Source organism: Peribacillus phoenicis (assembly GCF_047238085.1).
GTDB lineage: Bacteria > Bacillota > Bacilli > Bacillales > DSM-1321 > Peribacillus.
Window position 1 is genome coordinate 2145442 of sequence record NZ_JBDFMF010000001.1, and the last position, 55749, is coordinate 2201190.

76 protein-coding genes and 2 pseudogenes (2 of these 78 cut by a window edge) are annotated in these 55749 nt (G+C 34.7%); 62 read left to right on the plus strand and 16 right to left on the minus strand.

The features are described from left to right. From ABC374_RS10415 to ABC374_RS10425, 3 genes are all read left to right on the plus strand, one after another. Positions 1–338, plus strand: partial view of a thiolase family protein gene (locus ABC374_RS10415; protein ID WP_413017508.1) — the 3' portion only. The gene continues 847 nt to the left of window position 1, outside the view; 338 of the gene's 1185 nt are visible here — the last part of the coding sequence; the start codon falls outside the window, past its left edge; the stop codon is at positions 336–338. Positions 339–485: 147 nt separating this feature from the next. After that, positions 486–1268 (plus strand): enoyl-CoA hydratase/isomerase family protein, encoded by a 783-nt coding sequence (locus ABC374_RS10420; protein WP_413017510.1) that lies wholly within the window; start codon positions 486–488, stop codon positions 1266–1268. Positions 1269–1414: 146 nt separating this feature from the next. After that, positions 1415–1819 carry a PaaI family thioesterase gene (locus ABC374_RS10425; RefSeq protein WP_063593440.1) on the plus strand — a complete coding sequence of 135 codons (405 nt, stop codon included), beginning with the start codon at positions 1415–1417 and terminating at the stop codon, positions 1817–1819. 427 nt (positions 1820–2246) lie between these two features. Here ABC374_RS10425 and ABC374_RS10430 read toward each other — a convergent pair whose 3' ends face one another. Both ABC374_RS10430 and ABC374_RS10435 read right to left on the minus strand, forming a co-directional pair. Continuing rightward, positions 2247–2831 (minus strand): TetR/AcrR family transcriptional regulator, encoded by a 585-nt coding sequence (locus ABC374_RS10430; RefSeq protein ID WP_413017513.1) that lies wholly within the window; start codon positions 2829–2831, stop codon positions 2247–2249. Positions 2832–2838: 7 nt separating this feature from the next. Continuing rightward, entirely contained in the window at positions 2839–3591 is a 753-nt protein-coding gene (locus ABC374_RS10435; RefSeq protein ID WP_413017515.1) for an alpha/beta fold hydrolase, read from the minus strand. 392 nt (positions 3592–3983) lie between these two features. On the opposite strand from ABC374_RS10435, the gene ABC374_RS10440 reads away from it, so the two are divergent. Together ABC374_RS10440 and ABC374_RS10445 are read left to right on the plus strand one after the other, a co-directional pair. Further along, positions 3984–4868 carry a R2-like ligand-binding oxidase gene (locus ABC374_RS10440; RefSeq protein WP_413017517.1) on the plus strand — a complete coding sequence of 295 codons (885 nt, stop codon included), beginning with the start codon at positions 3984–3986 and terminating at the stop codon, positions 4866–4868. Positions 4869–5202: 334 nt separating this feature from the next. Further along, complete coding sequence (locus tag ABC374_RS10445) at positions 5203–6330, plus strand: Ig-like domain-containing protein (RefSeq protein ID WP_413017519.1); 1128 nt, start codon at positions 5203–5205, stop codon at positions 6328–6330. Positions 6331–6464: 134 nt separating this feature from the next. Here the strand turns inward: ABC374_RS10445 and ABC374_RS10450 are convergent, their stop codons facing one another. After that, on the minus strand, positions 6465–6692 hold the full coding sequence (locus tag ABC374_RS10450; protein WP_413017521.1) for an AbrB/MazE/SpoVT family DNA-binding domain-containing protein: 228 nt from the start codon (positions 6690–6692) through the stop codon (positions 6465–6467). A 1098-nt stretch (positions 6693–7790) separates the two neighbouring features. Here ABC374_RS10450 and ABC374_RS10455 point away from each other — a divergent pair. Then, positions 7791–9191, plus strand: a complete 1401-nt coding sequence (locus ABC374_RS10455) for a reverse transcriptase domain-containing protein (protein WP_413017523.1) — start codon at positions 7791–7793, stop codon at positions 9189–9191. Positions 9192–9570: 379 nt separating this feature from the next. On the opposite strand, the gene ABC374_RS10460 is transcribed toward ABC374_RS10455, so the two are convergent. The 3 genes and pseudogenes from ABC374_RS10460 to ABC374_RS10470 form a co-directional block, all read right to left on the minus strand. Then, complete coding sequence (locus ABC374_RS10460; RefSeq protein ID WP_413017525.1) at positions 9571–10044, minus strand: PH domain-containing protein; 474 nt, start codon at positions 10042–10044, stop codon at positions 9571–9573. 101 nt (positions 10045–10145) lie between these two features. Continuing rightward, positions 10146–10649 carry a tellurite resistance TerB family protein gene (locus ABC374_RS10465; protein ID WP_413017527.1) on the minus strand — a complete coding sequence of 168 codons (504 nt, stop codon included), beginning with the start codon at positions 10647–10649 and terminating at the stop codon, positions 10146–10148. Between the two features lie 646 nt (positions 10650–11295). Then, a pseudogene (locus ABC374_RS10470) lies at positions 11296–11799 on the minus strand (DUF3900 domain-containing protein); the annotation flags it as partial. 189 nt (positions 11800–11988) lie between these two features. Here ABC374_RS10470 and ABC374_RS10475 point away from each other — a divergent pair. The 4 genes from ABC374_RS10475 to ABC374_RS10490 all read left to right on the plus strand — a co-directional run bounded on the left by ABC374_RS10475 (position 11989) and on the right by ABC374_RS10490 (position 14481). After that, positions 11989–12834 (plus strand): hypothetical protein, encoded by an 846-nt coding sequence (locus tag ABC374_RS10475; protein WP_413017529.1) that lies wholly within the window; start codon positions 11989–11991, stop codon positions 12832–12834. Positions 12835–13206: 372 nt separating this feature from the next. Further along, positions 13207–13416: a hypothetical protein gene (locus ABC374_RS10480; RefSeq protein WP_413017531.1), complete on the plus strand. Its 210-nt coding sequence runs from the start codon at positions 13207–13209 to the stop codon at positions 13414–13416. Positions 13417–13566: 150 nt separating this feature from the next. Then, complete coding sequence (locus ABC374_RS10485; RefSeq protein WP_413017533.1) at positions 13567–13767, plus strand: BhlA/UviB family holin-like peptide; 201 nt, start codon at positions 13567–13569, stop codon at positions 13765–13767. A 51-nt stretch (positions 13768–13818) separates the two neighbouring features. Continuing rightward, the gene (locus tag ABC374_RS10490; protein WP_413017535.1) at positions 13819–14481 is read left to right on the plus strand and encodes an N-acetylmuramoyl-L-alanine amidase; all 663 of its coding nucleotides are present in this window, start codon (positions 13819–13821) and stop codon (positions 14479–14481) included. A gap of 161 nt (positions 14482–14642) precedes the next feature. Here the strand turns inward: ABC374_RS10490 and ABC374_RS10495 are convergent, their stop codons facing one another. From ABC374_RS10495 to ABC374_RS10510, 4 genes are all read right to left on the minus strand, one after another. Next, the gene (locus ABC374_RS10495; RefSeq protein WP_413017537.1) at positions 14643–15173 is read right to left on the minus strand and encodes an Ltp family lipoprotein; all 531 of its coding nucleotides are present in this window, start codon (positions 15171–15173) and stop codon (positions 14643–14645) included. 228 nt (positions 15174–15401) lie between these two features. After that, entirely contained in the window at positions 15402–15953 is a 552-nt protein-coding gene (locus ABC374_RS10500) for a hypothetical protein (protein ID WP_413017539.1), read from the minus strand. A gap of 25 nt (positions 15954–15978) precedes the next feature. Next, complete coding sequence (locus ABC374_RS10505; RefSeq protein ID WP_309518995.1) at positions 15979–16167, minus strand: hypothetical protein; 189 nt, start codon at positions 16165–16167, stop codon at positions 15979–15981. Between the two features lie 181 nt (positions 16168–16348). Then, on the minus strand, positions 16349–16960 hold the full coding sequence (locus ABC374_RS10510; protein WP_413017541.1) for a hypothetical protein: 612 nt from the start codon (positions 16958–16960) through the stop codon (positions 16349–16351). A 237-nt stretch (positions 16961–17197) separates the two neighbouring features. Here ABC374_RS10510 and ABC374_RS10515 point away from each other — a divergent pair, with 237 nt between their 5' ends. The 5 genes from ABC374_RS10515 (at position 17198) to ABC374_RS10535 (ending at position 18641) form a co-directional block, all read left to right on the plus strand. Continuing rightward, positions 17198–17512, plus strand: coding sequence for an endonuclease domain-containing protein (locus ABC374_RS10515; protein ID WP_413020320.1), 315 nt, complete (start codon positions 17198–17200; stop codon positions 17510–17512). Position 17513: 1 nt separating this feature from the next. Beyond that, a complete protein-coding gene (locus ABC374_RS10520) occupies positions 17514–17744 on the plus strand; it encodes a hypothetical protein (protein ID WP_413017543.1) in 231 nt (76 codons plus the stop codon). A 112-nt stretch (positions 17745–17856) separates the two neighbouring features. Beyond that, a complete protein-coding gene (locus ABC374_RS10525) occupies positions 17857–18201 on the plus strand; it encodes a YolD-like family protein (RefSeq protein WP_289316492.1) in 345 nt (114 codons plus the stop codon). A 4-nt stretch (positions 18202–18205) separates the two neighbouring features. Next, a complete protein-coding gene (locus ABC374_RS10530) occupies positions 18206–18328 on the plus strand; it encodes a hypothetical protein (RefSeq protein ID WP_286676225.1) in 123 nt (40 codons plus the stop codon). Between the two features lie 145 nt (positions 18329–18473). Continuing rightward, positions 18474–18641, plus strand: coding sequence for a hypothetical protein (locus tag ABC374_RS10535; RefSeq protein WP_176474949.1), 168 nt, complete (start codon positions 18474–18476; stop codon positions 18639–18641). Between the two features lie 427 nt (positions 18642–19068). Here ABC374_RS10535 and ABC374_RS10540 read toward each other — a convergent pair whose 3' ends face one another. Then, positions 19069–19608, minus strand: a complete 540-nt coding sequence (locus tag ABC374_RS10540; RefSeq protein WP_096340597.1) for an ECF transporter S component — start codon at positions 19606–19608, stop codon at positions 19069–19071. 209 nt (positions 19609–19817) lie between these two features. Between ABC374_RS10540 and ABC374_RS10545 the strand changes: the two genes are divergently transcribed. Continuing rightward, entirely contained in the window at positions 19818–20666 is an 849-nt protein-coding gene (locus ABC374_RS10545) for a pyridoxamine kinase (RefSeq protein ID WP_053346497.1), read from the plus strand. Between the two features lie 616 nt (positions 20667–21282). Here ABC374_RS10545 and ABC374_RS10550 read toward each other — a convergent pair. Both ABC374_RS10550 and ABC374_RS10555 read right to left on the minus strand, forming a co-directional pair. Then, a pseudogene (locus ABC374_RS10550) lies at positions 21283–21807 on the minus strand (DUF3900 domain-containing protein); the annotation flags it as partial. Between the two features lie 60 nt (positions 21808–21867). Then, a complete protein-coding gene (locus ABC374_RS10555; protein WP_413017547.1) occupies positions 21868–23001 on the minus strand; it encodes a site-specific integrase in 1134 nt (377 codons plus the stop codon). A gap of 278 nt (positions 23002–23279) precedes the next feature. On the opposite strand from ABC374_RS10555, the gene ABC374_RS10560 reads away from it, so the two are divergent. From ABC374_RS10560 to ABC374_RS10590, 7 genes are all read left to right on the plus strand, one after another. Then, on the plus strand, positions 23280–23495 hold the full coding sequence (locus ABC374_RS10560) for a hypothetical protein (protein ID WP_413017549.1): 216 nt from the start codon (positions 23280–23282) through the stop codon (positions 23493–23495). Between the two features lie 17 nt (positions 23496–23512). After that, a complete protein-coding gene (locus tag ABC374_RS10565) occupies positions 23513–23743 on the plus strand; it encodes a hypothetical protein (RefSeq protein ID WP_413017551.1) in 231 nt (76 codons plus the stop codon). Positions 23744–23917: 174 nt separating this feature from the next. Beyond that, positions 23918–24397, plus strand: a complete 480-nt coding sequence (locus ABC374_RS10570; protein WP_249593668.1) for a hypothetical protein — start codon at positions 23918–23920, stop codon at positions 24395–24397. A gap of 125 nt (positions 24398–24522) precedes the next feature. Beyond that, positions 24523–24702 (plus strand): PH domain-containing protein, encoded by a 180-nt coding sequence (locus ABC374_RS10575; RefSeq protein WP_413017553.1) that lies wholly within the window; start codon positions 24523–24525, stop codon positions 24700–24702. 38 nt (positions 24703–24740) lie between these two features. Continuing rightward, the gene (locus tag ABC374_RS10580; protein ID WP_413017555.1) at positions 24741–25403 is read left to right on the plus strand and encodes a hypothetical protein; all 663 of its coding nucleotides are present in this window, start codon (positions 24741–24743) and stop codon (positions 25401–25403) included. Positions 25404–25752: 349 nt separating this feature from the next. Then, positions 25753–28653: a hypothetical protein gene (locus ABC374_RS10585; protein WP_413017557.1), complete on the plus strand. Its 2901-nt coding sequence runs from the start codon at positions 25753–25755 to the stop codon at positions 28651–28653. 398 nt (positions 28654–29051) lie between these two features. Beyond that, entirely contained in the window at positions 29052–29621 is a 570-nt protein-coding gene (locus tag ABC374_RS10590; RefSeq protein WP_413017559.1) for an HNH endonuclease, read from the plus strand. Between the two features lie 338 nt (positions 29622–29959). On the opposite strand, the gene ABC374_RS10595 is transcribed toward ABC374_RS10590, so the two are convergent. After that, a complete protein-coding gene (locus ABC374_RS10595; RefSeq protein ID WP_413017561.1) occupies positions 29960–30628 on the minus strand; it encodes a hypothetical protein in 669 nt (222 codons plus the stop codon). A 392-nt stretch (positions 30629–31020) separates the two neighbouring features. Here ABC374_RS10595 and ABC374_RS10600 point away from each other — a divergent pair, with 392 nt between their 5' ends. The 3 genes from ABC374_RS10600 to ABC374_RS10610 all read left to right on the plus strand — a co-directional run bounded on the left by ABC374_RS10600 (position 31021) and on the right by ABC374_RS10610 (position 32524). Continuing rightward, complete coding sequence (locus tag ABC374_RS10600) at positions 31021–31158, plus strand: hypothetical protein (RefSeq protein ID WP_413017563.1); 138 nt, start codon at positions 31021–31023, stop codon at positions 31156–31158. Then, positions 31148–31624, plus strand: a complete 477-nt coding sequence (locus tag ABC374_RS10605; protein WP_413017565.1) for a putative toxin-antitoxin system toxin component, PIN family — start codon at positions 31148–31150, stop codon at positions 31622–31624. The genes ABC374_RS10600 and ABC374_RS10605 overlap by 11 nt, the downstream gene beginning before the upstream one ends. 459 nt (positions 31625–32083) lie before the next feature. Next, a complete protein-coding gene (locus ABC374_RS10610; protein ID WP_413020321.1) occupies positions 32084–32524 on the plus strand; it encodes a YkvA family protein in 441 nt (146 codons plus the stop codon). An 82-nt stretch (positions 32525–32606) separates the two neighbouring features. On the opposite strand, the gene ABC374_RS10615 is transcribed toward ABC374_RS10610, so the two are convergent. Beyond that, positions 32607–32771, minus strand: coding sequence for a hypothetical protein (locus ABC374_RS10615; RefSeq protein WP_413017567.1), 165 nt, complete (start codon positions 32769–32771; stop codon positions 32607–32609). 119 nt (positions 32772–32890) lie between these two features. Here ABC374_RS10615 and ABC374_RS10620 point away from each other — a divergent pair, with 119 nt between their 5' ends. From ABC374_RS10620 to ABC374_RS10795, 36 genes are all read left to right on the plus strand, one after another. Continuing rightward, positions 32891–33175: a hypothetical protein gene (locus tag ABC374_RS10620; protein WP_413017569.1), complete on the plus strand. Its 285-nt coding sequence runs from the start codon at positions 32891–32893 to the stop codon at positions 33173–33175. A 140-nt stretch (positions 33176–33315) separates the two neighbouring features. Next, on the plus strand, positions 33316–33564 hold the full coding sequence (locus tag ABC374_RS10625) for a hypothetical protein (RefSeq protein WP_413017571.1): 249 nt from the start codon (positions 33316–33318) through the stop codon (positions 33562–33564). Positions 33565–33578: 14 nt separating this feature from the next. Continuing rightward, entirely contained in the window at positions 33579–34133 is a 555-nt protein-coding gene (locus ABC374_RS10630) for a terminase small subunit (RefSeq protein WP_413017573.1), read from the plus strand. Continuing rightward, a complete protein-coding gene (locus ABC374_RS10635; RefSeq protein ID WP_413017575.1) occupies positions 34126–35427 on the plus strand; it encodes a PBSX family phage terminase large subunit in 1302 nt (433 codons plus the stop codon). The genes ABC374_RS10630 and ABC374_RS10635 overlap by 8 nt, the downstream gene beginning before the upstream one ends. Positions 35428–35438: 11 nt before the next feature. Then, positions 35439–36833, plus strand: a complete 1395-nt coding sequence (locus tag ABC374_RS10640; protein WP_413017577.1) for a phage portal protein — start codon at positions 35439–35441, stop codon at positions 36831–36833. Further along, a complete protein-coding gene (locus ABC374_RS10645; protein ID WP_413017579.1) occupies positions 36766–37671 on the plus strand; it encodes a phage minor head protein in 906 nt (301 codons plus the stop codon). Before ABC374_RS10640 ends, ABC374_RS10645 begins: the two co-directional genes overlap by 68 nt. Positions 37672–38165: 494 nt before the next feature. Next, complete coding sequence (locus tag ABC374_RS10650) at positions 38166–38852, plus strand: DUF4355 domain-containing protein (RefSeq protein ID WP_413017581.1); 687 nt, start codon at positions 38166–38168, stop codon at positions 38850–38852. A 24-nt stretch (positions 38853–38876) separates the two neighbouring features. Next, positions 38877–39824 (plus strand): SU10 major capsid protein, encoded by a 948-nt coding sequence (locus ABC374_RS10655; protein WP_134781566.1) that lies wholly within the window; start codon positions 38877–38879, stop codon positions 39822–39824. A gap of 70 nt (positions 39825–39894) precedes the next feature. Next, a complete protein-coding gene (locus ABC374_RS10660) occupies positions 39895–40053 on the plus strand; it encodes a hypothetical protein (RefSeq protein WP_249593650.1) in 159 nt (52 codons plus the stop codon). Positions 40054–40067: 14 nt separating this feature from the next. Next, complete coding sequence (locus ABC374_RS10665) at positions 40068–40238, plus strand: hypothetical protein (RefSeq protein WP_413017583.1); 171 nt, start codon at positions 40068–40070, stop codon at positions 40236–40238. A 2-nt stretch (positions 40239–40240) separates the two neighbouring features. After that, the gene (locus tag ABC374_RS10670; protein WP_413017585.1) at positions 40241–40570 is read left to right on the plus strand and encodes a phage head-tail connector protein; all 330 of its coding nucleotides are present in this window, start codon (positions 40241–40243) and stop codon (positions 40568–40570) included. Continuing rightward, positions 40570–41106 (plus strand): hypothetical protein, encoded by a 537-nt coding sequence (locus ABC374_RS10675; protein WP_413017587.1) that lies wholly within the window; start codon positions 40570–40572, stop codon positions 41104–41106. The genes ABC374_RS10670 and ABC374_RS10675 overlap by 1 nt, the downstream gene beginning before the upstream one ends. Continuing rightward, positions 41093–41467: a hypothetical protein gene (locus ABC374_RS10680; RefSeq protein ID WP_413017589.1), complete on the plus strand. Its 375-nt coding sequence runs from the start codon at positions 41093–41095 to the stop codon at positions 41465–41467. The genes ABC374_RS10675 and ABC374_RS10680 overlap by 14 nt, the downstream gene beginning before the upstream one ends. Continuing rightward, a complete protein-coding gene (locus tag ABC374_RS10685) occupies positions 41460–41933 on the plus strand; it encodes a phage neck terminator protein (RefSeq protein WP_413017591.1) in 474 nt (157 codons plus the stop codon). Before ABC374_RS10680 ends, ABC374_RS10685 begins: the two co-directional genes overlap by 8 nt. A 12-nt stretch (positions 41934–41945) precedes the next feature. Further along, entirely contained in the window at positions 41946–42929 is a 984-nt protein-coding gene (locus ABC374_RS10690) for a DUF3383 family protein (protein ID WP_413017593.1), read from the plus strand. A gap of 20 nt (positions 42930–42949) precedes the next feature. Next, positions 42950–43351: a phage structural protein gene (locus tag ABC374_RS10695; RefSeq protein WP_101222034.1), complete on the plus strand. Its 402-nt coding sequence runs from the start codon at positions 42950–42952 to the stop codon at positions 43349–43351. 93 nt (positions 43352–43444) lie between these two features. Next, positions 43445–43744 carry a hypothetical protein gene (locus ABC374_RS10700; protein ID WP_134781573.1) on the plus strand — a complete coding sequence of 100 codons (300 nt, stop codon included), beginning with the start codon at positions 43445–43447 and terminating at the stop codon, positions 43742–43744. A 13-nt stretch (positions 43745–43757) separates the two neighbouring features. Further along, positions 43758–43940 (plus strand): hypothetical protein, encoded by a 183-nt coding sequence (locus tag ABC374_RS10705; protein ID WP_413017595.1) that lies wholly within the window; start codon positions 43758–43760, stop codon positions 43938–43940. Between the two features lie 12 nt (positions 43941–43952). Beyond that, the gene (locus ABC374_RS10710; RefSeq protein WP_413017597.1) at positions 43953–45944 is read left to right on the plus strand and encodes a phage tail protein; all 1992 of its coding nucleotides are present in this window, start codon (positions 43953–43955) and stop codon (positions 45942–45944) included. After that, complete coding sequence (locus ABC374_RS10715) at positions 45944–46525, plus strand: LysM peptidoglycan-binding domain-containing protein (RefSeq protein WP_413017599.1); 582 nt, start codon at positions 45944–45946, stop codon at positions 46523–46525. Before ABC374_RS10710 ends, ABC374_RS10715 begins: the two co-directional genes overlap by 1 nt. An 8-nt stretch (positions 46526–46533) precedes the next feature. Continuing rightward, complete coding sequence (locus ABC374_RS10720) at positions 46534–46881, plus strand: phage baseplate plug family protein (protein ID WP_413017601.1); 348 nt, start codon at positions 46534–46536, stop codon at positions 46879–46881. Then, entirely contained in the window at positions 46868–47689 is an 822-nt protein-coding gene (locus tag ABC374_RS10725; RefSeq protein WP_413017603.1) for a phage protein, read from the plus strand. Before ABC374_RS10720 ends, ABC374_RS10725 begins: the two co-directional genes overlap by 14 nt. A gap of 13 nt (positions 47690–47702) precedes the next feature. After that, positions 47703–48053, plus strand: coding sequence for a hypothetical protein (locus tag ABC374_RS10730; RefSeq protein ID WP_413017605.1), 351 nt, complete (start codon positions 47703–47705; stop codon positions 48051–48053). Continuing rightward, entirely contained in the window at positions 48050–48406 is a 357-nt protein-coding gene (locus ABC374_RS10735; protein WP_413017607.1) for a contractile injection system sheath initiator, read from the plus strand. The genes ABC374_RS10730 and ABC374_RS10735 overlap by 4 nt, the downstream gene beginning before the upstream one ends. Then, entirely contained in the window at positions 48406–49590 is a 1185-nt protein-coding gene (locus ABC374_RS10740; RefSeq protein WP_413017609.1) for a baseplate J/gp47 family protein, read from the plus strand. Before ABC374_RS10735 ends, ABC374_RS10740 begins: the two co-directional genes overlap by 1 nt. Beyond that, positions 49587–50228: a hypothetical protein gene (locus ABC374_RS10745; RefSeq protein ID WP_413017611.1), complete on the plus strand. Its 642-nt coding sequence runs from the start codon at positions 49587–49589 to the stop codon at positions 50226–50228. The genes ABC374_RS10740 and ABC374_RS10745 overlap by 4 nt, the downstream gene beginning before the upstream one ends. A 12-nt stretch (positions 50229–50240) precedes the next feature. Next, positions 50241–51011, plus strand: coding sequence for a hypothetical protein (locus ABC374_RS10750; protein WP_413017613.1), 771 nt, complete (start codon positions 50241–50243; stop codon positions 51009–51011). 17 nt (positions 51012–51028) lie between these two features. Then, a complete protein-coding gene (locus ABC374_RS10755; RefSeq protein ID WP_413017615.1) occupies positions 51029–51325 on the plus strand; it encodes a class II aldolase/adducin head domain-containing protein in 297 nt (98 codons plus the stop codon). 2 nt (positions 51326–51327) lie between these two features. Further along, a complete protein-coding gene (locus ABC374_RS10760) occupies positions 51328–51429 on the plus strand; it encodes a CD1375 family protein (RefSeq protein ID WP_340907763.1) in 102 nt (33 codons plus the stop codon). Positions 51430–51506: 77 nt separating this feature from the next. Next, the gene (locus ABC374_RS10765; RefSeq protein ID WP_413017617.1) at positions 51507–52277 is read left to right on the plus strand and encodes an SGNH/GDSL hydrolase family protein; all 771 of its coding nucleotides are present in this window, start codon (positions 51507–51509) and stop codon (positions 52275–52277) included. A 49-nt stretch (positions 52278–52326) separates the two neighbouring features. Further along, the gene (locus ABC374_RS10770) at positions 52327–52908 is read left to right on the plus strand and encodes a hypothetical protein (protein ID WP_413017619.1); all 582 of its coding nucleotides are present in this window, start codon (positions 52327–52329) and stop codon (positions 52906–52908) included. 132 nt (positions 52909–53040) lie between these two features. Beyond that, on the plus strand, positions 53041–53409 hold the full coding sequence (locus ABC374_RS10775) for a hypothetical protein (RefSeq protein WP_413017621.1): 369 nt from the start codon (positions 53041–53043) through the stop codon (positions 53407–53409). A gap of 166 nt (positions 53410–53575) precedes the next feature. Beyond that, positions 53576–54244 carry a DUF4145 domain-containing protein gene (locus tag ABC374_RS10780; RefSeq protein WP_413017623.1) on the plus strand — a complete coding sequence of 223 codons (669 nt, stop codon included), beginning with the start codon at positions 53576–53578 and terminating at the stop codon, positions 54242–54244. Between the two features lie 15 nt (positions 54245–54259). Further along, positions 54260–54421: a hypothetical protein gene (locus ABC374_RS10785; RefSeq protein ID WP_413017625.1), complete on the plus strand. Its 162-nt coding sequence runs from the start codon at positions 54260–54262 to the stop codon at positions 54419–54421. Between the two features lie 101 nt (positions 54422–54522). Continuing rightward, positions 54523–54747, plus strand: coding sequence for a BhlA/UviB family holin-like peptide (locus tag ABC374_RS10790; RefSeq protein ID WP_340907768.1), 225 nt, complete (start codon positions 54523–54525; stop codon positions 54745–54747). 17 nt (positions 54748–54764) lie between these two features. Beyond that, positions 54765–55427, plus strand: a complete 663-nt coding sequence (locus tag ABC374_RS10795) for an N-acetylmuramoyl-L-alanine amidase (RefSeq protein ID WP_413017627.1) — start codon at positions 54765–54767, stop codon at positions 55425–55427. 85 nt (positions 55428–55512) lie between these two features. Here ABC374_RS10795 and ABC374_RS10800 read toward each other — a convergent pair whose 3' ends face one another. Next, a protein-coding gene (locus ABC374_RS10800; RefSeq protein WP_413020322.1) for a DUF5677 domain-containing protein crosses the window boundary here: on the minus strand, positions 55513–55749 show its end. Its footprint extends 558 nt past the window's final position; 237 of the gene's 795 nt are visible here — the last part of the coding sequence; the start codon falls outside the window, past its right edge; it ends in the stop codon at positions 55513–55515.

The window sequence follows — 55749 nt, forward strand, 5'->3', positions numbered from 1 at the left end:
CAGGAGTTTCTCCTGAAATAATGGGAATCGGACCGGTACCAGCAGTAAAAAAATTGTTAAAGCGTACGAAAAAAAAACTGGAAGATATCGGGCTTATTGAACTAAATGAAGCTTTTGCTTCTCAAGCATTAGCGGTTATTAGAGAACTTCGTCTTGATATAAACAAAGTCAATGTGAATGGAGGAGCCATTGCTCTCGGTCATCCAGTAGGAGCGACCGGTGCCCGCATCGTAACAACATTAGTACATGAAATGATCCGAAGGCAAGAATTGTGTGGAATAGCGACACTCTGCGTAGGAGGTGGTCAAGGCATGGCCATTATGTTTGAAACAATATAACAAACAATTCGGTAGCATACGAGGATTGTATTTTATGGTAATGGTAATAAAACATTGGAGAACATCCCTAGTTTTTAATGGTTATATACCTTTTAAACGAGAAATCCTGAATGCTTTATTAAAAATTAAAAAGGGTGTGTTATATAAATGGGGACATTTACTAATATAGAGGTTTATAAAAAAGGACAGATTGCTTTTGTAATGATTAATCGTCCGAAGCAGAGGAATGCCTTAAATAAAGTAACTTTAGACGAGATAACAGGAGCTTTAGAAGCATTAAAACATGATGAAACTGTAGAGTGTATAGTGTTTACTGGAAAGGGAGTTGAATCGTTCGCAGCAGGAGCAGATATTACTGAATTACGGGAAAAGACGGCGGGTGATGCACTAAAATCTGACGGTATGCAGGATGTTTATAATTTAATAGATGATTACGAGAAGCCTACAATTGCGATGATAAACGGTTTTGCTCTTGGAGGTGGATGTGAATTAGCAATGTCATGTGACATTCGAATTGCTTCTACAAACGCAAAAATTGGTCTCCCGGAACTAAACTTATCAATTATTCCAAGTGCTGGAGGAACACAGCGATTAGCTAGAATCGTAGGTAAGGGAAAAGCGCTGGAAATGATTATATTGGGGAAAATTATTGACGCAAATGAAGCGTTTCGTATTGGACTAATATCGGAAGTGACAAGTCCTGAGGACCTTCCCGCAAAGGTAGAAGAAGTAGCTTCTCAAATCCTTGCAAAAGGCCCATTGGCTGTTAAATTGGCTAAAATTGCTGTGAATTTTGGTGCTGATGTTGACCTGAAAACAGGATTGATATTCGAAAAATTGGCTCAAGCTGTTCTCTTTTCAACAGAAGATAAAATAGAAGGAACAACTGCATTTTTGGAAAAAAGAAAGCCACAATTTCAAGGGAAATAAGAAATATAATACTAAATAAACTGAGGATAAAATTATAAACTTATCATTGATACATAAAATTTGGGGTTGAAATGATAAAAGTAAAGTTAATAAATTTAAACCACTTAAAGAGAAAAATCGTGAAACAAGAAAGGATGGACTAGACCTTGCCAATAACATTGGAAGATATTCAGAAAGATTTTGAAAGCAATCCATTTCTTTCGCATATCGGATTTCAAATCATTTACTTTGAAGAAGGGAATGTCAAGGTGAAGTTAACAATTGAAGAATATTTGCTTAATACAAATGGAACATTACACGGTGGTGTTTATGCTACGATGCTTGATTTTATCCTTGGAATGGTTCTTCGATCCGTCACAAAGACAAGATGTGTGACAACAAACTTAACCATCCATTATCTAGCTAGTATGTCAGAAGGAGAATTATATGCTGAAGCAAAAGTGCTTCAGCAAGGATATAAACTTGCTTTTGCTGAGGGAGAAATAAAGGACATGAAAGGAAATGTTATTACAAAGGGCATTGGAACATTTAAGCTTATTCGAGAAGAATAAAAAACGGTGATTAATTTGGGGAAACCTAAAAACCATTAAGGGATAGTAATCTTTATACATCGAGTAATTCCATATATTATTACAGGTGCAGATAAAAGCTTAAAAGTCTAACAATTAGCATTTAAAAGTGTATGGTTATAGATAAACATCAATTCGACGTACTACATTATAGATATAACGATATAAATAAGGCACTTGGCTACGAAAAAAATACACTCTTGATATTGATAATAAAGAATTTTTTTTATGGGACAAATATTGTCCTGTTTTTTTATAATTTATCGCTAAAACTAGTGAGTTTTTTGTGGTTCTTGCTACCCGTAATACGCACCATAGCTTGACCGTGATGGAGAAGTGAAATTAAAAGGCAAGAGTCCAGTAGGTTACCGGATTCATGCCCTCAAGATAGATCCTATTAAACGGTAGACTAGTTGCAAAACTCACTTATAACTTGCTTCTTTATTTCTTCAATCGGAAAACTTTGTTGATAGGTGGATATCATCAACATAATACCTTGTAGCACCGATGAAAAATATAACGATCGTTTCCTTGGTTCCTTTTCACCCATACTTTCAAATATTGTACATTGAAACTCAAATTGTTTAGCATTTTCTTCAATAATGCGATGACTGTATTTTATCAACTCTTCATCAGACTCCGGCTGAGTTTGCAGGTGCAGATAAAACCGATGGACTTCCGGTTTTTTGTGGATATTATCAATGGCACCATTTACTATATGTTCAAGCTGTTCACGAGGTGTATTTGAGGTGAACGCTTCTTCCATGACTTCAACCACTTCCCTGATTCTGGCCTCGACCATTTCAGAAAGCAGTTCTTCTTTTCCTTTGTAATAATTATAGAGTAACCCTTTAGAAATACCCGCTTTCTTGGCTAAATCGCTTATAGAAGTAGCGTAATATCCTTGTTTTATAAATAACTCCATGGCAGCAGCGCGAATTTTTTCTTTGGAAGCTTGGCGAATGCGGTCATTTTCTTCAGGTGTACGTGGCATTTTTACTTCAATCCTCCATAAAAGCAGTGAATTCTTGATATAAAATTTCAGAATGAGTGAGGGGCATCATATGATCGGCATCCTCTATTTCGATGAACCCGATGTTTGGAACCTTACGGAAACAATCGGCAACTCGAAAATTGTCTGCCAAGTCCTTTTTGCCGATAAAAAATAAAGTTTCGGTGTTCAATTCTTCTAATCGTTCCATTGCTGGCGGCTGAGGCCATTTCATGCAGAAATCAGCGGGCCACTTAAGCATGCGCCCGAAATGATGTCTGAGCATTTGAACAATGAGATCTTTGTGCGGACTATCGATAATCACCTGATATGTTGGTGAATGAAGGGCAAGCTCTAACATCTTATCTATATTGGGTGCACTTTCCAATATTCTTTCATGATACTGTTCAAACTCCTTTGAATAGGGAAAACCTGTTAAAGAAGGAGCAATTAACACAAGTTTTGATACTCTTTCAGGGTAATTAAGAGCGAAATCAGTTGCAATTTGCCCGCCCATGGAATGGCCAATAATTGTTGCCTGATTAAGTTCAAGGTAATTCATTAGTGCCAGTACTTCGTCTACATAGTTTACATGTTTTATAGGGGATGGTGATTTACCGGCACCACGGCCATCAAAAGCAATAACTTTGTAATCCTTAGATAAAAGAGATGCTAAAAATGTCCATTGCCTCAAATCAGTCCCACCACCATGAATAAGAACAACAGGACGACCATTGCCAGTAATCTCGAAATGTAAATCCAATGCAACCCCTCCGTTTTTCACTGAATTTTCAGTTTTATTCTATTATTGAATGAACGTTTAGCCAATAGAAAATGTAAATTAATTCCTAATGATCCATTCCGAATCATTGCGCTAACCAATAGAAAAAGCACAAATAATTATTGCCCTATTATTGAACAAGCAGGGAAGGAGAGCTTCGGAATCTCACCATTACCTTTGCAAAAGCCAATTCTAAACGGTTCCTAATTTGTTTCTTACCATTTCCATTACTTATTATTGAATGCAATACCCAATAATGCAGAAAGCCTTTTATTCTTTTTTAAATTTAATTTTGCACCAGACCTGAATTTGTCCATACGTATAATTCCCTTTTTGCATAAACTGGTAAATATATAATCGAAGGAGGAATATACTTGAGAAAGAAACTCTTAACGACGAGCTCGGACGGTTTGATGGAGGATTCATATCCCTACCAGTTGTATCAAAAGGCAAAAAAGTTTGGAATTTGGAATCCCCAAGATATCAATTTCTCACAGGATCAAGAGGACTGGAAAACACTATCTGTTAAAGATAAAGAATGGGTGCTGAAACTTCTCGCGCAATTTCAAGGAGGGGAAGAGGCGGTTACTCTCGACTTACTCCCATTGCTTAGGGTGATTGCGAGAGAAGGTAGATTGGAAGAGGAGATGTTCCTTACAACCTTTTTATGTGATGAAGCTAAACATACTGAATTCTTTCGGCTGGTGTTAAATGCTATTGGTGAAAAAGGCGATCTTGCTCACTTGCATTCTGAATCCTATCGTAAGTTTTTTTATGAAATTCTCCCCGAAACAATGGAACGGCTTTGGCATGGACAAACCCCTGAGGTAATAGCTGACGCAGCTACAGTGTACAATATGTTTGCTGAAGGAGTTTTGGCGGAAACTGGATATAAATCATTTTACGATGGACTGAAAATTATGGATAAAATGCCCGGACTTTTAGAGGGCATTGACCACTTAAAGAAAGATGAATCAAGACATATTGCATATGGAACATTTCTTCTTCAGCGCTTGATTTGTGAACATCCTCATCTTTTTGACAGGGTGGTTAAGAAGCTTGAGGAATTGGCACCACTTGCTATCTCCTTAAATGCAGAGGGCGTTATTGGAAATGGGGAAAAAGCAAAGGAATACCATTCTGATATTAAGAAATACTCAGAAAAACAGTTAATGGTAAGAATTGAAATCCTTGCACGGGCGAAGGGACAGACAATCGAAGAAATTTATCGATCTACTGGAGGAAACTCAAAACTATAAAACGGATTAGAATGACAGAGTTAGAAGTAAGGTAAGGGGGGGGGTTCCACTTTATAAGCCCCCCGAATCTATGAGATATGAACATAGTAGGTATAGGCACACGTCACAAATATTTAATCCAACCGCTTAAATATCTTCTTCTAGAGAAAAAGTTCTGTACGAGTGGCATATTTGAGAAATAGGTATTGATGATAGAGCCGAGGACTATTCCTCGGTTTTTGTCATGCATTTTTTGTCAAAATAAAGATAAAGAAATTTATGGTAATTTAGGTACTTATGTATTAGTATAGAAAAAGCAAATGGTTCTTTATAACGAATTAAAAAGGGGGGGATTGTGCTTAATAAAGGTATTTTGTCATTGGTTGCTGTAGGTCTATTTGCTTCATCATTATCGGTAGGCACAGTTAAGGCAGAGGGAAATGAAAACGAGTTGATGAAGAAGGCTATTGAAGGTCAGGTTGAAAAACCACTTCCAAAAGGTTTAGTGGATTCTAAAACGTTTAATCAACTTGAAAAAGAAGTAAAAGGTTCACAATCAAAGTCAGGCAAGGGTTATAGTAAAATGAGTGATGATGACTATATTTTTGAAGTTGAGTACAATAACGACTTTGCTTCAGCAGATAACTCGTCATACGAAAAACCAACAATTGGAAGATTGCTTCCTTTGTATGATGTAGATTTTTCTAAAGTGGTCGTTCCTAGTGATGGATTTTTGCTTGTAGCAGGAACAGCATTCTCATATGCTATTGATCTAGGATTTGCAGCAGTACAAAAAGACTATGTTGAAAATAGTAACTTAAAATATCTAGGTAGCGAATATGAAGATGGCGTTGAATATAGAGGGTATGATGTTAAAAAAGGCACATACTATGTAGGTGTTTACGACCGAGATAATGTAGACGATATTGATAATAATACAAGTGATGACATGTATGCTATCGCAACTGGATTTGTAGATGATGTTAAACCATCTAAGCCAACTGTTTATAAGGTTGATAATAACGACAAAGTAGTAACAGGAAAAGCAGAGGCTAGTTCTACGGTTACTGTTAAAAATGGAAGCAAAGTGTTAGGTTCTGCAAAGGCAACATCTAAAGGAACATTCTCTATTAAAATAGCTGTTCAAAAAGCAGGAACTAAATTGACGATCACAGCTAAAGATAGTGCAGGGAATGTGAGTTCAAGTGCATCGGTAACTGTTGTGGACGTTGTCGCACCAAGCAAGCCAACAGTAAAGAAAGTAGATGACAATGATAAAGTTGTAACTGGAAAAGCAGAAGCAAATTCAACTGTAACTGTGAAGGTAGCAAGTAAATCCCTTGGTTCAGCAAAAGCAACGTCTAAGGGTAACTACTCAGTCAAGATTAAAGCACAGAAAAAAGGAACTACACTTTCTATAACTGCAAAGGATAAGGCAGGGAATACTAGTTCTAAGGCAACTACTAAAGTGGTAAAACATTAAGTTCAATGAGAAAGAGTCGGGATTTCATATCTCGGCTTTTTGTTTATAAAAGGAGACAAATTTCTGGCAGATGTTAACGGTGTTATATTAAGAAGTTGAGACAGATTAAAAAAAGAGATGCGTTCACATCTCTTTCATAAACCTTTTTCCTTAAGGTATTTATCAACGATACCCTTAACCACTTGCTCAAGGTGGTCTTTATTATTAGGTTTCGTTTTCTGGTTTCTAATGATCAATGTCTGCAAATCGTGGTTAAACTCCATGTCTACTGTGTCCTTGTATGTAACACCTAACTCTTCAAGGTATGTAGCAGGAATAATTACACCCAATGAATTTCCTACCTTCACGATCTTTCTCTCCAATTAAAATCACCTACCTACTGGGATTATAACATTGTTGTTGGTTACTCTCTTGTGTTAATGCACGAATATGCAGGGCGTATTGAGATAGCGGATCAAGAAAGCGTGTTAATGCCTAATACCTTATCCAGAAGCGGTATAGGTTGATTGGTGATATTAAGCGCTCAAAGGTAGGTAAATCACATGAAAATGCATTATAGTATTTTATTTACAGAAAATGGAAGAGAGGCTTGAGAGCATAGAACAGCTGAACAGTGCGATAAAAGAGGTTACCTAGATCGATTGAAGGATGTTCGTTATGAGTTTTATCCCTAAGTATCGAGAAGCATCCAGGCTATGTTTTAGATGCATGATATGTAGTCTCATAAACAATTACAAATAAATCTGGCTTTTGATTATCATGTCCATATATCAGACTTGAGCATAATAGACTTGAAGAGTCATAAAATCTAAAATAGCTTGGAATGCCATTTTTGCGGTTCTGAGTCGAATCGCAACTAATTCATATTTGCAATCTATTAGGAAGCTATAAAAGGCATGTGGGGGGGCGTGATTACCACTTCATCACAGGTGCTGTTTTCAGAAGGGGTGCTAGGTAGGTGCATCCACACGAAACGACCAAGAAATCACTCTAAGCAACAAGTAGAACATGCCTTGAAATGGCTTGAGACTCATACATACAAGGAAGTAGAGCAAGGAAGAATGAGCAACAAGCTAAACTTATAACTTAGATTCAGAGGTAATTTTGAATATATTAAAAGTTTTGAATTGAATTAATTGGAGTATTTTGGTATAATTTAATTGTCTTATCTAACTGGTGATAAGAGGAGAAGGTTTGGCATTGTCAACTTCGGCAATGTTAAGAATTAGCTTTACGACTAGAGTCGCCAAGACGTCGATCAGTAAGTCAATGAGCAATAATATCCAACCCTTCCACAATCAAATAGACAATCATTTGTTTAATTAGATTGTACCGTATAAGTGGAAACAAGTTGGCCTTACTGTCAGGTGATTATGATGCGAAAGGTATTATTATAGACTAGTACCCTAAACACCTTATTATCTTTCAGGCGAGAAAGTGTATGCTAGGGAGGTTTTCTGATGGATCAGAGTAATAGGCTACAATTACATAATCTCCCCAGCTCTTCACAAATAGACATGAAGAGATACCGCTCTAAAGGATATCTTCATTTTGATAAAAGAATAAAAATGGAGCATGTTTACCAAAAAATTCAGGATCAAAACTGGGTTGCGGGACATGCTTTTTTGCCATTCATTCATTATAAGATTAAGTTAAATAAGTATACGGTAAAGCCAGATGTTACTTCAAAAGATCTGAGATTATGTAAAGATCAGAAGTTCTTCAAGTTTAAAAAGCCTAAGGAAAGAATGATATACTATGCTTCGCATATAGATAGTTATATATACAAGTACTATGGTGAGCGATTAAATGATGCCTACAATGAATATGCAAAACAGAAGGGTATTAATGAAATCGCTATCGCATATAGGAATAATAAGTCAGGTGAAAATAATATCGACTTTGCAAAAGAAGTGTTTAAGTTTATCCTTCAACAGGATAATGCTGTAATTATGGCTCTAGATTTCACAAAGTTTTTCGATACTATTAATCATAAGGTTTTGAAAGAGAATATTAAAACAGTATTAGGTCTTGATAAGTTACCTTTGGATTTTTATAAAGTGTTTAAGAGTATTACTAATTTCAGTTACATCGATAAGGCAGCAATTGATGAATACTTAATTAGTAAATATGGGGAAAAGCAGTTGAAGAAGTTGAAAAAGCAAGGAACTCTAAAACGAATTATGAATCCTTCTGAGTTTAGAGAGTTCAAAAAATACCGTATTGAGACACATGAGGAGGATTATGGAATTCCCCAAGGGTCAGGTATGAGTGCTGTTTGTTCCAATGTTCATCTTATTAAATTTGATGCGAGCCTAAAGAAATGGGCTGAAAGTAAGAGTGCTTTATATAGAAGATACTGTGACGACCTTATTATTGTTATTCCTTTCGCAAAAGACAACAAAACGAGTGTTAATGCCTTGGTAGATGAAGTATATGAGATAATAAAAGAATACGATGATTTAAAGGTCCAAGAAGAGAAAACCGAGATACGCATCTATGAAAATGGACGAATAAAGACACTGGAAAATAAGCTAGACAAAATTGATTATCTTGGTTTCTTATTAGATGGTGAGACGATAAAAATTCGTGAGAAGAGTGTATTTAAATACTATAGCCGTGCATATAGAAAGGCGATGATATCTAGAAAAAGGACCAAAGTTAGAGGTATTAAAACTTACCGATGGAAGTTATATAAGCTTTATACTCATCTAGGCTATGATTATAAAGGATATGGTAATTTCATATCGTATGCCCAAGAAGCGCATGAGAAAATGATTGAACTACCAGTTCGGGTTTTAATTAAAAATCAGGTGAGAAAGCACTGGAGTAAAATTCAAGGTAAGTTACGTAAAGGGTAGTAGCGTTTAAAGAAATGTCTAATACTCGAGTGATTGAACACTTTTCGAAATATGAGAAAATCCTTAGAATTAGATGGACGATTCAAGAGGTGGGGGGATATTTCCATATTATGCGCCCTAAACCCACGGGATTGGTATTTCCCGTATCACTAGTTTGTAATGATATTTATGGTTTAAGAGATTTTTGTAAGGAGCTTTATGACGTTAATAAATGGAGAGATCTTGACCCGAATTGATCGCTTGGAAAATAAGCATTCCTTGTTCTAGACCTAGGAATGCTTATGGTAACCTCTATGACGAGAGGTATTTTTTGTTAACCTCAAATTTGGTAAAGCTTAAACTACTAAGTAAGATGAATCTTAGCAGGTGTATTAAACATTTATTTTATTTTATTTCTCAACGATTCAACAACATTATCCAAATTTTCCTCTGGGATATTTCTAATCGTGCGTTTTTTACTGCCGAGCATTCCTTTCATTTCCAAATAAATCATACCTAAATTCATCTGTGCCATTCCGAAAGGATTGGGGGCTAAATCAAAATCTACACTTTTAATATCTTTGTATTTAACAATTTCAGAATCAGCACCACCAAATAAGCCCATTTTTAAAGTAAGGAAAATAAGACTGCTCTCAGCTACAACAATAAAACCAGTTTTTGTCAGTTTGGGGTCTGCAACATTAAAGGAATAAATTCTTTCATCTTTCTTCATAACCTTCTTTAGTGCTTTAAAAGCATAATCATAATATGTACGCTCAGTCTTCGGAAAATCTAGAGACATTTGCTCCATTTCATTAAGTGTTAATGGGTATTCTATTAACATAAAACTTTTATTATTTTTTCTAATAGCCATTTTTTATCCATTCCTTCTTAGCAATAATATAAAAAAGATTAACTTAATTCTCATTAATTGACATAATGAAAGCCCATCTCTTATGAGAGGGCTTATACTTTTTAACTTGGCAATTTCACCTTATAGCCTGCTTGATTTTTAGGATGATTTTGATTTATAAATACAGAGCGATCGTTCTTTAATACTATTATTTCAAAGAAAGGTCTGAAACGATCTTCCGATATATCAAAAGCCTGCAAAAATTTGGAGAATAATTCTTGTTCTTCTCGTTCTGGTTCACCATCAGCCAATGAGGAATCAATTAAATTTACCAGAATACACATTTTTTGGGCGTCAGTTAATATTGGAGTTGCCTCAGTTAAAAATTGATCAACAGTATTTTTTCTAACATATTTAATTGCTCTTTCAAACATGTCGTCATTATTTCCACCTACATAGATTGTCCCATCTATTTCTTTACCACCAATGACAGCCAAAAGTTGACCGATTTCCTCTTGATCCATTTCGCCATCTGAACCCATCATATAAAGTAAAGATGTTGCAAACGCAAAATGAGGAGTCATATCATTGCTTTTATCACCTTTAAATATATCAAATAAACCCATTACTAATTCCTCCAATATAATAATTATGTACTAGTCTAATAATAACGGGTAGCCTTTGGTATTTCTAGTATAAAATAGCTATTCGAATAAAAAAGATTAAAGTTACCATAAAGTATAACATCGAACTAGAAATCATTAGAGTAATAGTAGTTAAAATAAAGTAAATACGTGGAATATAAGGTTTTTTTAGTCAAATGGATAAGAGTACTTTATAATTAAATATAGGTAGTTATTCACAATGCTAATTGAGTAGTATAGGAGTTTGTTATATAAGTAGAGAAGTCTTTTAATTTTAAAAGAACAGTGTGAGAGTCGTGTTTATTAATTTGTGATAGCGAGATGCCTTTTCTGATCGGTTAAGGATAGAAAAAGAGAAAACAAATATTTAAAATTAAAACCACTTCGCTTTTTCACTAGCGAAGTGGTTAAATGAATAATTTATTAAATGGAAACCTTGCAATACAAGCCTTAAGACTATAATTTTTTTATGTTTTGTGGTCACAATCGTGGTCACATTTTTGGTCACAACAATACTCTTTTCATGCTAATTTCGTGGTCACAAATGTGGTCACAAAAATGCGTGAAGTCATAGTTATATCAACACTTTTAGCGTTCAAAAAACTTCTAAGATTCCTTGTTTAATCCCTCAAACCTTCCTACTAATCTTCTCCACATTCTCCATCAAATCATCCGGCCTATGAAACTCAATCGGCGAGACACCTTTATCGAACTCTATCGTATCGGATTCTATCATTAATACATACTTGCCGTTAATCTTTCCTAAATGGATGCTGTCGCCAAAATCGGCTAGAAGTCCTTTGACGGATGTACTGCCAAGCTTCATTCGCAGTTCGGCTTCAGGTGTATGCTCGACAATCTGGGCTGTGGCTTCGACAACTTGATGGGTTTCAAGACGTTCCTGGATTTCCCGTTTATCCCTTGTTTCCCAGATTTCCAAGTCCTGTTCGAATTTCTGCAGTTCGTCACTGTTTTCTTCGAATTGAGCGGATACATGTTCATGGACCATATGGATGACCTGGTTTTTCATGATTTCCGGCATCGATTCGCCATATTCGACGAATTTCAAGAAGTCCTCGAAGTAGCGGGCATGTGAGGCCTAGTGGATTTTCAGTTCGCCTTCTTCGACCATTAAAGTGTCTAACTTTTTGGGTTCACTTCAAAAGGGAGTCCTCTTTTTGTGTCAGAAGACTCATCAATATTTAAAATCCACTAATTTAATACAAATTTTAAATGCTTATTTCCTATATAACAATATAATGGTATTATAAACTTTGGAATTTTGACACCTACATAATAATGCTGGAGAGGGAAGATTTAAATGTTACACTTGAAAAAAATTTTATTATTACCTATAGTCACAATGGGACTTGTAGGATGTACTTCAGAAGAGGCATCAATTGGGTCTGAAGAAACTGAAGTAGTAGTAAGCGATGAACAAGGTAGGGCAGCCAAAGAGGAAGCATTAGAAAGACTTGAAACTGTATCAAAGGAACGTAAAGACGCTACAGAAGAAGAGGGCTATATGAAATCTGAAGACTTTCCCTCTGTTAAAAATGGTGTAAATATTTTAGCCAATGCCATTGGTAGCGAGGCTTGGATCACGATGAATGATGATGAAGATATGGATGAACAATTCAATAAACTCAAAGGGGATATTGAATCCTTATCATCAGAAGAAATATATTTAGGAATGGAAAAAATAAATTCCTTTAAAAATGTTTATGAGAGTGCAATTATGGACACCATTCATTCCTCAATGAAATCACTTGATATAGATGGTTATGATAGTAAAATGCATGGATTTAATTTAGTCAATGACAGTACTACACCTGTTGAAGAAATAAATGAATCAGCAGATAGTTATATCGATGATTTGAATTGGATAAAAGATGATTTAGAGGCTTTAAAATTGGAGTCTGAAATGTATGGTAAAGAATTTACAGGTGAAGAAGTAGAAATGTTAAACAAGGTTATATCAGGTCTAAAAGCTTCTGCCGTAAATCAAATAGGAGTTCTTTCGAATTTTACTAAAGCAAGAATAGATACAGGCATTACATTAGAGGAATATCTTGATGAAGCTAAAGATGAGTATGATGAAGCTGAACAAGCAGTAACAGAGTTAGAAGGGGAGCTAGGAGTAGAATACGTAGAGGATTCTGAATAAGAGCAAGCGAAGGTAAATTTCATTAGCTTTTTATTTCTTCAAATATAGAGTGGAAAGTTAAGGGAGCTGACAATTAGGAACATTATAGGAGCGTGAGCAATGTAATGGATTCTTTATGGAAGAGGCATTAGTGATTCTTAATGAAAAGAAAGCTCGAATTGATTTATACGAGCTACGTTTTATACTGACTGCCATTAGAGATAATGCTTCTGATGGAGAGGTTTACAGTCTTTTAGATTCTGTACTAAAGGAAAAGTATTAATTGCAATTTAATAGGGGCATACTGTGGGATAAGCCTATTTTGAAAATTTCATCTAAAGAAAATAAATTTTAAGATAAATTAATTAAAATTTCCCAATGAGGTACATTAAGATGCAACCATTACCAAACAGCCTTGACGTATTAAGTACAGTGTTTAAAGAATTATATCAAATGGGATTTACAAAACTAAGTAAAGCACAGTTAGGAACGCAATTGGTTCCTAGCGTTAAAAAGATTTCTATTTTATTAAGATCACTCGGATACAAGGTTGAAATTGACGACAGTGAGGAAGACGTGATTTGGATCAGAACAACTAGATGAGTAGTAGACAGTAATTCTTTTACTGTATTTCTTGTGAAAAAATAATGTACTACAAAGAAAACGAGATCAACATAAAAAATATTTAGTTCAATAAAATCCAAGTCGTCCAAAAGGGCGGCTTTTTATTTTGCAATGAAAGGAGTGTATCAATTGGAAACAGAAATATTTAATTTATTTTTAAAACAGGGTGGGTACGCAGTCCTATTCGTATGGTTACTATGGACAACGATGAAAACCAATAAAGAACGGGAAGCGAATTATCAATCTGTAATTGAAAAGAATCAGGTCGTAATTGAAACACAAGCTCAAGCATTCTCAACACTGGCTCAAGATGTAAATGAAATTAAATAAATCATTGTTCAGGAAAATAAGAATTAATAACCAACCAAGGAGGAATTGAAATTGAATGAATTCGTTATTTCAAGTGGTCACGCTAAAGTAGTACGTGGTGCAAGTGGGTATCTAGATGAGGTTAATGAAGCAAGGAAGGTTGTATCGAAAGTTGCTGAATATCTAAAAGAACAAAATTGTAAAGTACATACATTTAATGATGATACGTCAATAACTCAGCGGGACAATATCAATACAATTGTAAAATATCACAATAGCAAAAGTCGGGATTTAGATGTATCTGTACATTTTAATGCTGGTACAACGGAAAATGGTGGTACAGAGGTTCTTTATTATGGAGACGGAAATAAAGCCTTGGCGGCAAAGGTATCGAAGGCTATTTCAGAAGCACTTGGAATTAAGGATCGTGGTGCGAAGAAAAGAACGGATCTCGGATTTCTTAAGGGGACAGCAAAACCAGCTATTCTGATTGAGGTATGCTTTGAAGACACTAAAACAAATGCTGATGCTTACAAGAAGAACTTTGATGATTGTTGTAAAGCAATAGCTGAAACGTTATCAGGTAAAAAGTTAAAAGAACAAGCTAAACCAGTTGAAAAGAAAAGTGTTTTACATAAGGTTCAAGTAGGTGCTTTCTCTGATGAGAAGAATGCAACTAAGTTAGCTGCTGAATTAAAGAAAAAAGGGTATTCTGTAAGTGTTGTAAACGGATAAGCCAAATAAAAAGTCCTTCGCAGTAATGAGGTGGGCTCAATTTATTTTCTTGCGATGAATAATTAAAAATTGGATGGGGATTATATATTATGGCACTATCCCCAATAGAACGCCATTCAGAAAAGCCCTTACTCTTTTGAGTAGGGGCTTTTCGTTTTGTGTTATTTATCTAAGTTGTCGATTGCGTATTGCGCCTCTTCTGGAGTGAATTGTTCTCCAGCTTCTGAAATTAATTGGTCGTATACTGCATCTTTAGACATCGCCATAGTTTCTGTATATGATTTCGCTTTCTTCAGAGCGTTTTCTTTCCAATCCCATTTGACATTATCAATAGCATACTGCGCTGCATCTTCCGGGAACTGTTCTCCTGCTTCTGAAGTCAACTGGTCATAAATACCTTGCTTTGACATCGACATAATTTCTGCGTATGATTCCGCTTTTTGTAAAGCTGATTTATATTCTGTAGGTACTTCTGGTTCTTTTGGTTCTTCCTCTTTTTCTGCTTTTTTAGGCTCTTCTTTAACTTCTGCAATTTCTTTAGTTGTATCGGTTTTTGTTTCTGTTGTCTCTTCTGTATTAACTTCTGTGCTTGCTGTTTCAGTATCATCGCCACCGGTAGCGATACCGATAATTATACCTAATACAATAAGCCCGATAAATCCTAAACAACCAATCTTAAAAAACTTTTTCAATACTTTTCTCTCCCTACTAAAATAGGTAAAACAACCTAATCAATGATAATATACTAACATTTATGGTTTGGTTTTGTAAATAAGGAAATTCATCTCCTCTTTTTCATAGATCAGCAGTTAAAGAAAAAAAAGGATACTCAGTGAATATTATAAAAGGATAGAATTATAACCCTTCTCAAATTGAGGAGGGCCTTTTTATTTCCTATTTTTATTATTTTGATCATATCTTTAAAATGCGTCATTATTCCTTAAATTTCTCATTATTTCAGGATTATCATTTTCTACTTCATAAAAGAAAACTTCATCGACATGATTTTCGATACTCCAGTCTTTTATACTCCATTCATTTGTAGTACTTAATATTATTTTTCTTGAATTAGTATTCTTAATATCATTTAAAAAATTCTCATATCTTTTCGAATCATCTAGCACTGTTTGTACAGGGTGAAATAAAGTAAATGTATCTTCATTGCCTCTTGGATTATTTTTTGTATGATCTGTATAACTATTTATATTGACAGTCATACTTCCCAATGTATAATTTGCTGTAGATTTAACTGCACTAGGTAAAAGATCTTTATTAAAAGCTCGATTAATATGGAATGAAATATCGCCCATAGAACTTGTTCTTATTATTCCCTTGTCAAACTCTTTATTCAAACAAGAGAGAATCACCCTGACTTTAGCGTCATTATCATAGCCCTTTACCAATAATATTCGCTTTGTTTTATCTCCCAAAAACTTCATCACAGCCTCAATAGCTTTTTCTCTATCAGTCATTATGATTTTCCTCCTAATGGAATATTTACTTTAAGGTAATTACTTCTGGATCAATGTTAATTCTTCTTCCCTTATACTTACCTTTCTTTAGTTCTATATAAAAGGTTTTGTTTCCATTATCTCTAATAAAGATTATTTCTGTTCCTTTTTTTAACTTAACAAAATCCCATGCAACCAGAATTTGAATATCTTCATTTATAAAGGCTTTTCTCATAGTCAATAGCCTCCTTTAGATCTTCTGTAATATATTCCTATTTTTATTATAAACTAACATGTTTCTTGTTTTAAGAACAATAAATAAAAATGTAGCCCTTACTCGCTATGAGTAGGGGCTTTTTTTATCTTTAATGAACCACCGGTTTGAATAACATTTTTAACAGGTTTAGGTTTTACTTCTAATATTGCTTCACCTGATCTACTTTCAATAAAGTCAGAAATGGAAGGGGATTGATAAATTTCAAGCTTTTTACTTTTACTGCGTATCGAGTTGGGGTAATAATTAGGATAGATGGAAATACCTTTTTATCTGGTTTTTGCCAAGGTTCATCTTTCCAATCTCCTGTATCATAATAAGTTTCATAAAGATCAATTTTCTTTTGCATGACTTCTTTTGTATAAACATTGCGTTGAACTTCGATAAATATGGGATTGAACCAAATAGCAAAAATGTCGGGTTCGATTGTTCCTTTTTCTCCATATTTAGGCTCAATCATAAGGTTTTTGGTTTCCCTATGTGCTTTCATTTCAATAACAGTATCTACAAGTTCAAGGAAGTGGGGGATTTTAGTTGAGTCTGGTTTAATATTGCAGTCAGAGTTGAAGTAAACGTATGGAGAGTGAAGTGTGCTGCACTTGATAAAGTTATCCCTTGTTAAACGTTTTAAAACACTATTACAAGAATTTATTGGATTCTTAAGATGCTTAAAATGTAATTCAACTATCTGGTTTCTTGACATCATTCTGAATTGTCTTAAGTCATTAATAATGGCTTTATCCCTTTGGTTCAATATCGAACACCTCATCTAATGAAAATTCATTTACCTTTCGATCTGCGACATCTTCAAGAGTGCTTGTACCTACGAGAAAGGGGAAATTTATTTACAATGGTAGAATATGTCGTATTTTTTGGACTTGTCATAACAGGGTTTGTCTTTCTAGGTTTGGACATGCGAAGAAGTAAAGGAGTTAAAGTGGATCATTACATCCCCCCATACTTTGTGGAATTGGATAAATGTTAAAGTCCAATTGAGAAGAGGGTATTAAAAGCTTTATGGATGAGGGATTATAAACCAACTACACAGTATCCAATAAGAAGATATAGAATTGATGTGGCATTTCCAGAATATCGATTAGCCATTGAATGTGATGGTAAAGAATTTCACTCAAGCAAAAAAGCTAAAGCACACGACAGGAAGCGAGATGCATACTTAAGATCAATTGGATGGAAAACGGTGCGATTTAGTGGAAGTGCCATCAATGGTAATATGAGCAAGGTGATAACTCGAATTGAATCTGAAATCCAAAAGAAATGCTCAAGTGGATGCCATTCGGAGGATTAATATGACAAAAAGTAAAGTAGAAACAATTGAATACGTCAACAAAAACGGTGAGTTAGTTAAAGCAAAGATAAGTGATTATGATGAAATTGCATATTATAAAGACTTTAATGAAAAGGGTAAAATAGATACTCGAAAGATTATTGATACTGAAGAATTCACATATATAGAAGGAATTGGAATAGCAACGGAAGAAGGTAGCTTGGATATGGAGAAGTTAATTAAAACACTGTAACAGGAAAAATACCTACGTTATCTTTAAAAGGGAAATTTTTCACTTCATTTTTTTGCCTAAAGTAAGAACAAATGTTCTATAATGTATTTATAGAATGAATGGAAATGTTCTTATGTCTATAAAAGATCGTGGAAAGCTAAAATGGCAACCTGCTTTGATGCTGCCTGAATACGTTAAATTATTAAATGACGTAAATAAGGATTATTACCGTCAAGTAAAGCCAATATTAGATGAGTACCAGTTAGAGGAGTTTGAGAACAAGATACATACCGCAATGGAGTTTGCTTCACCTGTAAAGTTTACTGTTTGGGAAGATGGTTTTGATTGGGAGTATGTTGGGATGATACATAGGTTAGATCCATTCACAAAGGCGATATATTTGGAGCTGGAAAATGAGAAGGGACATATTATTAAGGTGAAGTTTGAAGACCTTGTAGCGGTAGAAGTAATGGAGTGAAAAAATGGCTAAAGCAAAACCAAAAAGAAAACTGTGGATTAAGAGTAGAACATTCCTAAATGAATTTACAGTAGATGAATACTTGAAAAAAGAAGTGAAGTTAATCTTAGCTAAATATACAAAATGAATAAAACTCACCAGTCTATAACGATTGGTCAGTTTTTATTTTCTATAATTTTACTCGTTACTATTTTCATAGAGAATTTAGTGAAATGTGAATAGAAGATAGTTTGTTTGGAGATTATTATATAGGACGGGAGAGTGATAATTGGTTGGATAAAAAGTCAAAGAAAATAAATCTTAATGATGTTGATATGACCGATGTAGAAGTTGTCTCAACGGAGAATATCGATATCAATGAATATTTCAGAAAGAAGCTTCTCGAGTGTATAGCCAAAGAAGAAAGTAGGCTGTTTTTGTATAAGGAAAAGAATAAATAAAATAGTTTAATTGAAAGGACTATTCTAATGTGAAAAAGAGTAAACCAAGAAAAGAACTGCGAGGAAATGGCTATTTTGTAAATGAACCTAACTACGTATTAATGGCCAAGGCGTTTACGGAACTATACTTTAGTTTTACTAAAGGTGGATCTGGAGATGTAGAATTCGACAAATTAGGCACGATAGCTTTATTTTCTGGCAAAGGCAAATGATGAAGAAGGGAAACAAAAGGAATTAGATAAAATGAGAGCTCACGTTAAAAGACTTAAGAATGAAAAAAAGAAATAGGTAAAGTCTTGTCGTGGTCATCTAGTTTACCCTCTGCATGCAGAGTACCGATAAAAAGGGAAGCAAACAAAACATAGTCCCGAAATACACCATCCATGTAGTATTTGGGGACTACTTGACGTTTACCTTTATAGCGAATTTACTTAAAATAAGGAACCTTTTTCAAAGCCACACAAACTGGAACGGCAACGATAATTCCTAATATATTTTGAACAAGATCTCCAGGTATCGAAGCCAAAGGTGCAATCCAATTACCGTATAGAATCCCTTCACCAATATAATAAACAGCTATCATAAATGGAATGGAAACGATTGTTGCTATTACATTGAAAGCAATGCTAGTACCGTTGCGACCCTTTGACCAAGCGATTTTACCAACTATATATCCTTGCAAACCACGCGCCACAATGGTGATAGGTGCCCACAATGTCCACCCTCCAACTATATCAAATAACCCCATTCCTATCGCACCAGCAAGAGCTGCTTTTTTAGGACCAAATAAAATAGATGCAATAAAAAGCATAGCTGTTCCTAGATGAACTAACCCTCCATTTGCGGCAATTGGCAGTTTAATATTCAAAAAGAAAGTAGATAGGAACACAAGTGCAATCAACATTGCGGTAATAATTAAATCCATAGTTTTTTGACTTGACCTTGAATAACTTTGTGTATTTTGCATATCTGTAAACCTTCCTAACTAGAATTTTACTATGATTTTAGCAAAAGACTGGTGTCTATAAAAGTGTCAATTTATTAAAAAACTATGAGGTCAGTTGATAAAAAATACAAATATTATACGTATTGAAAAGAGAGAGGAGATGACTGTTTTTAGCTGATTTATGATAAGATAAATAAAGTTTAAAGTGGATAGGCCATATGGAGGTTATTATGAAAAAAGTTGCTGTACTACAGGATTTATCATCTTTTGGAAAATGTTCATTAACAGCTGCAATTCCGGTTCTTTCGGTCATGGGCGTGCAGGCATGCCCATTACCAACGGCCATATTGACTGCGCAAACCGGATATCCAAGTTTTTTTTGTGAAGATTTTACATCCAAAATGAAATACTTCATAGAAGAATGGAGCAAGCTTAATGTAACCTTTGATGGAATCTATACCGGCTTCGTTACTGGTGAAGAGCAAATTAATAATATTTTCCATTTTTTAGATAAATTTTATACAAAAGAAACCATTTTACTTGTTGATCCAGTAATGGGGGATATAGGAGAAGTCTATAAACTTTTTACCGATGAATTACTGGTACTTATGAGAGAACTGGTGAAGCGTGCAGATGTCATTACACCAAATGTTACAGAGTGCTGTTTATTAACCGGATTGTCTTATGAAAAGCTGCATAGCTATTCAAACGAAGAGGACTATATTAAAGCGATAGAAGAAGCAGGGAATATGTTGCAGCAAGAAACGGGAGCTCAGGTTATCATCACTGGAATGAATCCACCGTCAGCAGATTCAGAGAAGCAGTTTATCGGAAATATGTATTTGGACGGAAGTAGAACCTTTTATAGTGCGACGCAGTATAACGGTGAAAGCTATTCAGGTACTGGTGATTTATTTGCATCTGTGATTATGGGAAGCATGATGCGTGGAGAGAACCTAGAAAAATCCGTACAGCTCGCAGTGGCATTCCTGACAGAGGCTATCAATGATTCCTCCTTGGAGCAAATTCCTAAAGTAGAAGGAGTTAACTTCGAAAAATATTTACGAATGTTATTATGAATGCTTTAAAAAATGGAAAAAATGGAGTAACAAAAGCTCGGCTTTTTGACTAACCGAGCTTTTTGTATAAATCAAATAGTACTTATATTTTGCCGAGTATTGTAAAAAATCACTTAAATAATAAGGAAACTTTCTATTTACCTCACAACAGCCAGTATTTATGTTCGTTAAAGTTTGAAAATATTTAACTTCCATAGACCTTTACAAAGATGAAGAAAAATTACTTGAAGAAAAAACAATATTATCTACAATCGAGGAATTAGAAGCTCTATTTCCTGATAAGGATAGATCAGAAATAATAAAGAAAATGCGTCAAACAAATGCGAAAATATCTCAGTTTTCGATGAAGCAGATGACTACATGGATTACAGTTCAATGTTTTTATAAATACATTGCGATCTCGTAACATTTAAAAGTAGGAGAAAAGATGAAAAGTTAGGACTCCATTCTAAACGAGTGGGGTTTTTATAATTTACAGAGAAAAAATAAACGCTTGCTTAAAATGAGAAAAAAATAAAACTACTAACGTAAGTTAGTAGCTAGATATAAAAGTATTAATAGTATTTTAAGGTCGAAAATTGATCACATAACTGCTCACATTTTTGCTCACAAATCATCAACTTTTATTTATGATTTTTTCAATTAGAACTTGCAAATCATCCGGCCTATGAAACTCAATCGGCGAGACACCTTTATCGAATTCTATTGTATTGGATTCTATCATCAATACATACTTCCCATTAATCTTTCCTAAATGGATGGTATCCCCGAAATCAGCAAGCAATCCTTTAACAGATGTACTGCCAAGCTTCATGCGCAGTTCGGCTTCAGGTGTATGCTCGACAATCTGGGCTGTGGCTTCGACGACCTGGTGGGTTTCAAGGCGTTCCTGGATTTCCCGTTTATCGCTTGTTTCCCAGATTTCCAGGTCCTGTTCGAATTTTTGCAGTTCGTCACTGTTTTCTTCGAATTGAGCGGATACATGTTCATGGACCATATGGATGACCTGGTTTTTCATGATTTCCGGCATCGATTCGCCATATTCGACGAACTTCAAGAAGTCCTCGAAGTAGCGGGCATGTGAGGCCTGATGGATTTTCAGTTCGCCTTCTTCGACCATTCCTTCTTCGGGCATGTATGGGAGAGAAGGCTATATACCTTGATATTATTGTGTTTTTGTTATGGCTGGTCACGAATTTGGTCACAGATTGAGCACTTTATCAATTTCAACTGCAACACTCTTTTGCATGTTAGAAGACACATGACTGTATATGTCCAAAGTCGTTCCAATCTCAGCATGTCCGAGACGTTCGCTAATTAGCTTAACATTCACATTTTGCTGAATCAGTAATGTAGCATGAGAGTGTCTTGTAGCTGAATGGAATTTTGTTTTAGGTAAACCAACTTTTTCGGTTAAATTATAAAACTCTTTTCTAAAATTACGTGGGATAATCGGTTTTCCATTTTGAGTACAAATTACTAAATCGTGATCATGGTATTTATCACCAAATAAGAGCATTTCTCTATTAATCATTTCACGATGTTTTATAAGTTCTGGTATTAGGTTTTCTGGAATGCTAATAGAACGAATACTTGATTTATTTTTAGCACCTGACTTTATCTCAGCTTTTTGAGTCAATGTTTGGCGGATATAGAGTACATGATTATCAAAATCAATATCTTTAAATCTTAAGCCAAGAATCTCACCTTCTCGGCATCCACAAAAAAAGCCAATTAGAAATCCAGGAAAACACCTTGTTAATCGTTTAGTCTGCTTTGATGCTGCTATAAAATGATTAATTTGTTCACTTGTCCAAACATTAATCTCTTTCCGCTTTATCTTAGGGAGTGTAATTCCAATAGTAGGATTATCCCTTACTAATTTTATTGTAGTTGCCTTCTTCATTGCTGAACTTAAAATACGAAATATTAGATGGATAGAGTACTCAGAATAATTACCTTCCTGAACCAATTCATTAATAAAGTTTTGTACTAACAAAGGACTTAATTTTTGGACTTTAAAGTGACCGAGTCGAGGTTTTATGACCGTTCTAAAGTAAATACGATGAGTCTCATAAGTACTTGATTGTAATTGGATTTTGCGCTCAATAAACCACTCATCCATAAAACGTTCTAAACTTAAGTTATTCAAGTCGGTAAACTCATCCTGTAGAACTTCTGACTTTAATAGTGTCATTGCATCTAATGCTTCTTGTTTAGTTAGAAAGCCTCTTCTTTTAATTTGTCTACGTTTTCCAGATAAAGCGTCATTACCCGCGTCAAATACCAGATCCCACTTCTTTGTATTTAAATTCTTTTTTACGCTTCCTTTCATAGCTTAAGAGCCTCCTATGACTCTCAAACCCGTTATCTACTCTTGTCTAGTATTTTAACACGGTACTAATTTATGTTCATGTCTTTCATCAAGATAATTAATTTTCTGGAAAATTTGAATTTACTAAGTATCTTAATACAAGCAATTTAAGCAGTGTTTATAGCTGTTTTTTTTGTCTAAATACCGAATTGTAAAATTATAAAGTTTATGAATTGTGGGTTAGTTATATATAACCTTTGATGCACATATAATCAACCTATGCAGCTAGAGGAGGGGAAATGATGAGTGTTGAACCCAAAGAGTTATTAAAGAAGATGAAAGAATATGATTTTATATATGACACTTCGTTTGGAAAAGTGGTCAATAAAGGACATGAAGAAGATAAGGAGTATATATTCAAAATTTTAGACTTGTTGCATGATAACTTTGACAGGGTTAGATATGCGGATGATTTAAGTGATACTGTTATTGGTAAAGGAAATGGACAATTTTAATATCACAAAAATTTGCAATGATGGATAAACGAATTCCATTACCACAAGTACCACTCCATATGACTTATGACGGTTCGCTTAGGGGAGCGTTTAGAGGTAAGCAAGCATACCTAATGCTTGCAGGAGTTTTAAATGAAACTGAAGAAGAAATTTATGTTTCCTTAAATTTTAAAGATGAAGAATATAGAAAAGTATTTAAGAAAATCGCCGAATATAAATGGAAATTTTCCGAAAATAAAAAAGACTAAATAAATTTAATATCAATATATTATTTTTTGAGCCTATAAAAGGGCTTTTTTATTTTGAAAATCATTCTTAACAAAACGCTAAATATTTACATGTATTTTATTGACAATCTGATTAAATCAGATTATGATTAGTGTGTAGAATAAGTTGATTCAATCAGATTTGGAGTGTGAGCAATGAAAGGTTTGGAATTTATTTGTAAGGTATTCGACATTAGTTATAAAGAGGTGGCTGAACATATAGGAACTAGTAATCAAACGATAACTGACTGGACTAAGGGAAAGACGGAAAAAATTCCTGAGAAGCGATTAGAACAATTAGTTACAAAAGTTCCCCAATTTAAACGTTTAAAAAAAGAATGGTTTTCAATGGATCTTACCCCTGCAGACAAGCAAAGAATTACTACAAGTTACCTATTAATTGAAACAATAAGACAGCTAGAGGAGTATCCAGACAATAATAAAGAGGCTAACTTAATGATGTTAGATGATGTGTTAGAGCTACAGGAAGTCAATAAATCGGCTCTCACTACTTCATTAACAATAGATGCAATAAATTTAATAGTTGAACATCTTGTAGATGATTGTGATTTTTACGATGAATTACATGAATTAATCATCAAACACAAACCAGAATTAAAAGAACAAATGAAATAAGTAACAAATTAATTGGAGGAGGTGGTTACAATGTAAGCTCTTTTGGGGGACAAAAATAATTAGTTAGCCATACATAAAGAGGGGTAGGTGTTCCTGCCCTTTCAACAAATAAAGGAGGTGTAAACATGGTTAAAAAGGAAAATCTTATATTTTGTTATGATGTGCTGCTACATAGAAAAATCAAACGGGAAGGATACTCATACCTTTTATCGGCAATAAGCCTTGCAGATCGACGCTTCTGGCTCTACCCAAGATGTACTGAAATCGAAAACATCATGAAAGAACATACTCAGGCATCAAATTAATTAATTATTCAGTTAGCCAATTAAACAGGAGGATGTATATGGAAGAAACTGCTCAAAAGAAAAAATTATACGTACATGTGCCTTCTCACATTGTTAGGAATGAGGATATTTATTTAAACAATGAAGAATTTGCAATGTATGCGAGGTTGTGTTTTTTACACTTTAGAAATCCCAAGGAAAAGGGAAATGTATTGGAAATAGATCATCGTAAATTAATGAACTTCTTGAAGATAACCGACACAAGAACCTTTAAAAAGAGGGTTAATCACTTACATAGTTTGGATCTAATTAAAAATGAATTCGAAAAAGTCCCAACTAAAGGGAAAATAAATATCATATTTAATGATTCAGTAATTGCTGAAAGTGAAAACTTCACAAAATTATCAGCTTCAATTTTTACATACTTTAATAACGATCAAATTGATACTTATGCATTTAGACAAATTTTCTATTATAAGAGTCGAATCAATAAAAACCTAGACGGAAACGGACATGATTATTGTTTTTCAGGTTTTGAGTCAATGACTAAGAGGTTTCGTATTTCGAAATCAAAAGTGGAAGAGGCGAATAAGCAATTAAAGAAAGCGAAGTTACTTAAAATAGTCAAACATAAATTGGATCCAACTCATGAATACATAGACGATGAGCTGCAATATGATCGCTATAATAATCATTATTTTGTGGCTGATATGCTCCATTAAAAACAAGGGTTTTCTCTAAGTACTCTACATGCAGAGGTAGCGTTTAAGAATGCGGAAGTAGAAATTTAGAATGCAGAGGTGTGGTACTCCTAGTGCAGCACTGGCAGTACTGTAAGTAGTATACAATTTAATATTAATATACATACAAGATAAAACAATATACAGTATTTCAATTTCGAAAAAATACGGTTCGAAATGTGGAATTACATTATTCATATCATAAGTTTTAAATTTAAATTTTACATAATCGGTAAACTTTTCTGAGTCAATTGTGAAAAGATTCGTTAAATAATATTTAATGGTCAAAGTTGGTCAAAATAAACAATTATACAAAAGGGAGAATGATTAAATGGTAAATAATAAAATTGTTAAGGTAAACAAGTCGGTGTACATTCCAAGTATAGAGGCAGAAACAATCTTCGATATGAGTGAACGTGGATTAGAAAATATCACTATGTATGAATATGTCGGCATGATTCCTTGGTCACTTGAGTTACTAAAGTTACGCGCATATAAAAAAAGGTTTATTGAAAATGAAATTTCCAAAAATGGTAAAGTTAAATTTCAAACTGATGCAGTAATCAATATCAAATTTAAAAATAAAATGAAAAACGGTAAGCAATTCACATCGTCTGTTAGAGGTTATGAAAACCTAATGTCTCGTCTACTGAACCAGTTTAAACATCTGAAGAAGGCTATAAGGGATAACGAAAAAGAAATAAAGTTATCTAATAATAAACGGATGATTGATAAATTGGAAAAGTCGATTAGTTATTTGGAAAATAAATCTGATCTCGTCAAAGGGCATTATAAACGTATCAAAGCGGATAGGGATAATGTAATTTATCATGAAATAAAAGCAGATGATTTGCGGAATCACTTATACATAAACGGAATCAACTTTAAAGGTAGGCATTATAAGTTTTATAAACGCACAGCATCAAAATCTAGGCAGTCACAGGGTCTTTGGATTTTGGATGAATTGTATGAGCCAATGAAAGAATGGTCACATATGGGACTAAGTTTGATCGGTAAAATTGATGTAGCGTCTCTTTGTGCCTATGAGAGTCTAGTCTCATCTAGCCTAGAATCCACCATAGAGATTAACCCTAAAAATATATTTGTTATAGATGATAAGTTTAGTGAATTTGAATATCCAGCCATTGAAGTAGGTAATGATTTAAAAGCTAAATTTAATAAGAAAGCTAAAATTAAAAATAATATTTGGGACGGTCAAGCTCTCATTGATATTTCTTTGATGCAAAAGGCTAATCGAGGTAATAAGGGAATGGCTTTACTTCGATCACACTTTTTTAAGTCATGTGCATTTAATTGTAATCTTCAAAAGTATTTAGAGGATATACATAAAGAGATGACAAACCCTGAAAAACAGAATTACGATCCAACAGTTAACCCTAATTATACGAAGTGGGAGCTAACGGACAATTTCGGAAATGTGGTATTCGCCAAGGATATATTATTTTTGACGACACCTAGCTCATTAAAATTTCTTAAATTTGCTGGTAAAGGCAATGAAAAGGAAGCATATGCAAATTGGTGTAATCATGTTCGTGCAGATAGAAATATTATGGGTATTTGTAAATCGGAGAAGGCCAGTAAATATGGTGACAGGTCATTTACCTCATATCAAATGATCAACACGCTAGATGTGGAAAAACAAGATATCGAGGACTTAGCGGCGTTCGAGGTTGACTTTATTAAAGGGTTACAAGGTAAAAAAGATGCTAATGGCACTTTTGATGAGAAACCATTCATCAATTACCTAGTTAAAAATAAAGAAATAACAAATGCTTATCAAATGTTTTCTGATATCTATAATATTAATCCTGAAGTTGTTCGTACACGAATGTTTAGAGATTATCGTGCCAAACAAATTAGTAACTATCGTACCAAGGTAAAGGGTGGAAAATTACGTTTAGAGGCAGATTATTGCACTGTGTTATCTTGCCCTGAATTAATGCTACACACTTTGATAAGTGGTAATGGTCATAAGTTAATAAGTGAGTTAAAAGGCAATCAAATACATACTAAGCTTTATGATTATGAGAAAGAATATACACTCGTCCGTAACCCACATAACAGTCAAAACAACTTCTTTAAGTCAATAAACGTAGATAATGAGTTTTATAATACATATCTAAACTTAACAAATAATATCGTGGTGATTAATAGCATAAAGAGTCCTATTTTAGATCAACTGAACGGAATGGATATGGATAGTGATACGGTGTTGATATTTAATTCAAATGTGTTCAATCGTATGGTAAATAAAACTTTGGAAAATAGAAGTTATCCCATTATCCTGAATACCATTGTATCGGAACCTAATCCTGTTGAGTTGACCAATGAAAATATAGCAGAAATCGACCGGAGAACTAGTAAAAGCCAGGGGTGGATAGGTGAGGTGACTAATGCTGCACAATTTCAAGTTAGTGTACTGTGGGACATACAAAACACTGAACCAAATACACCGGAGAGACAGAAAAAGATTGAAAAGATATTGAAAAATGTAGCCATCTGTGTAGTACTATCCAATGTAGCCATCGATTACAGTAAAAAGATTGTAGAGGTTGATGTGGATAAGGCATTAAGAAATATTAGATCATGTAAAGAGGCTAAGGTAAATGCAACGAATAAAAAGGGTAAGAGCAAATTAGTTACTAGAAATAAGCCGATGTTTTGGAAGTATGTCTCCACAGCAGATGTTGAAATAACTGAATTTTATTGTCCAATGGATTTACTTATTAACCATATTAATAATGACATTGAAAAAGGGGGCTATCGTAAAAATTTACCTTTTGGTGATTTACTACTTGATCTAAGTAGCGAGGAGTTAGGCGGGAAAGCAGACGATAAGCAAATAGGGGATATTATTGAATTACTTAAGGAGTTTACCAAGGGTATTAACAAAATAAAATCATCAGGAGATGACAAGGAAGGGAAGAAATGTAAGGAGAGACAGACGTTAATGGAAGATTCTTATAATGGACTTGATGCCAAGATCGCTAAAAAATCCATCAGGAAAGCAACTATGTATAAAATTTTAAAGATGATTGCTGATCAGTACGATGGAACAAAATTAAAGAAAACAAATGACTTGTCAGGTATTGTCGTCCACTTATTGAATACCTTATATCGTAATCACAGTACCACATTTCTTAATCTATTAAAAAGTGATGATTATCCCAAAAATAACACATTGAAAAGCCTTCAAACCCTTGCTGGGTAAGGCTTTTTCTTTTCCTAATTTGATTCCCTAATGGGAGAGGATGGCGAAACACAAGAGTACTCATTATGTGGTCGAACGACAAAGTATCTTAAAGTCGAAGTAGATAGTCAATGATTTCTCTCTCTTTATTGTTTTTAAGTAAAAAAGTTTATACGATTCCGCAATTATTAATTCTTATGTTTATAATACATCAAGGTGGTCTCGATTGCAAGCTATTATTTTTGATGAACTGGATAAAAGTGAACTGTACATTTATTGGAGACTCCACATCTCCATTTAGCGTATAAAAAATCCATCTAATAATTAGGTGGGTTTTATTATGCGTTAAATTATGTGGTGCTGCAATAAGTGTATAGGCAAACGTTTATACGCTAATAAAATATGTGGAGGAATGTAAAATGAAAGAAGTAGTAAAAGAATTTGAAAGTTTGAAAGGCGAGATGACCCCAGTACCTGGTTTTTCTAGATACCTGTGTCACACACCATCGGGAAGAGTATGGAGTAAAGTTAGCAACAGATGGTTAATTGAGGATGAATTTTGCAAAGGAACAGGTGATCACGGTCAATATTTGATGACGAGCCTTAAATGTGATTTAACGGAAGAAATGGTGCCAATGTATAAACATGAGATTGTACTTAGTTCAGCATATGGAACCACAAAAGATTTCTGGTTATCACAAGAATTACAGATTGACCATATCGATAAAAATCCACGAAACAATAAAATTGAAAATTTACGATTGATTACTGATGTTGGGAATAAAAAGAACTCTAGGGATAGGTATTGGAATAAGACAAGGCTTTCAATGATAATAGCAAGAGAAATAAGAGAGGAAGTAAAACATTTAACATCTAACATGACTAAAATGGATTTTTATAAAGCAAAAGGGGAAGAATTAAATGTTTCATTTCGTAGCATTCAGAATATTGTATTGAATTTTTCATACAAGGAGAAGGTTAATCAATGAAGGATAATACATACTTTTGCGAATCAGGATCAATTGGGCATATTTATAGATTAATAAATGAAGCAATGAGAAATATCAGTATATATAAGTGGGTTTCTATGAGTCAGTGTTTTCTGCAGAGTGGGAGCTATTAGTAGAGGAAGACAAGGAAATGGTCGTAGGCGTTTTATTATCAGAATACGGAATTGGAACCAAAGAATTTGTAGATTACTGTATTGAAGAGAAATTACATAGTATTTAATACATAGAATAAATATTACATAGAAAACCACGATAGAATATATAAGAACTGCATGGTAGCTAGGGATAAGTCTCCTAAATGTATAAAAAGGGAGATTTCAACTCCCTTTCTCCATGTTAGCATCTAATTTCAACAAGAATTGAATTATCACATTAATTGCTTCATCACAAAATTCATTATTCAACTCGATTTCATAAATTTCTTTTCCTTTATGCTTACCAAAAAAAGTATTGTTGATCCCTTTTGTGTTTTCAATCGAGTTAAAGAGGCGTGTTCCTTTATCGGCAATCATTCGTCCATCGTGAGCAAAATGATTTCTAATTTGATTGTAATCTTTAATTTTAATCCATTCGTTGGAATTATCTGGAAAACTTATACCAGCTACTCTCTTTAAGTATATTTGTGCTTTTATTATTCCAGAATGTTTTAGGTCGTCCAATTTTATGGAGTCTGGTTTTTTTCTTTCAATATCTTGACAAAGCTTAATGAGTTCTTGTTCGAAAATGGAGTATACATGTAAGAATAAGGATCTCCTAAGAATGGTCGGAAATGAGTTTTTATAGTTAAAGTAGTCTTCTTCATACCTATTTTCGAAATACTCAGATCCTTCTTCTTCAGTAAGATTCATTGCTATAATTTCCTTATCTAAAGAGGTTTCTATAAGTTTAATATTGGTTTGTAAGAAATCCTCAATACGCTCAGAATAAATTAGCAAATCGTTAAATTTGGAAATTGAAGTAAGGTGAAAAAAACTAACCCATTTCATTTATTTAAAACCCCTTTTATTAATATTTTATCATAATGATAGATATGTTAAAAAAGTATTTTCTTTAATGTTCTAATAAAGGGAGAGAAATGAAATTTCCCTTTTCAAGGATTATTGTTTCTTATCCTTTCTTTTGTGGTAAATAAAAATAAATAACGGGATTTTTCGTAAGTAATTAAATGAGTTTTGATGGAACCTAACTTAATTTGTCAATTTTGGTTATTAAACTACTATTCTATGACAAAAAGACAGAATATAATTTAGCAAACATTGATAATTTGCGATTTTTTGGTATAATTTGTTTATAGGAACACACACTAATCTCGTCTAATATGTTAATAAGACTAAATTATGGCGAGGTGATTATTGTGTGTAATGAGGAGGAAAAAGATATGGCTACTGCTGAAGCTAAGTTAAATATCGATGCTTTCAAAGAGATGAAGCGGATAATACAAAATGAGATTAAAATGCAAGGATTGAATCCTATTAACATTAAGAAAGAAATTGAATCAGAACTAAATGATAAATAAGCCAAGAGTTGTAATTGACACAAATGTATTTATTGACGGAAACCTTTTTTCAGGGAAAAATAGCGAAAAAATAATGAAGTTGTTTAAAGATATTAAAATTACATTATTATTTTCTCAAAACACTATAGGCGAATTAGTTTATATGAGTAGAATAATGTCTAGAAAAGTAATCAGGGATATTGATTTGAGAATGGATTATTTAAACTATATTATGTATATTTTTTATCATTCTAAATCAATAAATACTATTGATCAAAAAGAAAAACATGGGCTAAAATGCAAAGACGAACGGGATGACATGTTTATAGATTGTGCTTATTATGGAAAAGCCGATTATTTGATTACAGATGATAAAAATTCCGGGTTGCATAAAATGGTAATAGGTGACACTAAAATTCTAACTGCTGATGAATTTATTGCAATTTACGAAGAAGAGCATGGTGAGATAATTATCGACGATGAGTGAAATCCATAATTAGAAAAAGCACATAACCTAAATGGTTGAGTGCTTTTTTGTGTTTATTTATTTAATACGTCTTTATTTTGACTAATGATGATCTTATTTCTTAATATCATTTTCTTTATTATTAAGTTCAACATTTAGTTATGCAGGATAACTCAGCTTTTCTAGGAGAGACGCTACAGATATTTCTAATAATTCTGGGATAGACATGTTTGTTTAATCGATAAGCTTTTGACCCGATCGATTAATTTGAGGAGATATCAACGACTCTAACGGTCTTTCAATCTTGTCCATAATTGTACCCTCCATATGTTGAAATATTTTATTAGTCTAATTTATAATAAAATTTATTATTGTGGATTTTAATGACGTAAAGATTTGATGTCAATTGTAGAAAGTAGGATAAAACTAGGGGTAATATTCCTATCAATATGGTAAAATATTGTTTGTGAATAGGGGGAGATTGTAATAGATACAACTAAATACTCAAATAACTTTTCAGATGACTCGTTCTGGAGAAAAGTTAAAAAATTTGGTAAAAAAGCAGGCGTTTCAGTTGTTTATGTAGCTTTGTTATTATTTTATACACTTAAAAAGCCAGAAACTCCTGTTTGGGCAAAGACAGTAATTATAGGTGCCTTGGGATATTTCATACTTCCAATTGATTTAATTCCTGACTTACTCCCTGGTGGATATACAGACGATTTCTCAGGGTTATTTGGTGCATTGGTCACTGTCTCAATGTTTATTGATGAGGAAGTTAAGTTAAATGCAAAAGAACGAATTAGGATTTGGTTTGGAGAAAGTGCTATTTCTGATACAGATTTAGTAGATGATAAACTAAATAAGAAAAATGATCAGGATGAACAAGATAAAGAGGAAGATAAGGATGAAGATAAATAAACAAAAAAGCACTTAACCCAAATGGCTGAGTGCTTTTTTATTTATGAAAATGAGATAAAAAAGGCAGTATTCAAATTGTTCTCTATTTTTCTGTACGGACTCCTTTAAATTTACCACCTGATGTCTTTTGATCTATAAAACGTCCTGTAGTTGCATCTCGTTTAACATAGTTACCATTTGGAGCTTTGAATTGGGTTCTGTTTTTTACTGCTCCATCACGATGATTTTTACCTGAATTACCTGCCATAATACTCACCTCACTTTCTACTAAATTATAACATTAATAGGAAAAAATATGCAGGATAATTGTCACTCCCTATCGAATGTAGTTTAAGTAAGTAAATATTTGGATGGGAGTGGGTTATATTGTTAGATGAATTAGACTTGAAAATTTTAAAAGGTTTATATGATTTGAATTTTAATCATGGACAAAAGTTAAATTTTACAGAATTAGGTTTTGAAAGTAATCAACATGCAGCATATCACCTTTATAAGCTCCAAAAGTTAAGCTACATAAACTTTGATGAGGAACGTTCATTTACTACAGGAGGCAGAAAACACGAAAAGTATCACAATAACGTGTTAACAATATGGTCAGAAAATTTTGATATATTAGAAAAAGGTATTGAAGAAGTGAAAAAACGCTTCTAATATATCATTACTTAGGACATCTCTTATGAGGTGTCTTTTTATTTTGAGTAGGAAACTAAAACACAACTAATAACGCATTGATCATTGATTAATATACTCAGTGGTTGTTGCGTTTTTGTTTTATGGAAAGGGGAGTTGTCATGGCTAAAATTATACATTTTCCAAATAAGGATAAAAACTTAATTGAACAGTTGGAATACATAACGGAACAAGCTAGAGAAGGTAAGATTAAGAATTATGTGTTTGCTGCAGAGTTACAAGGTGAAGATGAAGGGTTAATAGCTACTTCTTATTATAATGCCGATGTAGGTACTAAACAGCTTCTAAACTCACATATTCAAGTGGATATAATGGCAGCGGTAGTGGAAGTTAATTTCTTTGATGAATAAAAGGAGGGCTAATAATGGAAAAAGATAAGAAAATTGATGAGTTTGAAGAGTTGTTAGAAGGCGATGATAACCTAACAGACAAAGAAAGAATGTTCTGCATGGATTATTTGAGACATTTTAATGGGGCACGTGCATACCGGAATAGTTTCGAGGAAACTAAATTCGATAAACAAGCTGCTCATCTTTTGTTGAAGAAGGAGAAAATAAACAACTATATTAAGAAATTGAAGAAAGAACTATTTACAGAAACTTTGATGGATAGTAAGGATGTTTTGGAGCAGTACATTAAAATTGCCTTCGCTGATATTACTGATTACGTTGATTTTGGAACAAAAGAAAAAATTGATGAGAACGGTAATACGTACAATGCTAACTATCTTAATTTTAAAGATTCATCAACTGTAGATGGTTCAGTAATTGAGTACATCGCTGGTGGTAAAGCACCTACATTGAAATTAAGCGATAGAACTAAAGCACTGGAGATATTAAGTAAATTCACTAATTTAATTGATGGGGATACGGATAAGGAATTTAAAATCGTTTTAAAACGAGCTGGCGAGGATGACTGAATTAAAAATCAATCCACACTTTGAGGATTTCATTTATGATTGGGATCACACTAACTATCTATTAGTTGGAGGGTATGGATCAAGTAAATCATTTAATACAGCACTTAAAATCATCCTCAAATTATTAAGTGAAAAACGGACAGCTTTAGTTGTAAGGAATACTTTTGAAACTCATCGGGAATCCACTTATGCACTATTTAGAGAAATAGTTAAAGATCATTTAGAGTTACACAATCAATTTAATTTTACTTTGAATCCTATGCAAATCCTTTTTCCAAATGGCTCAAAGATTATCTTCAAGGGTGGAGACAGTACAGAAAAATTGAAAAGTTTGGTAAACATTAGTGTCATCTGGATTGAAGAATGTTCTGAGATTAGGGAAGAAGTTTACCATGAGCTTAAAGGACGTTTAAGACATCCAACATTAAGCTTACATACTTTACTTTCCACTAACCCTGTATCAAAAGATAATTGGACGTATCGTTTCTTTTTTAAGGATGATTTAAAGGATTACTTTAGGTTAAACGATGAAGAATTGTATGAAAAAAGAATTATTAAATTGGGGGATACTTATTACCATCACAGTGTAGTTACAGATAATAAGTTTGCAACGGACAAATACATAGAAGCTTTACAAGAGACTAAAGAATATGATCCCGATACCTATAGGATTAAATTTGAAGGAAGATTTGGATTTAGCGGTTTACGGGTGTTCTCGCAGTTTCAAACAATGCCTCATGATGAAATAATTGAAAAGATAAGGAAAATACAAAATCCTTCACGAAAATGTGGAATGGATTTCGGATTTGCGACATCTTACAATTGTTTAGTAAAGCTTGTAATTGATAAAAACGAAAATATTCTCTACATTCATTATGAATATTATGACAAAAATAAAACCGACCCGGAGACAGCAGAGGACTTAAAAGATTTTGCATTCACAAAAGAATTGATAAAAGGTGATTCAGCAGAGCCAAAGACAATTAGATACTTCAGACAACAAGGATTTAACATGAGGTCAGCAAGGAAGTATAAGGGGAGCAGACTGCAATACACCAAAAAGGTAAAAAGGTTTAAGAAAATTATTTGTAGTGATGCGTGTCCTAATGTAATTCGTGAGTTGCAATGGCTAACATTTAAAAAGGATTCAAAAGGAATAATAAAAGAAGATGAATTCAGCACTGATCCGCATAGCCTTAGTGCTATTTGGTATGCCTTAGATGATTATGATCACATTGATTTAAAAGGTGACAAGATGAAGGAATTAACTAAAGAATCGCTCGGTATATGGTAGGAGGTGGAATATTGTTTAGGTTAGACAAGAGTCAAATTGAAGTTATTGTACCTGGAATAATTGAAACGCTTATATATAAGCATGATACAAAACGTGAAGAGAAAATGCACAAATACTACCTGGGTGAACACAAAATACTCGATAGAAAATTTGCAGATGAATCGAAACCAAATAATAAAATCGTGGCAAACTGGTGTGAGTATATCAGTGATCAGCATGTTGGTTACTTCATGGGAAAGCCAGTTGTTTATTCAAGTAAGAATAAAGAATATATGCAGGAAATACAGGATATTTATGATTCGAACGATGAACAGAAAATTAATTATGAGATTGCTGAACAATGTAGTCGTTATGGTTATGGAGTGGAGATACTTTACACAAAGGAGAACCAATCAGTTAAGAAGGAACCTAGATTCAGGCCTTTACCATTGATTGAGAATAATATAATTCTTGTTTTCGATAACAGTGTAGAAGAGAATCTTATATTAGCAATTAGATATTGGGAAAATGAAGATGTTTTAGATGATTCTAAATCATTACATGCTTATGTCTATTCAGAGCATATCAACTATCACTTTATACAGAAGGATAATGAAGAATTTTTTCTAGAGAGTGAAGAGTCTCATGGATACGGTGAAGTACCAGTTAATTATTATTGGAATAAGGGAAGTCAGTTAAAGTCTGATTTTGAAGGTATTATTACCTTAAATGAGAGTTATGAAGCCTTAGTGAGTGATGATGTAAATGAATCGGAATCCAGTACAGATGCAATTTTAAAAGTATGGGGAATCGATAATATTCCAGAAACTCAAGAGATGAAAGAAAAACGATTGTTAAACTTCGGTAAAGTGGAGAAAGACGAAAAAGCGGATGCTGAATGGTTAATAAAGAATATTAATTCTGAGTGGAAAGAGAATCAAAAGAATCGAACTAAAAAGGACATTTTAGATTTGAGCAAAGTTCCAGATATGACAGATAAATCTTTTGCAGAATCTTCAGGTGTTGCTTTGGAACGCAGGATTTTACCATTAGAAAACACTCGAAGTACAAAGGAAAGATACTTCAAAGAAGGCTTACAGCGTAGAATTAGGATGATTACTAATATTCTTAATATCAGCAAGAAATACGATTATTTAGATATTGATATTAAGTTCCAGAGGAATTTGCCTACTGATACACAGACCGATATTGCTAATGCTGTGGCGTTAGTTGGGACTAATATTGCAAGTATGCAAACATTACGTAAGATGGCTCACATTGAAGATCCTGCTTATGAAAAAGAATTAATTGAGCATGAGAATGAAGAATATATTCGTTTAAATGTTGAGGATGATATTGATGAACAGAATAATGGAACGAATAAAGAAGCTCACACAACAAATGGAGAAGAAGTCAAACAAGCTTGAGAATAATGTTGTTAGTCTATATGAGAAGGCTTTGCAGGATTTTCTTACTTTCTTAATGAAGACATATAGTAATTATGAGGTTGATGGGATTCTTACATACCAAGAGATGAGCAAGTATGGTCGCATGAAATCATTTGATAAAACTACGATTGGTATCATGAAGGACTTGTATAAGGATATAGAGGCTGATTTGAATAGTCATTTGTATGATATTTATACGGATTCATTCCATTATACTGGTTGGTCTATTGAGAGTGATTCAAAGGTTAAATTAGGTTATAAATCATTGAAGTCTGAAATTGTGAAAGAAAGTATTGAAAATGAGTTTGTATATTTAACATTGAATGAACACTTAGCGAAGAATCGTAATGATGTGATATTAAAGTTGCGTAATGTTATTACTCAGGGATTGGTTAGAGGCAGCACATATAAGACGATGAGTAAGAGTGTTCAGGAAGTGTTTGAAGGCGATGTTGTTAAGGCTAATCGAGTTGTAAGGACAGAGAGTGGAAGAGTATTAGAGAAGGCTAAATTGAATAGTGCTCTGCATGCTGAGAGTAAAGGAATACAGATGGGGAAGAAATGGAACAGTGTTGGAGATGAGCGAGTTAGGGTAAAACATACGGCATTGCATGATGTTACTATACTTGTAAAAGGGGACTTTAGAATAGGTGATGACACAGCTCAAGCACCTAAAATGTTCTCTAGACCAGAAAACACCATTAATTGTCGCTGTTTCCTTACTTATGAGATCCTTGGTATCGGCAATAATACTCAACATGATTACTTAGAGGATAAGCAGCTTGATGAATGGAAGAAGGAAAGGTTAACATCTTAGACTTATTATACAGTATTCTATACATTATCTTCTTCCACATTGTTAATTAAGTAGCTGATAAACGTTGGTATATCAAGATGTATATAAACATGTATGTTGATAACCACATAGAAATTACACAAACGTTGATGTAACAATGCTTTAACCTAGTTACTAGTTTACATAAGATTGACTATCGGTAGTCGATTTGAATGCTGTATGCAAGACTTATAACGTATTTTCTTTATCACATTATACTTCATTGTATTGTAAATAAAGAAGAATGATAACAAAGGGGAGTCTAACTGACACTCCTTTTTTATTTAATCTAGATTGTACCCCCCCCCATACCCCTTTTTGGACATTGTATATTACTACTACCCTTAAAAAATATCGCGGACAATTTTGGAAGCTTTTTTTGCCTTTTGTCGATTGGGCATCATAATTAATCGGACTAAATTAGAACTATATAGGGGCCATATGGCAACTGTAGAGGGCTAGGAGGAATATATACTATGAAATTATTTAAACACGCACATACACCTGATTTGCCGTTAAAACTAGATATGCAATTCTTTGCAGAGGGAGAAATTGAAGGAGCTGAACCTAATAATGAAACAGGACAGCAACCTGAGAGCATTACAATAACTCAAGAAGAATTAAATCTAAAATTACAACAAGAGGCAGACAGACGAGTCACAGAAGCACAGAAAAAATGGGAAGCTAAGACTACTCAGGAATTAGAAACACGTATTCAACAGGAGCGAGAAGAAGCAGAAAAGCTTGCTAAGTTGTCTCAGGAAGAAAGATTCAAAGTGGAACGTGATAAAGAATTAGCAAAGATTGAAGAGGATAGAAAGTCATTTGAGGCTGAACGTTTACAATTCAATCAAGAAAAATTATTCACTGAAACCGAAAAAGTATTAATCTCTGAGAGTTTACCAGCTACATTTGCATCATTCTTAATTTCAGACACAGCAGAAGCCACCAATGAAAACATTCAGGCATTTAAATCAGCATTTAATGAGGCTGTACAAGTAGCTGCTAATGCTGCTTTACCGGGTAGACCACCTGTAGCAGGTTCAGGTAAACAATTATCTGAATTAGATCAATTACAGAAAGATTATACACAGGCTATTCAATCCAAAAATTCAGCATTACAAATTGCACTAAAAAATAAGATTCACGAATTACAAAAATAACTTTTAAATTAGGAGGGCAATCACATGCCAACAAACATTAACGGACAAGGAAATTCATTTAACTTACCAAACTATTCAGGAGAGCTTTTCACAATTGATGCAGAAGTAACACCATTTCTTTCTATGGCTGGAGGATTAACTGGAGGAAAACAAACAACATCTAATGAATTTACCATTGATTCTACATACAGCTATCCAAATCCAGCACAACCAGCTATCTCTGAGCAAGCATCAACTACAGCACCAACAGCAGTTACTTATGTACGCGACCAATCTAAGAACGTAACTCAAATCTTCCAAGAATCAGTAAATATTACATACCGTGCTTTATCTAATGGAGGTAAACTATCCGGCTTGAATATTGCAGGACAATCTAACAATGTTGTATCTGAGAAGGACTTTCAAATTGCTCGTGCATTGACTAAAATTGCCCGTGATGCTGAACATACTTTCCTAAATGGTACATACAATCTTGCGACTACTGCGGCTACAGTTGATAAAACTCGTGGTATGTTCGAACTTACATCAACAGGAAATACAGTCGCTGGTGCTGGTGCGCAATTAACTAAAGCGATGATTGATAAATTGTTAAGGGACATGTTTACTAATGGTGCTCGTTTTGACAATATGGTTCTATTTACAAATGCATTCCAAAAACAAGTAATCACTAGTATTTATGGATATGCTCCACAAGATCGTAATGTTGGTGGATTAGACATTCAGCAAATCGAGACTGATTTTGGAAAAATCGGTATTGTATTAGACCGTTTTGTCGGTGCAGATAAAGTTGGACTATTCGATATGGCTCATGTATCTCCTGTACTACAATTAGTACCTGAGAAAGGGCATTTGTTCTATGAGGAATTAGCGAAAACAGGCGCTGCTGAATCTGGTCAAATCTTTGGACAAATGGGACTAGATCACGGAAATAAAGCTTTACACGGTTCAATTACTGGTCTAGCTACATCTTAATAACATTTAGTGGATAGGTGCATTTTTGTACCTATCCTTTTTTAATTACAATCAGAAAGGGTGTTAAGGAATGGGTAAATTACAAAATGATTCACGGGTTGATTTAGTACTAAAAGAAGTATTACAAATGGATGCTCAAGCAGATTCTTCTGCAGTTGATGTAGCTGCATTGAAAGCAGATTTTAACGCATTGTTAGCTAAATTAAAAGCAGTAGGATTAATGAAATAAGGAGTTGAAGTAAAATGAAATTTTATGGTTATGGTGTTGTATGGGATAGTGAAAATAACAAACCATTATGTGAGTTTGTAGACGGTGAGTTTAAAACAACAGAAGATGGAGTTGTTAAGACTCTAAAACAATTAGGATATAAAGCTGAAAAAGAAAAAAACACTTCTAAAATTGAAGGTAAGTAACGATGGAATTAGTTGAACTTAAAACAAGGTTAGGTATTCCTGTTGATGATTCAAGCCAAGATGATTCGTTGAAAATAGTTCTTAATGATGCTATTGAATATGCAAAAGAATGGTGTGGTACTTCATTTGAAAATGAAAGTGGAGACTTACTCATTCCATCTCCTGTTAAAAAGGGAATAGCATTAATGGTTGAAATAGACCTAACTGTTCCTGTAGGAGCGGTGAGCGATTCCCTTGCAGGAGCAACTCAAACCTTCACAAGTGATAGTCAAAGGTATACGCCTGTATATAGACTTTGGAAACCCTACAACACAAAAGTAGGGTTTTTCTAATGGGACGAGTAAGGATTAAAGATAAAAATAAGATACCTGAGATCATCAAACACGCAGAAGAATTGAACAACAAACAAATTCTTGTGGGTATTTTTGGAGAATCGGCTCAAAGTGGTCATGGAGATTCAGATATAACTATGGGGGAAATCGCTGCTATTCAGGAATACGGGACTAGAATACAAGTCACTGATAAAATGCGGGGCTACTTGGCTTCACAAGGATTACCTCTTAAAAAGTCAACTACACACATCACAATTCCTGAGCGTTCTTATATACGTGCTGGATGGGATGAGCATGAAAAGGGGATTTTGGATAAAGCAGTTAATTTGTTGGTCGATGCGATTATAGAGGGCAAACCATCTACAAATGACGCATTAGATGCAATTGGCCTTGAAGCAGAAGGAAAGCTTCAGGAGTTTGCTAGGAATTTAAATGATCCTTCAAATCATCCATTCACCGTTGACCAAAAGAGAAGTAGTAATCCACTTGTTGATACAGGTAGATTGATTGGAGCGATTACACATGAAGTCCTTTAGATTCAAATCATTGATTAGGAGATATACTGTTTCGTTTACGATTGAATATCCAGTAAATCAAAGTAAGCCCACTAACCCTACAGATTATGATGATCTGGGAAAACCGATTAATTCAGGGAATCAGCCTACCGTACAACAATCTGAGGGTGCCATTGTGTCCCCAACAGACAAACAAATATACCAAAGCGGTGGAAGGATCACTTCTTCTGATAGGCTCTTATATTCATTGGTTCATGACATTCCTGATAAAAGTAAGATCCGATATAAGGGAACCACTTACAGTGTAGAAAGTCAAAGCGATTACTCTGATATTGCTGATTTCAGTGTTTATACGCTAAAAGGAGTGGATCAATTTGATTGATTACAAGGCTATTGTAAGTGCAGTTAATCATGAATTACGCGAAGAGTTACCTTACATAGGAATAGAACGAATGAGTACGGAAAGGCAACCTGAATATCCATTTTTCACATACACAGTAACTAGTCCTTATTTGAATGTGAAGACATATAGAAGTGGTGGGGAAACACAGACGGAAGATGTTGAGATAGTTATATCTTACACATGGGCATCAGAGGATTCATTTGAAGCTTTATCTTTAGCACAACGTTCAGTCTCACTTTTAAAAGCAACTGGTACTCGTCAAAGACTTTATGAAAAAGGGATAGCAATTGTTAAAACAGATGGTTTCGGTAGTCGAGATAACTTTATTTCTATTGAGGTCGAACGACAAGTGGGGTTTGATTTACGTTTGAGAATTAGACATTCAGATGTAAAAGAAATGAAAGCAATAGAAACAGTAACATTTACAACAGAAACACAACCTTAAGGAGGTTAGGAAATGCCATTACAAGATGTATCAGTAAAAATCAACGTAGCATCACCTGCACCTAAAATTGGTCTAGGAAGACCTGTAATTTTTGTTCAAAAAACAGGTGCAGCAGAATACAAAGAATATTCAACATTGGCAGCTTTACAAGTAGACTATGCAACAGGAACAGCGGTAGAAGCAAAAGCGGCAACTATCTTTAAACAAGATAATCGTCCTGATAAAGTGGCGGTTGCTACTTATGCGACAGACATTAAAACGTCAATGGCACTTTTCTATGGTCGTGAATGGCATTTTGCTTTACTGGCTAATGACTTAGCAGCTGATCAACTTGCAGCAGCTACATTTATTAGTGAGAAGGATTTTAAATTCTTGGTGGTTCAAGTTAGAACAGAGGCGAATAGAAAAGCATTGAAAGCCAAGAAACGCACAAAAATATATGACCACACCATTGCCGATGAACATTTGGATGCTGCTGCAGTTGGTGATCTAGGTTCACAAACAGTAGGGTCAATTACATGGAAATTTAAAAGCTTAAAAGGTGTCACAGCAAGATATTTAAATGAAACAGAAATTAATGCAATTGATGCTGATTTCGCCGTTGCTTACATAGTTAAAGGTGGTCGTGGGCAATTATCTGAGGGTTGGTTAGCAGATGGGTCTTATATCGATGATATTCACGGACAAGACTGGATCAAAGCGGATATGGAAAATGAAATCTCATATACACTCGGTAACGCTCCTAAAATCCCTTATGACGCTAGAGGTATTGGTGCAATTGAAGCAGCTATGTCTACTACTCTTCAAAGAGGTTTTAAAAATGGAATTATTGCAACTCTTGAAGGTGGTTTACCTGATTACACTGTTACCACTCTATCAAGAGATGAAGTAGACATTCAAGACAGAGCTTTGCGCGTTTATCCGGGAGGCTCTTTTAGTTATGGAAAAAGTGGAGCAATCCATGAAGCTAGAGTTACAGGCGTTGTAAATATTTAATAGAAGAGGGAGGGTACAAGATGACAAATTCATACACATTTGACGCTTCACAAGTTAGCGTTGTGGTTGACGGCAGGTACTTAACAGATTTTGCTGAAGGGGATGCCGTTCAATGGGAAAAAGATGAGGATAATTTTGAACCAAAAGTTGGTGTGACAGGGACAGTAGGTATCACCAAGAAAATTAATTCAATCGGTACAATTACCGTTCTAATTATGCAAGGTTCTCCTGAGGTTGGATTCTTAAAGCAACTTGCTAATACAGGAAAACAATTTGCTATATGGGTAAACACTGGTGGCGAGCACAGTGAGAAAATTGGTGGTTCACAAGCCATGGTTCTAAAAACACCAGAAGGATCTATTACTGACGAGACAGGCGAAAGAGAATTTGAAATTAAAGTATTTGACTATACAGACGTTTGATAAGTGGGGGACAGTTCGCTGTCCTTTATCTTATAGGAGGTATGTTTTATGGGGAAAGCGCGTCACAATTCAAATAAAAGGGAGATGTTATATATGGCAACAGTAGCAGGGAAACAAGAAGAATTGGTAATCGAATTAGAAAATGGAGAGAAGAAAAAATACACACTTCAACATCCGGGAGCTAGAGCGGGAATGATGCTGAGAGATAAAGCGGCTGGCGCTAATGGAGCGATGGAACAAACGAAGCTTTGGGAAGGTCTAATGGAAAAAGTTATTTTTATCGATGGGAAAAGAACCAATTGGGATTACTGGGAAGAGTTAGAAAACTTTAATCATCAAACGGAGGTCTTCAAGGCAGCCAGTAATTTTCTTGTCGGTAAATCTGACATCTAACCCTTGGAAAGCAGTGGTTGAAGAACCGGAAGAATGGTTAAGATGGCGTTTAGTCATGGCAGAGGATTGCACCGTTAGTTATACCGAAGCTTTCGCTATGAGCAAAACGGAACTTGGTATCGCTAATGCCGCCTTAGACAAGATGATGAAATTAAGAGATGACGCTATGAAGAAAAATAGTAAAAAGAAGAAATAGGGTGGTGATTATATGGCAGTTCGTGAAACCCATATACTTTTGGATATCATGGCAGACGCTGATCCATTACGCGGTATCAACAGGGAAATGGATGATATTATCCGACAATCCCGGTTAATGGGGCGATCTTATGGAGATTTAAACGATGATTCAAGAGACATGATGCGTGAAATGAACATGGGGTGGCGGAATCAAAATGATGCTTTTAAAAAGTTTCGAAACAACTTAGTCGCTGCCGAATATGACTTTTTCAAATTAGCGCAAGTGGGCAGAAGATACGGCGGAACAACAGATGAATTAATACGTGCGATTGATAAAATGGGATTAGCACATAAGAAAGCTACAGACGGCATGATGGCGAATGATGACAGAATGAGACAAAGTATGTATAGAACGATTGGAACATTCGCTAACATGACACCTCAAGCCGATAAAAACGCCGCCGCAATTGCCCGCATGAATAATCCTCTATATAACGCCAATAGGGCAGGTTTAGCAGTGGTCGGAACCCTTAATAGGATGGCCAACAATGCTAATACTGCCCGTTTTGCATTGCAACAATTAGGGCCGAACGCCAGCATGAAAGAGTTGAACGAAGAAACACAAAGGTTAAATAAAGGTTTGGGTGCGATGCCTATCGTTGCAATCGCTGCAGGGTTAGCGGCTTACTTCTTTTATGGAGCCATACATAATGCGGCGATGGAAAATAAAAAATACGCTGATTCATTTAATACAATGGTTTCCACTCTAAGGAAAGCTATCCAACCAATGATTGATGTTTTTATATTGATTATGGTTCCTGTTTATAATTTTGTAACAGCAATAGGTCAAATGGTGATTAAATTCAATGAAGCGCATCCTGCTATAGCAATGATATTACAAGGTATTTTATTGTTAATCCCTGCTTTAACATTGCTGTTGTTACCGTTAGGTTTAGGTGTTGGTTATGTAAAAGGACTGACATTAGCATTTGGATTCTTTTTCAAAATGATTGCACCAGTTGTAACATTCTTAGCAACAATGAGTGCGACAGTATGGATTGTTGCAGCTGCAATTATAGCTTTAGGAGCAGCATTTATATGGGCCTGGAATAACGTAGCTTGGTTCCGTGATGGAATACTTGCAGCGTGGGAATGGATCAAAACCAATACATTGGCTGCATGGGCAATTATTTCCGCGTCTTTACAAACAGCACTTTCAGCAATTGTGGCTTTCTTTTCAGCAAAACTAGCGCAAATCAAGGCTTTTTGGTCACAACATGGCGCGCAAATTATGGCGGTTGTTAGTGTATATATGGCTATGGTTAAAGGTTATATTTCCGTAGGGATGGCTGCCATAAGAATGGTATTTTCGGTTGCTTGGACTTTGATAACTTCGGTTATTCGTATTGCCTGGACTGCTATACAAGCGGTGATCAATATTGGAATTGCTATTGTAACCGGGTTGATATCAGCAGGAATGTCTATTCTTCAAGGTGATTGGGAAGGAGCCTGGGAAACAATCAAAGGAACGGCAGAAGAAATATGGCATAGTATCGAAGGATTCTTTGAAGCAATCGACCTAATGCAAATAGGTAAAGATATAATCCAAGGTTTGATTGACGGTATTAGTTCAATGGCAGGAGCAGCAGTTGAAGCAGCTGCAGGTGTGGCGGAGAGCATAAAAGGAGCTGTTACCGGTTTATTAGATATTCACAGTCCTTCACGAGTCATGTTTGAATATGGTGGTTTCGTATCGGAGGGTATGGGGCTTGGTATTGAAGATGGATCAAAATATGTTCAAAAAATGGCTGTCGATATGACTGGTGGCATCCCACAAACATATAAACCAACTTCGTCAGCGGGATCTGTAACTAATTCTAGAAGTTCTATAACACTAAGCCCTACCATTTACATTTCAGGGTCGAGCGGTGAAGGCAAGAGCGTAAAAGAGCAAGTGAAAGAGGGAATTCAAGAAGTGTTTGATCACCTCAGCTTCCTATATGAGCCAGAGGGGGAATATTAATGGCTAAACTGGATGATGTGTCTTTATTTATAGAAGATGAAAGTGAGAGTTACAAGGTGGACGTCACCGAATATGCCGTTGAAAAAGGGGAACCGTTTACGGATCATGTATCCAAACGCTCCCCTGATTTTTCAATTAGTGGTTATATCCTTTCATCTAACTATGAAACTAGTAAAAATAAACTGATTTCCATTATGGAAAGCGGGAAAATCATTAAATACGTTGGTAAAATGAGTGCTTCGAACGTGATTATTACCAGCATAAGCGGCAAAAGAAGTTCAGATGTGCAAAACGGGATGGCAATTGACATTTCATTAAGGCGCATTCGTATTTCCACCACTTCATGGCAAAAGGCTTCAGGGTCAAAGAAACCTGTACAAAAGCCTACAAGTCAAAGTGGCAAGAAAAAACCAGTGAGTAAGAAAAAACCAACTAGTACTAAGAAATATCATGTTACAAAAAAAGGCGATACTTATTGGGATTTAAGTAGAAAATACGGATCATCCATACCACAATTGAGGTCTTGGAATAAATACCCGGATCGACGTATCCCTATAGGAGTTAAATTAAGAGTAAAGTAGGTGAGCGAATGGATTACATCCCTGTTGACAAAGAAAATATCCCTGAAATGTTCGATATTGACCTAGCGGATGAGACTTTTAAACTTAAGTTTGCTTATAACGAAACAGGGGACTTTTTCACCGTAAATCTTTATCGACCTACTGATGGTGAGGAAGACGAAGAAATAATTTTAGGTGAAAAAATGATATTGAATAAACCACTATGGAATGATTCATCAGATCTAACATTGCCAGCGCCACAATTAGTTCCTATGGATTTATCAGATAACGAAACGAGTATTACCTGGGATAACTTCGGGGTAACCGTTTTCTTATATATTAATGATCAGGCGGATGATGAATATGACAACTTATAACTTTAACCGGGTTATGAAAGTCAGTATCGGACGAGCCACATTTACAAATGAAAATCTTCACATTAGATTCGAAATTATTTTCGATGATGATATGAAGCCTAATAAAAACATGGTGCAACTATACAATTTATCCAAAGATACAATCTCCAAATTCAAAACGGGTGATACGTTAACCGTACAAGCTGGGTATTCGAATGATGTTGGGGTTATAAGTATAGGCAAGGTATATAGTATCAAAACGAAATTCGAAGGGGTAGATAAGATAACAACGATCTATACTTCCGAAGGTGAAGATTACACAAAAATGAAGATTGACAGTAAAACAGCAGACAAAGGGAAAAAGGATTCCATTACCTTCAAGAAAAATACGAAGGGTTCCACCATGATTAAAAGGATGCTGGATTTGTTAGGCGTCAAACTAGGTGCGCCCATGAAATTAAAGAATGACAAAGTATATAAAAAAGGTTACACCATATCCAAGCTTATTTACAACGATTTAGAAGATATTGCGAGGGATTGCGGTAGCATCATTTATCACCGCAGAGGAAAGTTGGTCATTAGACCGTTGAAAGAAGGAATGGACGAAAGGTTCGTATTAAAAGAGGAAACTGGATTGATTGGAAGTCCTTCAACATTCACGGAAGATAATAAAACAGGGTACACGGTTAAATGCTTAATGCAACACCGTATTACCACTTGTAGCATTATAGAATTGAAATCGAAGACGGCTAACGGTAAATATCGAGCTTTTAAAGGGAAACACGTAGCAGATAAGAACGACTTGTATACAGAATTCTCATGTGAGTAAGGGAGGCGGGCTTTTGAGTTCAGAATCAAGATTAATTGATAATGTTATTAAAAATATCATGTTGCAAGTTCACACGAATCTACCAGCCAGGGTAATTAAATACTTCCCTGATACTAAGCCGCCATCAGCAGATATCGAATATCTTTTTATGGCAAAGGATAGACACGGAGATTTAAGTAAACATGCAATGGTGGAGGCTGTACCAGTTGTAAGACATGTCGGCCCTTTAGTAAAGGGAGATGTGGTATGGGTGGAAATAGCAGAAAGAGCGATGGATGACTTTCAAAAAGTCCCTTTTGATCCTGGAATGAGAAGGATGTTTAACTTAAATGATGGGGTAATAACGGGGGTGTTTGACTTATGAAATCATTCAAATTAGATGAAAACGGTGATCTTGTTTTTGAAAACGGTTCTTTTGTAATGATTGAAGGTAATGAAGAATTAGCTCAGCAAGCCCGTATATCCATGCAAACAGAAAAAGGTGAATGGTTTTTAGATCCCGAAGAGGGAATGGACAGAAGTCCTATTCTTTCTAAGAATTTCAATGAAACAGAGGCTAAAGATATCATAATGGAATCAACGATTGGAACGACTGAACCGTTAGAATTCGAAAATATAACCTTTGTTCGTGATACAAGGAATAGAAAAATTTCAATCGATATCGTCATGCGCAAAGAAGACGGGGAAGTTTTGGAGTTGGAGGGAGTTGAAATTTAATGGCATGGGGACTTTCGGAAAAAGGGTTTAATCGTCCTAATCAAGCAGACTTGAAAGAAGAGCTTGATCAAAAACAAAAGGAACTGTTTGGTGAAGATATGAACTTATCATATAAAAGCCCTAACGGTATTATCAGTGGTCTTTTATCATGGGTACTAGCGAAGGTGTGGGAACTTGCTGAAAAGGTGTATCACAGTGGACATCCTTCGGAAGCGGTAGACAAAAACTTGGATTATTTAACTAGTTACTTTTTGACTTCAAGGAACCCGGAATTATACGCAGAGGGGACGGTTGAGTTTACAGGAACGCCGAACTTTACCATTGTTGCCGGTACGCGATTTGAGACGGAAACAGGAGTAGATTATGCGTTAAAAGAAGATGTGTTATTGAATTCATCTGGAATAGGTACGGGATCAGTTGTAAGTCTTACAGCTGGTTTAATCGGCAATACATTACCTGGAACTATTACCGTACAAAGTGAGCCAAGTTCAAGTATTGAAACAGTAATAAACTCTGAAGCTATTACAGGTGGCAGAGAAAAAGAAACAGATATTGAATTAAGAAAACGGTTATTAGAAACCAACGGAATTAAAGGATATTCAACGCCTAACAGTATTGTTTCGGCTGTACGAAACGTTTTAGGCGTAAGAGCTGCAAACATCCATAATAACAATACGAATGTAACAGTGAACGGAACGCCGCCTAATAGTTATCAAGTGTATGTATTAGGTGGGAATGGTCAAGAAATCGCAGAAGCAATATTTGATAAAGGCCCTGCGGGTATTGAGCCATATGGTACATCTTCCTTTCAAGTATTGGATATGAGTGGAGTTTCTCATAAAGTCTCCTATACACCAGCTAATACAGTTAATGTTTTTACGAGCGTGGATTTAACAACAGATAACACATTTCAGAGTTCAAATATTACAGAGGTAAAAGATACGATTGTTCGCTTTATCGGTGGTACGGTTAGCGATGGATCTATTTATACCGGGTTAAATATGGGTGACAAGGTAGTCATTTCTCAATTAAGCTATGAAGTCATGAAAATTCAAGGAATTAACGATGTTGTGATAAAAATTGGTAAAACATCCGGCACATTAGCTTCAAGTAATATAGATATCGCAGCAAATGAAGTCGCACAAACGAATGCAACCAATATCGCCGTTACGGTGACGGTATGATTTCATTCATTGATACATTCCGGAAATTGACGGATGTTTTTACAAAGAACCCAGATTCGATGATTGGGAAATATATATTACTGATCACCGAGAAAACAAATGAAGTTAGATTAACCTTTGAAAAAATTGAATCATGGCGTGATATCCAGCAAGCAAAAGGAACAACACTTGATTTAATCGGAAAAGGTTGGGGCCAGGAACGCGGAAATGTGAGTGATGAAGTTCTAAGGTTGCTCATATTGGCTAGGATTGCCCGTAATAACAGCAATGGAACTTTTAATAATATGATAGAGGTATTAGCAAGGACATTAAATACTGACCCTTCTACGATTAAAATGCGAGCCATGTATGAAGTGTCAGAAGGAAAAAAAGCTGCTGCGCTACGGATTGAAGGACTCCCAATCAAAGCGTTAAATGATGCTGGGTTATCAACCTCTCAATTCGGATTTTTAGTTCAAAGAGTCGCACCAGCTGGCGTAATAGTGGAAAGTATCAGTTTACAAGGGACGTTCCGCATGTCGCAATTCGTAGACCAAATAGAAACGAGCGCGGAAGGATTCGCACCAACAGACCAAAGCACAGGTGGAACATTAAGTGCTATTTATGAGCCATCCACCGATAATGACTTACCAATATAAGGGGGTAGAAATATGCCATTTACACAAGTATTACCAGTCTGGAACGCTGTAGGATCAGCACCACCAGAATCAAAAAAAAGCATAGGGTATTTACCTGATGAACATCCGCCTGCGGGCTGGTGGAACTGGCAAATGAATTTAACATACTTAGCTTTAAAGGACTTACAAACAAACGCCGCGGATAAAACTCCTGTTACCACATCAGTAAACGGTTTAATGACAGCGGCTGATAAAGTTAAATTAAACGGTGTCGCAACAGGAGCGAATAATTATGTCCATCCTGCTACACATCCAGCTTCAATGATTGTTGAGACTTCGGATAAACAATTTATTTCGGGGACGCAACTTACTTATCTTTCCGAAAAAGCAGATAAAACGGAAGCGACACAAACAGCAAGCGGTTTAATGAGTAAAGAGGATAAATTATATATTGAAAAACTGAAGAATACTCCATGGTCTAACTTAACTCTTCAAAACGGTGTTAAATCCTTCAATGCTAATTCAACTCCACAATATAGAAAAGTGGGGAATACGGTTGAGATTAGAGGAGCAGTTACTAACGTGTTAGCGATAAATACGATAGTAGCAACTTTACCATTAGATTGCAGACCTTTATTGCAAACGCACAACTATGCGCAGAACGGAAGTAATGTGGGCGGAACGGCAACAATTATCCGGGTCGCAGTAAACTTAAATGGCGAAATTACTATTGATGGAGTATCCGAACCGACCCAATACCAAGATGGAAAATGGTTTCCGTTACATACAAGTTATGGCCTATAAAAATAAGGGGAGAAAAAATGAAGCAAATTTATCAGTACAACAAAGAGTATTTTTATGTATTCGGTGGGGATCTTATGATAAATGATGATGACCCGATACCAAAATGGTACACGGACAAACCACCAGTAACAACAGGTGGACAAGGGATGTATAAGCCTAAGTTTATTAATGGGCTTTGGGAAGAAGCATCAGAAAATACAATTCCAGTTGTCCCAGAACCACCAAAAACAGATATTGAAATTCTAAAAGAGGAAATCATAGCAATGAAACTGGCAATGGTTGAATTAGCCGAAATGATAAATGGAGGTGTTTGATCGTGGCGAAAATATACTATGACTTAATCAAACTAGGATTACGGAAGATTGAAAATGTCCCGTTACAATGGCGCTCAGATGTTCAGGAAATGTTGAGTGCGTAAAAATAGATTAGTGACATGATATTTTAAGTCATCCTTTATGGAGGCTTTTTATTTTGTCTAAAATGAGGAGTGAAAAAATGACTGACGTAAATGTTAATTTTCCACCTACGGTTTCACCGAATAGATCGGTGACTGCGAGTGATGTGGAATCAATGGTAACACAAGTAAAGGCAGATGTTGAAGGTCAGGTGAGTGATGTTACCGCACAGTTGGCGGAAACAGGGATTAGTCCTTCGCAATTAGGCGCCAAGGTTGATGGTGTATCGGATGATACAAGTTTCATTAATGAAGCTATAAGCACGGGAAAAAAATTAGTGGGATATGGAACAACCATTGTGTCATCTTTGACAGATCCCTATTCGTTGAAAAGTGAAGATAGTTTGAAAGTCATTAGAAAAAGCGATGGTTATTTATATAACTCGTATGCCGATAAATACAATCGCATTATTTTTGGTCGAGAATATTTATCGTATTTTCATAGACGGATTGCTCTTGGTAGCGGTGTAAAGGTTTTGTTTAGTGGTGACAGTACTACTGCTAATTTAGGATTAATAGAAGATTATAGAATCCATAATCTCATAAAAAAACTAGCAACGTATGACGGGTTTTATAATGTTAATACAGTAAATAGGGGGCAATCAGGTAAAACATCAAGTGAGTGGATGAGTACTTATTTAAGTGGGGACATTGCCGAAAATGCCGATTTAATTGTATTAAGATGGGGCATAAATGACCCTGAAAAAGGCGGTAATTTAGAAACATTTTTAGGAAACATGAAAGCTGGATTAACTCAATTTAGGAATAATAAAACATATAGTCAACAATCTATAATTCCCAATGATGCCTAGTACAACCTCTGACAGTGATCATGGTCGAGGTGAGCTATGGTATGAAAAAATGGTTGTTGGTTTAAAACGCCTAGCCAGAGAATTTAAGTGTGTATTTATAGACACTTACGCATATCTACAAGACAGTCGAAATGCTTTTGATTATATGGATAGTACCTTTAGTGGGAAAAGTAGTATGCATCCTAAAGAGGTTATGAACTTATGGATTGGTGACATAATTTATAATGTTTTATTTCCACGGTCTTTAAAAATACTTCATGGTCAACCTGAACCCACAGTATTAGGTGTTTATGATGCAACAACTAATCCAAATGGTATGCAAAATGGATGGAATGAGTTGTCAGGCTATAGAAAGCCAGCATATTGGTTGGATAATGGAACTGTAAAGCTTATGGGTGTTCTATACGGTGGAACTATCACTACCGGAACAACATTGTTTAAATTACCATTTACTATTGGTACAGCGACTTTTCTTAATGTTGGAACTCGTGGCGGCGGAGGGGTTTTATTAGTAAGTACAGATGGAACTATAAAAGTGGAAAAATTATTACCTCCAGATACAGGGACTCAGTGGATTTCTTTAGAAGGAGCATCTTATAAGTTGAATAGAAACTTAGCGACACTTCCTTAATGAGGAATAGGAACAAACTGTTCGATACACTTCAGTATGGAATATTTAGGAGATACTAGATTGGAAAAGGAATAAATTAATTGTTAAGTGAAATAATAAGTTTCTAACAAATTTTCGTAAGGAGTGAATAATTTGATCGAAAATGAAATTTCCTTTGATGGTGAAAATGTGAAGATGAGCAAAGAGTTTTTCTTAAATATCATGAAGCAGGTTCAAAAATACAACGAAATCAATAGTAGTGATGAACAAGATATTATGTCATCAAACCCATGTTGTGCAGTTTGGCGTAAAGAAGTGGAAGATGCTGGTGGACAAGTAAGGCATAAGAATAATTTGTTATATAAAAAAAGATACAGAGGAGGACTATGGGACGTTAACAAAGGATTATGCTTTGCTCAATATCTAGCAAATGAAGGATCAGGCGGAGAAAAATGGGACTTTGGAAAGGATGTTTGCGATAGAGAAGACTGGAATGAATGGAAGGATGGTCCTGGTGCTTGAAGAAAAAGAGGATTCCAAACGGAGTCCTCTTTTTAATAATTTTTATTTTTAGTTGGAGCAAACTGTGCGGTAAGAGATTAGTTATTTAACCAGTCTCCTTTTTTAATAGTAATGTCTTAGTCTTTTTCGTAAAATGGAAGGGAGGTAAATACGAGGGGGATAATTAATGACAAGGCCTATTTCAATAAATTTAAATAGAACGGTACATTCTATGCAATTAGACAAGTTTCCTTATGAGTGTGGATTGTGCCATAAAAATGTAGATCCTAGCTTTATTGCAGCAGCATTCATTAAAGGAAATCATTTAACTAGTACATTTATAGAAGCTGTATTTCAATGTACTAATTTAGAATGTAATAGCTTGATTATTGGTTATTATGAAAAAGCAAGTTCCACCCGTTTTAAATTACTTAAAAATGCTCCTATACTTCCGAAGGGAAAAGGATTTAGTGATGAAATAATTAATGTGTCTCCTAACTTTAATGAAATATATAATCAATCTTTTCATGCGGAGCAAATAGGTCTAACGTTGATTTCTGGTATTGGGTATCGTAAGGCTCTAGAGTTTTTACTTAAGGATTACCTTATTTATCTTGGTAAGGACGAAGAGGAAAAGATATTAAATATGCCATTAGGGCAATGTATAAATAAATTAGAAAACCATAACATTAAGGAAATGTCCAAACGAGCTACTTGGATAGGGAATGATGAGGCCCATTACACAAGAAAATGGGAAGATAAAGACGTAAACGATTTGAAAAAGTTAATAGAAGTTACAGTTTACTTCATTGCTATGGATATTACATCAAGAAGATATTTAGATGAAATGACGTGATAAGAGGTGATTCTATTGGGGAATGATTATTTTAAAAGTGCGGAAATAGTTGAAGTGATTAGAATAACTGTTACAGAAGGAACTGGTATGTCAAAGGAAGATCCTATTAAAGAAGTTGTTCAATATTGGTCAAAAGATGGAAAGTTTCTTTTCAAGACCGAATTATTTGCGTGTTAAAGAACGAAAACGAGATCAACATAAAAAATATTTAGTTCAATAAAATCCAAGTCGTCCCAAAAGGGCGGCTTTTTATTATGCGATGAAAGGGGTGTATTGAATTGGAAACAGAAATATTTAATTTATTTTTAAAACAGGGTGGATACGCAGTCTTATTCGTATGGTTACTATGGACAACTATGAAAACCAATAAAGAACGGGAAGCGAATTATCAAGCTGTAATTGAAAAGAATCAAGATGTAATTGAAACACAAGCTCAAGCATTCTCAACATTGGCTCAAGATGTAAATGAAATTAAACAAATTATTGTACAGGATAATAAATAACTAAGGAGGAATATAAAATGGATGAATTCGTTATTTCAAGTGGACATGCTAAAGTAGTACGTGGTGCAAGTGGGTATCTAGATGAGGTTAATGAAGCTAGGAAGGTAGTACCTAAAGTTGCTGAATATCTAAAAGAATTAGATTGTAAAGTACATACATTTAATGATAATACGTCAAAAAATCAGCGGGATAATATTAATACAATAGTTAAATATCACAATAGCAAAAGTCGGGGTTTAGATGTATCTGTGCATTTTAACGCTGGTACAAAGGAAACTGGCGGTACTGAGGTTCTTTATTATGGTGACGGGAATAAAGCATTGGCTGCAAAGGTATCTAAAGCTATTTCTGAAGCACTTGGAATTAAGGATCGTGGTGCGAAGAAAAGAACGGATCTCGGATTTCTTAAGGGGACAGCTAAACCAGCGATTCTGATTGAGGTATGCTTTGTCGATACTAAAACAAATGCTGATGCTTACAAAAAGAACTTCGATAAATGCTGCAAAGCAATAGCTGAAACATTATCAGGTAAAAAGTTGAAAGAACAAGCTAAGCCAGTTGAAAAGAAAAGTGTTTTACATAAGGTACAAGTTGGTGCCTTCTCTGATGAGAAGAATGCTGCTAAGTTAGCGTCAGAGTTAAAGAAAAAAGGATATTCAGTGAATATCGTAAAAGGATAAAACAAAACAGCCCCTTCTCTTAAGTGAGAGGGGCTATATTCAAACTTTAAGAGATGGAGATAAAAAGCAATAAAAGTACACATTTTTATAATTTCATAAATGCATAATTAATTTGTATTGAAGTATTGAATTTTTTTAAATCCTCATTAAGGTTATAGTATTTATATACTAGTCTAACTATTTCCATAATAAATGATGATACCATTTTAGTATGAAGTTCGAGTTCTCCACTCTTTCTATAAATTTCTACGCTATCATATTCAAATTTTAAAAACTTATTGCCTTGTTGTCCATGAACTTCATTTGAAAAAATTTGATAAAA

Coding starts and splice junctions, on each gene's coding strand:
- ABC374_RS10420 (WP_413017510.1), top strand. CDS start 486: ATGGGGACATTTACTAATATAGAGGTTTATAAAAAAGGACAGATTGCT.
- ABC374_RS10430 (WP_413017513.1), bottom strand. CDS start 2,831: ATGCCACGTACACCTGAAGAAAATGACCGCATTCGCCAAGCTTCCAAA.
- ABC374_RS10455 (WP_413017523.1), top strand. CDS start 7,791: ATGGATCAGAGTAATAGGCTACAATTACATAATCTCCCCAGCTCTTCA.
- ABC374_RS10460 (WP_413017525.1), bottom strand. CDS start 10,044: ATGGCTATTAGAAAAAATAATAAAAGTTTTATGTTAATAGAATACCCA.
- ABC374_RS10465 (WP_413017527.1), bottom strand. CDS start 10,649: ATGGGTTTATTTGATATATTTAAAGGTGATAAAAGCAATGATATGACT.
- ABC374_RS10475 (WP_413017529.1), top strand. CDS start 11,989: ATGTTACACTTGAAAAAAATTTTATTATTACCTATAGTCACAATGGGA.
- ABC374_RS10480 (WP_413017531.1), top strand. CDS start 13,207: ATGCAACCATTACCAAACAGCCTTGACGTATTAAGTACAGTGTTTAAA.
- ABC374_RS10500 (WP_413017539.1), bottom strand. CDS start 15,953: ATGACTGATAGAGAAAAAGCTATTGAGGCTGTGATGAAGTTTTTGGGA.
- ABC374_RS10505 (WP_309518995.1), bottom strand. CDS start 16,167: ATGAGAAAAGCCTTTATAAATGAAGATATTCAAATTCTGGTTGCATGG.
- ABC374_RS10520 (WP_413017543.1), top strand. CDS start 17,514: ATGACAAAAAGTAAAGTAGAAACAATTGAATACGTCAACAAAAACGGT.
- ABC374_RS10525 (WP_289316492.1), top strand. CDS start 17,857: ATGTCTATAAAAGATCGTGGAAAGCTAAAATGGCAACCTGCTTTGATG.
- ABC374_RS10530 (WP_286676225.1), top strand. CDS start 18,206: ATGGCTAAAGCAAAACCAAAAAGAAAACTGTGGATTAAGAGTAGAACA.
- ABC374_RS10540 (WP_096340597.1), bottom strand. CDS start 19,608: ATGCAAAATACACAAAGTTATTCAAGGTCAAGTCAAAAAACTATGGAT.
- ABC374_RS10545 (WP_053346497.1), top strand. CDS start 19,818: ATGAAAAAAGTTGCTGTACTACAGGATTTATCATCTTTTGGAAAATGT.
- ABC374_RS10555 (WP_413017547.1), bottom strand. CDS start 23,001: ATGAAAGGAAGCGTAAAAAAGAATTTAAATACAAAGAAGTGGGATCTG.
- ABC374_RS10560 (WP_413017549.1), top strand. CDS start 23,280: ATGATGAGTGTTGAACCCAAAGAGTTATTAAAGAAGATGAAAGAATAT.
- ABC374_RS10565 (WP_413017551.1), top strand. CDS start 23,513: ATGATGGATAAACGAATTCCATTACCACAAGTACCACTCCATATGACT.
- ABC374_RS10570 (WP_249593668.1), top strand. CDS start 23,918: ATGAAAGGTTTGGAATTTATTTGTAAGGTATTCGACATTAGTTATAAA.
- ABC374_RS10575 (WP_413017553.1), top strand. CDS start 24,523: ATGGTTAAAAAGGAAAATCTTATATTTTGTTATGATGTGCTGCTACAT.
- ABC374_RS10580 (WP_413017555.1), top strand. CDS start 24,741: ATGGAAGAAACTGCTCAAAAGAAAAAATTATACGTACATGTGCCTTCT.
- ABC374_RS10585 (WP_413017557.1), top strand. CDS start 25,753: ATGGTAAATAATAAAATTGTTAAGGTAAACAAGTCGGTGTACATTCCA.
- ABC374_RS10590 (WP_413017559.1), top strand. CDS start 29,052: ATGAAAGAAGTAGTAAAAGAATTTGAAAGTTTGAAAGGCGAGATGACC.
- ABC374_RS10595 (WP_413017561.1), bottom strand. CDS start 30,628: ATGAAATGGGTTAGTTTTTTTCACCTTACTTCAATTTCCAAATTTAAC.
- ABC374_RS10600 (WP_413017563.1), top strand. CDS start 31,021: ATGGCTACTGCTGAAGCTAAGTTAAATATCGATGCTTTCAAAGAGATG.
- ABC374_RS10605 (WP_413017565.1), top strand. CDS start 31,148: ATGATAAATAAGCCAAGAGTTGTAATTGACACAAATGTATTTATTGAC.
- ABC374_RS10615 (WP_413017567.1), bottom strand. CDS start 32,771: ATGGCAGGTAATTCAGGTAAAAATCATCGTGATGGAGCAGTAAAAAAC.
- ABC374_RS10625 (WP_413017571.1), top strand. CDS start 33,316: ATGGCTAAAATTATACATTTTCCAAATAAGGATAAAAACTTAATTGAA.
- ABC374_RS10630 (WP_413017573.1), top strand. CDS start 33,579: ATGGAAAAAGATAAGAAAATTGATGAGTTTGAAGAGTTGTTAGAAGGC.
- ABC374_RS10635 (WP_413017575.1), top strand. CDS start 34,126: ATGACTGAATTAAAAATCAATCCACACTTTGAGGATTTCATTTATGAT.
- ABC374_RS10645 (WP_413017579.1), top strand. CDS start 36,766: ATGAACAGAATAATGGAACGAATAAAGAAGCTCACACAACAAATGGAG.
- ABC374_RS10650 (WP_413017581.1), top strand. CDS start 38,166: ATGAAATTATTTAAACACGCACATACACCTGATTTGCCGTTAAAACTA.
- ABC374_RS10655 (WP_134781566.1), top strand. CDS start 38,877: ATGCCAACAAACATTAACGGACAAGGAAATTCATTTAACTTACCAAAC.
- ABC374_RS10660 (WP_249593650.1), top strand. CDS start 39,895: ATGGGTAAATTACAAAATGATTCACGGGTTGATTTAGTACTAAAAGAA.
- ABC374_RS10665 (WP_413017583.1), top strand. CDS start 40,068: ATGAAATTTTATGGTTATGGTGTTGTATGGGATAGTGAAAATAACAAA.
- ABC374_RS10670 (WP_413017585.1), top strand. CDS start 40,241: ATGGAATTAGTTGAACTTAAAACAAGGTTAGGTATTCCTGTTGATGAT.
- ABC374_RS10675 (WP_413017587.1), top strand. CDS start 40,570: ATGGGACGAGTAAGGATTAAAGATAAAAATAAGATACCTGAGATCATC.
- ABC374_RS10680 (WP_413017589.1), top strand. CDS start 41,093: ATGAAGTCCTTTAGATTCAAATCATTGATTAGGAGATATACTGTTTCG.
- ABC374_RS10690 (WP_413017593.1), top strand. CDS start 41,946: ATGCCATTACAAGATGTATCAGTAAAAATCAACGTAGCATCACCTGCA.
- ABC374_RS10695 (WP_101222034.1), top strand. CDS start 42,950: ATGACAAATTCATACACATTTGACGCTTCACAAGTTAGCGTTGTGGTT.
- ABC374_RS10700 (WP_134781573.1), top strand. CDS start 43,445: ATGGCAACAGTAGCAGGGAAACAAGAAGAATTGGTAATCGAATTAGAA.
- ABC374_RS10710 (WP_413017597.1), top strand. CDS start 43,953: ATGGCAGTTCGTGAAACCCATATACTTTTGGATATCATGGCAGACGCT.
- ABC374_RS10715 (WP_413017599.1), top strand. CDS start 45,944: ATGGCTAAACTGGATGATGTGTCTTTATTTATAGAAGATGAAAGTGAG.
- ABC374_RS10720 (WP_413017601.1), top strand. CDS start 46,534: ATGGATTACATCCCTGTTGACAAAGAAAATATCCCTGAAATGTTCGAT.
- ABC374_RS10725 (WP_413017603.1), top strand. CDS start 46,868: ATGACAACTTATAACTTTAACCGGGTTATGAAAGTCAGTATCGGACGA.
- ABC374_RS10735 (WP_413017607.1), top strand. CDS start 48,050: ATGAAATCATTCAAATTAGATGAAAACGGTGATCTTGTTTTTGAAAAC.
- ABC374_RS10740 (WP_413017609.1), top strand. CDS start 48,406: ATGGCATGGGGACTTTCGGAAAAAGGGTTTAATCGTCCTAATCAAGCA.
- ABC374_RS10745 (WP_413017611.1), top strand. CDS start 49,587: ATGATTTCATTCATTGATACATTCCGGAAATTGACGGATGTTTTTACA.
- ABC374_RS10750 (WP_413017613.1), top strand. CDS start 50,241: ATGCCATTTACACAAGTATTACCAGTCTGGAACGCTGTAGGATCAGCA.
- ABC374_RS10755 (WP_413017615.1), top strand. CDS start 51,029: ATGAAGCAAATTTATCAGTACAACAAAGAGTATTTTTATGTATTCGGT.
- ABC374_RS10765 (WP_413017617.1), top strand. CDS start 51,507: ATGACTGACGTAAATGTTAATTTTCCACCTACGGTTTCACCGAATAGA.
- ABC374_RS10770 (WP_413017619.1), top strand. CDS start 52,327: ATGGTTGTTGGTTTAAAACGCCTAGCCAGAGAATTTAAGTGTGTATTT.
- ABC374_RS10780 (WP_413017623.1), top strand. CDS start 53,576: ATGACAAGGCCTATTTCAATAAATTTAAATAGAACGGTACATTCTATG.
- ABC374_RS10795 (WP_413017627.1), top strand. CDS start 54,765: ATGGATGAATTCGTTATTTCAAGTGGACATGCTAAAGTAGTACGTGGT.